Source organism: Pseudomonas sp. SWRI18 (assembly GCF_014268345.1).
Classification (GTDB): Bacteria; Pseudomonadota; Gammaproteobacteria; order Pseudomonadales; family Pseudomonadaceae; genus Aquipseudomonas; species Aquipseudomonas cedrina.
The window spans coordinates 1-57671 of sequence record NZ_JACCQQ010000028.1; the positions used below are offsets into that span (position 1 = coordinate 1).

Annotated in this window: 50 protein-coding genes (1 of these 50 running past the window's edge); 25 read left to right on the top strand and 25 right to left on the bottom strand. The window is 60.8% G+C overall.

The window, feature by feature from the left end; genetic code table 11:
- The first annotated feature begins 177 nt into the window (after positions 1-177).
- Both H0Z09_RS24220 and rarD read left to right on the top strand, forming a co-directional pair.
- Positions 178-1152 (top strand): serine/threonine protein kinase, encoded by a 975-nt coding sequence (locus H0Z09_RS24220; RefSeq protein ID WP_076953267.1) that lies wholly within the window; start codon positions 178-180, stop codon positions 1150-1152.
- A gap of 169 nt (positions 1153-1321) precedes the next feature.
- Entirely contained in the window at positions 1322-2206 is an 885-nt protein-coding gene (gene rarD, locus H0Z09_RS24225) for an EamA family transporter RarD (RefSeq protein WP_076953266.1), read from the top strand.
- A 111-nt stretch (positions 2207-2317) separates the two neighbouring features.
- On the opposite strand, the gene H0Z09_RS24230 is transcribed toward rarD, so the two are convergent.
- Positions 2318-2830, bottom strand: a complete 513-nt coding sequence (locus H0Z09_RS24230; RefSeq protein ID WP_186694053.1) for an ACT domain-containing protein — start codon at positions 2828-2830, stop codon at positions 2318-2320.
- Positions 2831-3097: 267 nt separating this feature from the next.
- Between H0Z09_RS24230 and H0Z09_RS24235 the strand changes: the two genes are divergently transcribed.
- Positions 3098-5275, top strand: coding sequence for a malate synthase G (locus H0Z09_RS24235; RefSeq protein WP_186694055.1), 2178 nt, complete (start codon positions 3098-3100; stop codon positions 5273-5275).
- Positions 5276-5375: 100 nt separating this feature from the next.
- Here the strand turns inward: H0Z09_RS24235 and H0Z09_RS24240 are convergent, their stop codons facing one another.
- The gene (locus H0Z09_RS24240; RefSeq protein ID WP_186694057.1) at positions 5376-5822 is read right to left on the bottom strand and encodes a response regulator; all 447 of its coding nucleotides are present in this window, start codon (positions 5820-5822) and stop codon (positions 5376-5378) included.
- A 245-nt stretch (positions 5823-6067) separates the two neighbouring features.
- On the opposite strand from H0Z09_RS24240, the gene H0Z09_RS24245 reads away from it, so the two are divergent.
- From H0Z09_RS24245 to H0Z09_RS24280, 8 genes are all read left to right on the top strand, one after another.
- Entirely contained in the window at positions 6068-7996 is a 1929-nt protein-coding gene (locus tag H0Z09_RS24245) for a putative nucleotidyltransferase substrate binding domain-containing protein (RefSeq protein ID WP_186694066.1), read from the top strand.
- Complete coding sequence (locus H0Z09_RS24250; RefSeq protein ID WP_186694068.1) at positions 7993-8700, top strand: exonuclease domain-containing protein; 708 nt, start codon at positions 7993-7995, stop codon at positions 8698-8700. Before H0Z09_RS24245 ends, H0Z09_RS24250 begins: the two co-directional genes overlap by 4 nt.
- A 100-nt stretch (positions 8701-8800) precedes the next feature.
- A complete protein-coding gene (locus tag H0Z09_RS24255; RefSeq protein ID WP_076953260.1) occupies positions 8801-9319 on the top strand; it encodes an RNA polymerase sigma factor in 519 nt (172 codons plus the stop codon).
- Positions 9319-10281: a FecR family protein gene (locus H0Z09_RS24260; RefSeq protein ID WP_186694070.1), complete on the top strand. Its 963-nt coding sequence runs from the start codon at positions 9319-9321 to the stop codon at positions 10279-10281. Before H0Z09_RS24255 ends, H0Z09_RS24260 begins: the two co-directional genes overlap by 1 nt.
- A 229-nt stretch (positions 10282-10510) precedes the next feature.
- Positions 10511-12943, top strand: a complete 2433-nt coding sequence (locus tag H0Z09_RS24265) for a TonB-dependent siderophore receptor (protein ID WP_186694072.1) — start codon at positions 10511-10513, stop codon at positions 12941-12943.
- 10 nt (positions 12944-12953) lie between these two features.
- Complete coding sequence (locus tag H0Z09_RS24270) at positions 12954-14057, top strand: PepSY-associated TM helix domain-containing protein (RefSeq protein ID WP_186694075.1); 1104 nt, start codon at positions 12954-12956, stop codon at positions 14055-14057.
- Positions 14054-14236, top strand: a complete 183-nt coding sequence (locus tag H0Z09_RS24275; RefSeq protein WP_186694077.1) for a hypothetical protein — start codon at positions 14054-14056, stop codon at positions 14234-14236. Before H0Z09_RS24270 ends, H0Z09_RS24275 begins: the two co-directional genes overlap by 4 nt.
- A 185-nt stretch (positions 14237-14421) precedes the next feature.
- Positions 14422-15051 carry a glutathione S-transferase gene (locus H0Z09_RS24280; RefSeq protein WP_186694079.1) on the top strand — a complete coding sequence of 210 codons (630 nt, stop codon included), beginning with the start codon at positions 14422-14424 and terminating at the stop codon, positions 15049-15051.
- Between the two features lie 192 nt (positions 15052-15243).
- Here the strand turns inward: H0Z09_RS24280 and creD are convergent, their stop codons facing one another.
- The 4 genes from creD to H0Z09_RS24300 are packed head-to-tail and all read right to left on the bottom strand — an operon-like array spanning position 15244 to position 19286.
- Entirely contained in the window at positions 15244-16617 is a 1374-nt protein-coding gene (creD, locus tag H0Z09_RS24285; protein ID WP_186694081.1) for a cell envelope integrity protein CreD, read from the bottom strand.
- A 51-nt stretch (positions 16618-16668) separates the two neighbouring features.
- Positions 16669-18108: a two-component system sensor histidine kinase CreC gene (creC, locus tag H0Z09_RS24290; protein ID WP_186694083.1), complete on the bottom strand. Its 1440-nt coding sequence runs from the start codon at positions 18106-18108 to the stop codon at positions 16669-16671.
- Positions 18108-18776 (bottom strand): two-component system response regulator CreB, encoded by a 669-nt coding sequence (creB, locus tag H0Z09_RS24295; protein ID WP_186694085.1) that lies wholly within the window; start codon positions 18774-18776, stop codon positions 18108-18110. The genes creC and creB overlap by 1 nt, the downstream gene beginning before the upstream one ends.
- A 9-nt stretch (positions 18777-18785) precedes the next feature.
- On the bottom strand, positions 18786-19286 hold the full coding sequence (locus tag H0Z09_RS24300) for an ATP-dependent zinc protease (RefSeq protein ID WP_186694087.1): 501 nt from the start codon (positions 19284-19286) through the stop codon (positions 18786-18788).
- Positions 19287-19459: 173 nt separating this feature from the next.
- Here H0Z09_RS24300 and H0Z09_RS24305 point away from each other — a divergent pair, with 173 nt between their 5' ends.
- Positions 19460-20347, top strand: coding sequence for an acyltransferase (locus tag H0Z09_RS24305; protein ID WP_186694089.1), 888 nt, complete (start codon positions 19460-19462; stop codon positions 20345-20347).
- Here H0Z09_RS24305 and H0Z09_RS24310 read toward each other — a convergent pair.
- The 9 genes from H0Z09_RS24310 to H0Z09_RS24350 form a co-directional block, all read right to left on the bottom strand.
- The gene (locus H0Z09_RS24310; RefSeq protein WP_186694091.1) at positions 20344-20916 is read right to left on the bottom strand and encodes a DUF2780 domain-containing protein; all 573 of its coding nucleotides are present in this window, start codon (positions 20914-20916) and stop codon (positions 20344-20346) included. The two genes, H0Z09_RS24305 and H0Z09_RS24310, sit on opposite strands and share 4 nt — an antisense overlap.
- 313 nt (positions 20917-21229) lie before the next feature.
- Positions 21230-22429, bottom strand: a complete 1200-nt coding sequence (gene fdhA, locus H0Z09_RS24315) for a formaldehyde dehydrogenase, glutathione-independent (protein WP_076953248.1) — start codon at positions 22427-22429, stop codon at positions 21230-21232.
- A 196-nt stretch (positions 22430-22625) separates the two neighbouring features.
- Entirely contained in the window at positions 22626-23483 is an 858-nt protein-coding gene (purU, locus tag H0Z09_RS24320) for a formyltetrahydrofolate deformylase (protein WP_076953247.1), read from the bottom strand.
- A gap of 10 nt (positions 23484-23493) precedes the next feature.
- Positions 23494-24126 carry a sarcosine oxidase subunit gamma family protein gene (gene soxG, locus H0Z09_RS24325; RefSeq protein ID WP_169378603.1) on the bottom strand — a complete coding sequence of 211 codons (633 nt, stop codon included), beginning with the start codon at positions 24124-24126 and terminating at the stop codon, positions 23494-23496.
- A 110-nt stretch (positions 24127-24236) separates the two neighbouring features.
- Positions 24237-27254: a sarcosine oxidase subunit alpha gene (locus tag H0Z09_RS24330; protein ID WP_186694093.1), complete on the bottom strand. Its 3018-nt coding sequence runs from the start codon at positions 27252-27254 to the stop codon at positions 24237-24239.
- A complete protein-coding gene (locus H0Z09_RS24335) occupies positions 27251-27553 on the bottom strand; it encodes a sarcosine oxidase subunit delta (protein ID WP_186694096.1) in 303 nt (100 codons plus the stop codon). The genes H0Z09_RS24330 and H0Z09_RS24335 overlap by 4 nt, the downstream gene beginning before the upstream one ends.
- Positions 27554-27568: 15 nt before the next feature.
- The gene (locus H0Z09_RS24340; RefSeq protein ID WP_186694098.1) at positions 27569-28819 is read right to left on the bottom strand and encodes a sarcosine oxidase subunit beta; all 1251 of its coding nucleotides are present in this window, start codon (positions 28817-28819) and stop codon (positions 27569-27571) included.
- A 22-nt stretch (positions 28820-28841) separates the two neighbouring features.
- A complete protein-coding gene (locus H0Z09_RS24345) occupies positions 28842-30095 on the bottom strand; it encodes a serine hydroxymethyltransferase (protein ID WP_076953243.1) in 1254 nt (417 codons plus the stop codon).
- 235 nt (positions 30096-30330) lie between these two features.
- Positions 30331-31059: a TraX family protein gene (locus H0Z09_RS24350; protein ID WP_186694101.1), complete on the bottom strand. Its 729-nt coding sequence runs from the start codon at positions 31057-31059 to the stop codon at positions 30331-30333.
- Positions 31060-31149: 90 nt separating this feature from the next.
- On the opposite strand from H0Z09_RS24350, the gene H0Z09_RS24355 reads away from it, so the two are divergent.
- Both H0Z09_RS24355 and H0Z09_RS24360 read left to right on the top strand, forming a co-directional pair.
- Entirely contained in the window at positions 31150-32190 is a 1041-nt protein-coding gene (locus tag H0Z09_RS24355; protein ID WP_186694103.1) for a low specificity L-threonine aldolase, read from the top strand.
- A gap of 175 nt (positions 32191-32365) precedes the next feature.
- Positions 32366-32566: a hypothetical protein gene (locus H0Z09_RS24360; protein WP_186694105.1), complete on the top strand. Its 201-nt coding sequence runs from the start codon at positions 32366-32368 to the stop codon at positions 32564-32566.
- 57 nt (positions 32567-32623) lie between these two features.
- On the opposite strand, the gene H0Z09_RS24365 is transcribed toward H0Z09_RS24360, so the two are convergent.
- Positions 32624-34441 carry an NAD(P)/FAD-dependent oxidoreductase gene (locus H0Z09_RS24365; protein WP_186694107.1) on the bottom strand — a complete coding sequence of 606 codons (1818 nt, stop codon included), beginning with the start codon at positions 34439-34441 and terminating at the stop codon, positions 32624-32626.
- A 276-nt stretch (positions 34442-34717) separates the two neighbouring features.
- Here H0Z09_RS24365 and H0Z09_RS24370 point away from each other — a divergent pair, with 276 nt between their 5' ends.
- Together H0Z09_RS24370 and H0Z09_RS24375 are read left to right on the top strand one after the other, a co-directional pair.
- Positions 34718-36163, top strand: coding sequence for a cytosine permease (locus tag H0Z09_RS24370; RefSeq protein ID WP_186694109.1), 1446 nt, complete (start codon positions 34718-34720; stop codon positions 36161-36163).
- Entirely contained in the window at positions 36160-36975 is an 816-nt protein-coding gene (locus H0Z09_RS24375) for a nitrilase-related carbon-nitrogen hydrolase (RefSeq protein WP_186694111.1), read from the top strand. The genes H0Z09_RS24370 and H0Z09_RS24375 overlap by 4 nt, the downstream gene beginning before the upstream one ends.
- 3 nt (positions 36976-36978) lie before the next feature.
- Here H0Z09_RS24375 and gbcB read toward each other — a convergent pair whose 3' ends face one another.
- Entirely contained in the window at positions 36979-38079 is a 1101-nt protein-coding gene (gbcB, locus tag H0Z09_RS24380) for a glycine-betaine demethylase subunit GbcB (protein ID WP_057723602.1), read from the bottom strand.
- Between the two features lie 281 nt (positions 38080-38360).
- On the opposite strand from gbcB, the gene gbcA reads away from it, so the two are divergent.
- Positions 38361-39656, top strand: coding sequence for a glycine-betaine demethylase subunit GbcA (gene gbcA / locus H0Z09_RS24385; protein ID WP_076953238.1), 1296 nt, complete (start codon positions 38361-38363; stop codon positions 39654-39656).
- An 856-nt stretch (positions 39657-40512) separates the two neighbouring features.
- On the opposite strand, the gene H0Z09_RS24390 is transcribed toward gbcA, so the two are convergent.
- The 6 genes from H0Z09_RS24390 to H0Z09_RS24415 form a co-directional block, all read right to left on the bottom strand.
- On the bottom strand, positions 40513-41283 hold the full coding sequence (locus tag H0Z09_RS24390; RefSeq protein WP_186694113.1) for an electron transfer flavoprotein subunit beta: 771 nt from the start codon (positions 41281-41283) through the stop codon (positions 40513-40515).
- A 10-nt stretch (positions 41284-41293) separates the two neighbouring features.
- On the bottom strand, positions 41294-42514 hold the full coding sequence (locus H0Z09_RS24395; RefSeq protein ID WP_186694115.1) for an electron transfer flavoprotein subunit alpha/FixB family protein: 1221 nt from the start codon (positions 42512-42514) through the stop codon (positions 41294-41296).
- Positions 42511-44457 (bottom strand): dimethylglycine demethylation protein DgcB, encoded by a 1947-nt coding sequence (gene dgcB, locus H0Z09_RS24400; RefSeq protein WP_186694117.1) that lies wholly within the window; start codon positions 44455-44457, stop codon positions 42511-42513. The genes H0Z09_RS24395 and dgcB overlap by 4 nt, the downstream gene beginning before the upstream one ends.
- Positions 44458-44659: 202 nt before the next feature.
- The gene (gene dgcA / locus H0Z09_RS24405) at positions 44660-46720 is read right to left on the bottom strand and encodes a dimethylglycine demethylation protein DgcA (protein WP_186694119.1); all 2061 of its coding nucleotides are present in this window, start codon (positions 46718-46720) and stop codon (positions 44660-44662) included.
- A 15-nt stretch (positions 46721-46735) separates the two neighbouring features.
- Positions 46736-47266, bottom strand: a complete 531-nt coding sequence (locus tag H0Z09_RS24410) for a DUF5943 domain-containing protein (RefSeq protein ID WP_186694121.1) — start codon at positions 47264-47266, stop codon at positions 46736-46738.
- A 52-nt stretch (positions 47267-47318) separates the two neighbouring features.
- Complete coding sequence (locus H0Z09_RS24415) at positions 47319-48296, bottom strand: dipeptidase (RefSeq protein WP_010207105.1); 978 nt, start codon at positions 48294-48296, stop codon at positions 47319-47321.
- 221 nt (positions 48297-48517) lie between these two features.
- Here H0Z09_RS24415 and H0Z09_RS24420 point away from each other — a divergent pair, with 221 nt between their 5' ends.
- The 3 genes from H0Z09_RS24420 to H0Z09_RS24430 all read left to right on the top strand — a co-directional run bounded on the left by H0Z09_RS24420 (position 48518) and on the right by H0Z09_RS24430 (position 51522).
- On the top strand, positions 48518-48919 hold the full coding sequence (locus H0Z09_RS24420; protein WP_186694123.1) for a lysozyme inhibitor LprI family protein: 402 nt from the start codon (positions 48518-48520) through the stop codon (positions 48917-48919).
- A 91-nt stretch (positions 48920-49010) separates the two neighbouring features.
- Positions 49011-51065, top strand: a complete 2055-nt coding sequence (locus H0Z09_RS24425; protein WP_186694126.1) for a hypothetical protein — start codon at positions 49011-49013, stop codon at positions 51063-51065.
- A gap of 40 nt (positions 51066-51105) precedes the next feature.
- Entirely contained in the window at positions 51106-51522 is a 417-nt protein-coding gene (locus tag H0Z09_RS24430) for a DUF3010 family protein (RefSeq protein WP_186694128.1), read from the top strand.
- A 317-nt stretch (positions 51523-51839) separates the two neighbouring features.
- On the opposite strand, the gene H0Z09_RS24435 is transcribed toward H0Z09_RS24430, so the two are convergent.
- Positions 51840-52784, bottom strand: a complete 945-nt coding sequence (locus H0Z09_RS24435; protein ID WP_186694140.1) for a GlxA family transcriptional regulator — start codon at positions 52782-52784, stop codon at positions 51840-51842.
- 193 nt (positions 52785-52977) lie between these two features.
- On the opposite strand from H0Z09_RS24435, the gene H0Z09_RS24440 reads away from it, so the two are divergent.
- The 5 genes from H0Z09_RS24440 (at position 52978) to H0Z09_RS24460 (ending at position 57099) form a co-directional block, all read left to right on the top strand.
- Positions 52978-53922: a choline ABC transporter substrate-binding protein gene (locus H0Z09_RS24440; RefSeq protein WP_186694130.1), complete on the top strand. Its 945-nt coding sequence runs from the start codon at positions 52978-52980 to the stop codon at positions 53920-53922.
- A gap of 86 nt (positions 53923-54008) precedes the next feature.
- Positions 54009-54896, top strand: coding sequence for a 3-keto-5-aminohexanoate cleavage protein (locus H0Z09_RS24445; protein ID WP_069078448.1), 888 nt, complete (start codon positions 54009-54011; stop codon positions 54894-54896).
- A 147-nt stretch (positions 54897-55043) separates the two neighbouring features.
- The gene (locus H0Z09_RS24450; protein ID WP_186694132.1) at positions 55044-56009 is read left to right on the top strand and encodes an L-carnitine dehydrogenase; all 966 of its coding nucleotides are present in this window, start codon (positions 55044-55046) and stop codon (positions 56007-56009) included.
- A gap of 105 nt (positions 56010-56114) precedes the next feature.
- Positions 56115-56609, top strand: coding sequence for a thioesterase family protein (locus tag H0Z09_RS24455; protein WP_186694134.1), 495 nt, complete (start codon positions 56115-56117; stop codon positions 56607-56609).
- A 226-nt stretch (positions 56610-56835) separates the two neighbouring features.
- Positions 56836-57099 carry a hypothetical protein gene (locus H0Z09_RS24460; protein WP_076953226.1) on the top strand — a complete coding sequence of 88 codons (264 nt, stop codon included), beginning with the start codon at positions 56836-56838 and terminating at the stop codon, positions 57097-57099.
- A 105-nt stretch (positions 57100-57204) separates the two neighbouring features.
- Here H0Z09_RS24460 and H0Z09_RS24465 read toward each other — a convergent pair whose 3' ends face one another.
- Positions 57205-57671, bottom strand: partial view of a GlxA family transcriptional regulator gene (locus H0Z09_RS24465; RefSeq protein WP_076953225.1) — the end only. It continues 637 nt past the right edge of the window; 467 of the gene's 1104 nt are visible here — the last part of the coding sequence; its start codon lies beyond the right edge, outside the window — the gene reads right to left on this strand; it ends in the stop codon at positions 57205-57207.

The following is a 57671-nucleotide window of genomic DNA, read 5'->3' on the forward strand; positions in this document are numbered from 1 at the left end:
CTTTAAGCACTCCGGGCATTCAGCTTGCCACTCACCGCTCTCACCCACAGTCTAATCCTTGCCCAAGACACAAGCGGGCTTGCTCGCGAAGGCGTCCGCACAGCCACCACCTATCTGCGCCTTGGTGCGTTACCATACCGGGCCGGACGCGGCGACCTGCTGCGCGCAGGAGTTCGCATGGCCCATCCGTTTGAAACGCTCACCCCCGACCTGGTGCTCGACGCTGTCGAAAGTATCGGCTTCCTCAGCGATGCTCGCATCCTGGCGCTCAACAGCTACGAAAACCGCGTCTACCAAGTGGGCATCGAAGACGCCGAGCCGCTGATCGCCAAGTTCTATCGCCCGCAACGTTGGACCAACGAAGCGATCCTCGAAGAACACCGCTTCACCTTCGAACTGGCTGAATGCGAAGTGCCGGTGGTGGCGCCGCTCATCCACAACGGCGCGAGCCTGTTCGAACACGCCGGTTTCCGCTTCACCTTGTTTCCCCGCCGTGGTGGCCGTGCGCCGGAGCCGGGCAACCTCGATCAGCTTTACCGTCTTGGGCAATTGCTGGGCCGTTTGCATGCGGTGGGTTCGACCCGCCCGTTCGAACACCGCGAAGCCTTGGGGGTGAAGAACTTCGGTCATGACTCCCTCACCACCCTGCTGGAAGGCAACTTCATTCCCAAGAGCCTGCTGCCGGCCTACGAGTCCGTGGCCCGCGACCTGCTCAAGCGTGTGGAAGAGGTGTACAAGGCCACGCCGCACAAGAACATCCGCATGCACGGCGACTGCCACCCCGGCAACATGATGTGCCGCGACGAAATGTTTCATATCGTCGACCTGGATGACTGCCGCATGGGCCCGGCGGTGCAGGACTTGTGGATGATGCTCGCCGGAGACCGTCAGGAATGCCTGGGCCAGTTGTCGGAATTGATGGATGGCTACCAGGAATTCCACGACTTCGATCCACGTGAATTGGCGCTGATCGAACCGCTGCGCGCCCTGCGCCTGATGCACTACAGCGCCTGGCTGGCCCGACGCTGGGATGACCCGGCGTTCCCTCACAGCTTCCCGTGGTTTGGCAGCGAACGTTATTGGGGCGATCAGGTGCTGGCGTTGCGCGAGCAACTGTCGGCGCTGAATGAAGAGCCGCTGAAACTCTTCTGACTGCTTTTCTGTGGGAGCCGGCTTGCCCGCGATAGCATCACCTCGGTATGCCTGCACAACCGAGGCGCCTGCATCGCGGGCAAGCCCGGCTCCCACAGAAAGCAGATCCCATTGGTCGCCAAATATCCTTACAATCGCGCTTTGTTAGCTGCCTAAGCAAGGATTCCGCATGCAAGCCGCCAACCCCCGCAAGGGTTACATCCTGGGCCTGAGCGCCTATGTCATCTGGGGCCTGTTCCCGCTTTACTTCAAAGCCATCGCCAGCGTACCCGCCGCCGAAATCATCGTGCATCGGGTGCTCTGGTCGGCGCTGTTCGGCGGTTTGCTGCTGATGGTCTGGAAACACCCCGGCTGGTTCCGCGAGTTGCGCGACAACCCCAAGCGCCTGGCGATCCTGGCCCTCAGCGGTTCGTTGATCGCGGCTAACTGGTTGACCTATGTCTGGTCGGTAAACACCGGACGCATGCTGGAAGCGAGCCTGGGTTACTACATCAATCCACTGGTCAACGTCCTGCTGGGCATGCTGCTGCTCGGCGAGCGCCTGCGCCGCCTGCAATGGGTAGCCGTCGGGTTGGCCGCGGTGGGTGTGGCGCAACAAGTGTGGCAAGTGGGCAGCTTGCCATGGGTGTCGCTGGTGCTGGCGCTGACCTTTGGCTTCTATGGGCTGATCCGTAAACAGGCGCCGGTGAAAGCCCTGCCGGGGCTGGTGGTGGAAACCTGGATGCTGGTGCCGATTGCCGTGGCCTGGTTGCTGTTCAACCCGACGGCGCATAGCGCACAGCTGGAATTCTGGAGTACCTCCGAGGCTTGGTGGTTGGTAGCCGCAGGCCCGGTGACGCTGATCCCTCTGGTGTGTTTCAACGCTGCCGCGCGGCATTTGCCCTACACCGCACTGGGCTTCTTGCAGTACGTAGCGCCCACCCTGGTGCTGCTGGAAGCCGTGCTGCTGTTCGGCGAACACCTGGCGCCAAGCACGCTGACCGCCTTCGCCTTTATCTGGGCGGGCTTGGTGGTGTACAGCGTGGATATCTGGTTGAGCGTGCGCAAACGCTGATCAAAAAATGCTCAGAGCTCTGCAAGCCTCTGTCTAAATGGCTTGCAGACATCCACCCCAAGGTTATCCACAGGCCCATGCAAGATTTGCATGCATAACCGGGTAGGTGGGTTATTCCTCGTTGCGCAGTTCCACCATCAAGTCGTCCGCCAGGGTTTCCAGGGATTGCTGCAAGTCATCCAGGGATAATGTCGACGGCACCTGCAGCAAAGCTTCGGCGCTGAACAGCGGATCGCCGCTCATCGGCGCCGGACGTACATCGGTACTCAAACGCTCCAGGTTGACGCCCTGCTTGCTTAACAGCGCAGTGATCTCGCGCACGATGCCGGCGCGGTCGTTGCCTACCAGTGTCATCACGATCGACTTGGACGCGGAGGCCTGGCCGCTGCTGCCCTCACCCACCAGCACGCGAATGCCGTGTGTGGATAAATCCTCCAGCGCACCCACCAACGCCTGACGGTTCTCGGCAGGCACACTGACACGCAGGATCCCGGCAAACTGCCCGGCCATATGCGCCATTCGGCTTTCCAGCCAGTTGCCACCGTGGGCGGCAATGTTCTGCGCGATGCGTTCAACCAGGCCGGGTTTGTCGGCGGCGATAATTGTGAGTACAAGATGGTCCATGGCGTTGCCCTCTGGAATTCAATCTACAAGGTGGACGCAGGCGCCCTCGAAAACAAATCGTGTACCATTTTTATATTTATCTGGAACAATCCAATAGTTTTTTGAGAACATCCGGTTCTCCGCTGTGACCGTACGACCAAAGTGGGTCGCTAAACGACGTATTTAGTCTAATTTTCACAACCGCAAGTCATGATGTAGTATGCCAACCCGTGCACTACATAATGAAAATCCGAAACAGCGCATAAGCTCCGCAGAGTGAGGCAAGAGATGACTGAACACGTTCAAGTCGGTGGCCTGCAGGTCGCCAAAGTCCTGTTCGACTTCGTGAACAACGAAGCCATTCCCGGCACCGGCATCACCGCCGAGCAGTTCTGGGCCGGCGCCGACAAGGTCATCCACGACCTGGCCCCGAAGAACAAAGCCCTGCTCGCCAAACGCGACGCCTTCCAAGCGCGGATCGACACCTGGCACCAGACTCACGCAGGCAAGGCTCACGACCCGGTGGCCTACAAGGCCTTCCTGCAAGACATTGGCTACCTGCTGCCGCAAGCCCCGGACTTTGAGGCCACGACCCAAAACGTCGACGACGAAATCGCGCGCATGGCCGGCCCCCAGTTGGTGGTACCGGTCATGAACGCCCGTTTCGCCCTCAACGCCTCGAATGCGCGCTGGGGTTCGCTGTATGACGCGCTGTACGGCACCGACGCCATCAGCGAAGCCGACGGCGCCGAGAAGGGCCAGGGCTATAACAAGGTACGCGGCGACAAGGTCATCGCCTTCGCCCGTGCGTTTCTCGACGAAGCCGCGCCGCTCAGCGCCGGCAGCCACGTCGAGTCGACCGGCTACAAGGTCGTCGATGGCAAGCTGATCGTCAGCCTGAAGGGCGGCAGCAACAGCGGCCTGCGCGACGACGCCCAGTTCATCGGTTTCCAGGGCCCCGCGGCCGAGCCGATTGCGATCCTGCTCAAACACAACGGCTTGCACTTCGAAATCCAGATCGACGCCAGCACCCCGGTCGGCCAGACCGACGCCGCCGGCATCAAGGATGTGCTGATGGAAGCCGCGCTGACCACCATCATGGACTGCGAAGACTCCGTCGCCGCCGTCGATGCCGACGACAAAGTGGTGATCTACCGCAACTGGCTCGGCCTGATGAAGGGCGACCTGGCTGAAGAAGTGGCCAAGGGCGGCAAGACCTTCACCCGCACCATGAACGCCGACCGCGTTTACACCGGTGTGGACGGCAACGACGTGACGCTGCACGGCCGTTCGCTGCTGTTCGTGCGTAACGTGGGTCACCTGATGACCATCGACGCGATCCTCGACAAAGACGGCAACGAAGTACCGGAAGGCATCCTCGACGGCCTGCTCACCAGCCTGGCGGCGATCCACAGCCTCAACGGCAACAACACGCGCAAGAACAGCCGCACCGGTTCCGTGTACATCGTGAAACCGAAGATGCACGGCCCGGAAGAAGTGGCGTTCACCAACGAGCTGTTCGGCCGCATCGAAGACGTGCTGAACCTGCCGCGCAACACGCTGAAAGTCGGGATCATGGACGAGGAGCGCCGCACCACGGTCAACCTCAAGGCGTGCATCAAGGCCGCCAGCGAGCGCGTGGTGTTTATCAACACCGGCTTCCTCGACCGTACCGGCGACGAGATCCACACCTCCATGGAAGCCGGCGCGATGGTGCGCAAGGCGGCGATGAAATCGGAGAAGTGGATTGGCGCCTACGAAAACTGGAACGTCGATATCGGCCTGAGCACCGGCCTGCAAGGTCGCGCGCAGATCGGTAAAGGCATGTGGGCAATGCCCGACCTGATGGCGTTGATGCTCGAGCAGAAAATCGCCCACCCCTTGGCCGGCGCCAACACCGCCTGGGTCCCCTCGCCAACGGCAGCGGCCCTGCATGCGTTGCACTATCACAAGGTGGATGTCTTCGCCCGCCAGGCCGAACTGGCCAAGCGCGAACGCGCCTCGGTGGACGACATCCTGACGATCCCCCTGGCCAGCAACACCGATTGGTCCGACGAAGAAATCCGCAACGAGCTGGACAACAACGCCCAGGGCATCCTCGGTTATGTGGTGCGCTGGATCGACCAGGGCGTCGGCTGTTCGAAAGTGCCGGACATCAACGATGTGGGACTGATGGAAGACCGCGCCACCCTGCGCATCTCCAGCCAGCACATTGCCAACTGGCTGCGTCACGGTGTCGTCACTCAAGCCCAGGTGATGGAAAGCCTCAAGCGCATGGCGCCGGTGGTGGACCGTCAGAATGCCGGTGATGCGTTGTATCGCCCGCTGGCGCCGGATTTCGACAGCAATATCGCATTCCAGGCGGCGGTGGAGTTGGTGATTGAAGGGACTAAACAGCCCAATGGGTATACCGAGCCGGTGTTGCATCGTCGGCGTCGGGAGTTCAAGGCTAAAAACAGCCTGTAAATGAAAAAGCCCTGATCGCAAGATCGGGGCTTTTTTTCGGGTGTTGTGGTGAATGGACTGACGCTTGCCCGCGAAGAGGCCGGCACAGTCATTCAAAAATTCAGGAATCCATCCCCAACTCCCGCTTCACCAACTTCGCCAACTTCACGCTATCAATGGGCTTGAGCAAAAAATCCACCACGCTCAAATGCATCGCATCGATCACATCCGGCGCTTCCGCGTCCCCGGACATGATGATGATCGGCAGCGCCGCGCGGGTAGATTCACGCACTTGTCTTATCAGTTCCAGACCATTGCTGGGCGCCATGCGCAGGTCGGTGATCAGCAGACCGATGGAGCTGCTGGACTTCAACAAATCCCACGCCGCCTCGCCACTGTCGGCGGTCATGCAGCGAATACCGTCCAGCCCCAGGATCTCCGCCAGCAGTTCACGCGCATCCTTGTCGTCGTCAACAATCAACACGCGTTGGGGCGGTAGATCTGGCTCCAGCATCACGGCGCTCAGCGCCTCGCGCTCGGCATCGCTCAAAATATCGTGGTCGGACATACGCTTCTCAACAGTTCTATTCAATCTCGCAGCACACTCGTCAGACATCTGCGCAAGGGCGATCAATGTGCACTTCGTCGGAAAGTTTGCCTAGTGGGCGTTATACGGGGTTCGGACGATAGTCGTGTAAGGTTTTTCCTTAGGTGCGTGCCTTTTGTATCGACCTAGACTTACGTCCAATGGGCACCCGCCGCGCGGGGGTCGACCATGAGGGACGATAACGACAAAAAAATGCGGCCACTGTTATGAGTAAAGCTGATGCCTTCGCCCAGGCGGGGAAAACTGCTGTGTTGCAAAACATCCACGGTACCCTGCAGTTTCTGCAGCGCTTCCCGCCCTTCAACCAGATGGAAAACGCCCACCTGGCGTTTCTGGTGGAACAGTGCCAGCTACGCTTCTATGGTCCCGGTGACAGCATCCTCAAGCCGTCGGGCGGGCCGGTTGAACACTTTTATATCGTCAAGCAAGGCCGGGTCGTCGGTGAGCGGCCCGGGTTGGAAGCCGCCGAAACCACCTTTGAAATCACCACCGGCGAATGCTTTCCCCTCGCGGCCCTGCTGGGTGAACGGGCGACGCGCACCGAGCACAAGGCCGCCGAAGACACCTTCTGCCTGCAGTTGAACAAACCGGCCTTTATCAAGCTGTTCGCGCTTTCCAGCCCGTTCCGCGACTTCGCCCTGCGCGGTGTCAGCAGCCTGCTGGACCAGGTCAATCAGCAAGTTCAGCAAAAAGCCGTGGAAACCCTCGGGACCCAGTATTCCCTGAACACACGTCTGGGCGAATTGGCCATGCGCCACCCGGTGACGTGCAGCCCGGCCACGCCGCTGCGCGAAGCGGTGACGCTGATGCATGAACAGCAGGTCGGCAGCATTGTGATTGTCGATGAGCACAAGGCGCCGCTGGGGATTTTCACCCTGCGCGACTTACGGCAAGTGGTGGCCGATGGCACCGACAACTTCAGCCAAGGCATCGAAGGTCATATGACCCAGGCGCCGTTCTTCCTGACACCGGACCACAGCGCCTTCGACGCCGCCATCGCCATGACCGAACGGCATATCGCCCATGTGTGCCTGGTCAAGGACCAGCGCCTGTGTGGCGTGGTGTCTGAACGCGATCTGTTTTCCCTGCAGCGTGTCGACCTGGTGCACCTGGCGCGTACCATCCGTAACGCGCCGCGGGTGGACAACCTGGTGGCGATACGCGGCGAGATCGGCCAACTGGTGGAGCGCATGCTGGCCCACGGTGCATCCTCCACCCAGATCACCCACATCATTACCCTGCTCAACGATCACACCGTGTGCCGGGTGATCGAATTGACCCTCGCCGAAAAAGGCGACCCCGGCGTGCCGTTCAGTTGGCTGTGCTTTGGCAGCGAAGGCCGCCGCGAGCAGACGCTGTACACCGACCAGGACAACGGCATTCTGTTTGACGCCAAGGATGCGGGCGAAGCAGAGGCGATACGTGGCCTGCTGTTGCCGCTGGCGCAGCAGATCAACCAGAGCCTGGCGCTGTGCGGGTTCAGCCTGTGCAAGGGCGATATCATGGCCGGCAACCCGCAATTGTGTTTGTCGCGGGCTGAATGGGCGCGGCGGTTTGCGGCATTCATTCGTGAGGCGACGCCGGAGAATCTGCTGGGCTCCAGCATTTATTTCGACTTGCGCGTGGTGTGGGGCGATGAACGTGGCTGCGAACAACTGCGCCAGGGCATTCTCGACCAGATCGCGGATAACCGCTTGTTCCAGCGCATGCTGGCTGAGAACGCGTTGCGCCAGCGGCCGCCTGTAGGACGTTTCCGCGAGTTTGTGCTGACGCGTAAAGGCGGCGAAAAAGCCACTCTCGACCTGAAGGTGCAAGGCCTGACGCCTTTTGTCGACGGCGCGCGCCTGCTGGCCCTGGCCAACGGCGTCCACGCTAATAACACCCTGGAGCGCCTGCGCCAACTGGTGATCAAGGAAGTGATCGAGCCCTTGGACGGCGCCGCCTATGAAGAGGCCTACCACTTTATCCAGCAAACCCGCATGCAGCAGCACCAGCTGCAAACCCGCGAGAACCAGCCGTATTCCAATCGCGTTGACCCGGACAGCCTCAACCACTTGGACCGGCGCATCCTGCGTGAATCCCTGCGTCAGGCTCAACGCCTGCAAAGCAGCCTGACGTTGCGGTATCAGTTGTGAGCCTGTTCAGTTGGCTGCGTACGAAAAAGCCCGGGCTCGACAGCGCACAACTCAATCGCCTGGAGCAACTGCGCAAGCCCATCGCCCTGGGTGACGGCTGCTTGCGCGACCAGCGTTGGGTCGTGTTGGACCTGGAAACCAGCGGGCTGAACCTCAACCGTGACCAGGTGCTGTCCATTGGCGCGGTGGTGATCGAAGACGGCGCGGTGGATTTCTCCCAACTCTTCGAGCGCACCCTGCAACGCGCTGAAACCAAACTCAGCCCCAGCGTATTGATCCACGGCCTCGGCCCCAGTGCGATTGCGGCCGGCAGCGACCCGGTGGAGGCGCTGCTGGACTTCATGGAGTTCGTCGGCGACAGCCCGCTGCTCGCGTTTCACGCGCCATTCGATCAACACATGTTGTGCCGGGCGCTCAAGGACAGCCTGGGTTATCGCCTGACCCATACGTTTCTCGATGTTGCCGACATCGCCCCTCTGCTGTGTCCCGATGTGCCTTTGCGCGAGGCCGGGCTGGACGATTGGGTCAACCACTTCAACCTGCACGTGGGCGAGCGCCATCACGCCAGCGCCGATGCCCTGGCCACCGCGGAACTGATGCTGATCCTGTTGAGCCGCGCGCGCCAGCAGCACATCGACTCGCCACAGGCGCTGCAAGAGCGTTTGAGCCAATGGAAACGGCGCAGACAGGCGCCATCGTTTTAACGTCATCTCCCGACAGACGCCAATTGCGCCCACTGCACGCCTCTGACACAATCGCGAATAATTCTCGTTAGTTTAAACCTCTTGTTTATTCGGTGATGCCTTGTCGTCGGTCCAGAACCCACACAGTGAGCTCGTTGGCGCGTTGTATCGCGATCATCGTGGCTGGCTATTGGCCTGGCTTCGGCGAAACGTAGCCTGCCCGAGTCGCGCCGAAGACTTGAGCCAGGACACCTTCATGCGCCTGCTGGGCCGTGACGAGTTACGCGAACCCCGCGAACCCCGGGCGTTTCTGGTGGCCATCGCCAAGGGCCTGTTGTTCGACTATTTCCGTCGCGCCGCCCTGGAACAGGCCTACCTCACCGAACTGATGCTGATCCCGGAAAGTGAACACCCTTCTCCTGAACAGCAACAGCTGATACTCGAAGACCTCAAGGCCATCGACCGCCTGCTCGGCAAGTTGTCGAGCAAGGCCCGCGCCGCCTTCCTCTACAACCGCCTCGATGGCATGGGCCATGCGCAGATCGCCCAGCATCTGGGCGTGTCCGTGCCGCGCGTGCGTCAATACCTGGCCCAGGGCATTCGCCAGTGCTATATCGCCCTGTATGGCGAGCCACAGTGATGATCAGTTCCAAGCCGGTCTCGGCCCGCGTACTGGATGCCGCGATTGCCTGGCAACTGTCCCTTGATTCGGGCGACGGCAGCCTGGTTGAGCGCGAAGAATTCGCCAAATGGCTCGCCAGCCATGAGGAGCATGCGCGCGCCTGGCGCCAACTGGGCATGCTCGACCAGCGTTTCAGCGCCGCTTCAGGCCCGGCGCGGGCGGCGCTGCTGCAGTCGCGCCAGGGTATTCGCCAGCGGATGCGCAAGCTGGGCAGCGGCCTGGCGAGCATCGCACTGGTCATTGGCCTGGCGTTGTTTGCCGGCGAGCGTTATGTGCCGATCCATTACTGGCTGGCCGACCAGCGCACCGCCACCGGCGAGCAGCGCACGCTGAAACTGGCGGACGGCACCCTGGTCAACCTCAACACCCACAGTGCAATCGACGTGCGCTTTGATGAAAAACGTCGACTGATCGTGTTACAGGAAGGCGAAATCCTGGTCGAAACCGGCCACAACGATACGCGCCCGTTCTACGTGCAGACCCGCGACGGCAGCCTGCGCGCGTTGGGCACGCGGTTTATCGTCAAGCGCGAAGACGACGCCACGCGCTTGAGCGTGCTGCAATCGGCCGTCGCCGCCCAGCCCGAGGCGCTGCACCAGGAACAGATCTTCAAGGCCGGCCAGCAAGTGCTGATGCGCAGCGACGGCCTCGGCCCTGCGCTTGCCGTCACCCCCGCCACCGATGCCTGGACCCGCGGCATGCTGGTGGTGGACAACGCCCGCCTGGGCGATGTGGTCGCGGAGCTCAGCCGCTACCGCACCGGTTACCTGGGTGTGGACAAGGCCGTGGCAGACCTGCGCATCACCGGCAGCTTCCCGCTGCACGACACCACCCTGGCGTTGAATGCGCTGCTGCCGACCCTGGCGGTGCAGATCGAGCAGCGCACGCCGTGGTGGGTGGTGGTCAAGGGCACGCCTTAGGTTTTGCGCTGCCTGAGCTACCGCTTTCGCGAGCAAGCCCGCTCCCACATTTGACCGCGTTTTTTCAGGTAGAACGCGGTCGAATGTGGGAGCGGGCTTGCTCGCGAAGAGGCCCTGAGGAAGACCTCAAATACCCAAGGGAGAAAATATTTTCACCCAGCCCTATCACTTTTCGATTCTCGTTCGGCACCTAGGCAATTGAGAAATATTTCCATTCAGGAGCCGCCCTATGTCCCGCACGCTAGACACCTTGTTGCGCCCCAGCCTGTTAGCCGTGGCCATTGCCCTCAGCGCACCGCTCGCCAGCCCATTGCTGATCGCCGCCGAGCAGGCGTCCAGCGTGCGTGCGTACAACCTGCCTGCAGCGCCCCTGGCCACCACCCTGAACCAGATCGCCAGCCAGGGCGGCCTGGCGCTGACCCTCAGCCCGGCGCTTGCCGCAGGCAAGACCTCGGCGCCGGTCCAGGGCCAGTTCGACGCGCCGGGCGCGCTGCGTGAAGCACTGCGTGGCACCGGCCTGCAACTGGAGCAGACCAGTGCGGGGACATATACCTTGGTGGCGGTCCCGGAGGGCGTGATGGCGCTGCCGGTGACCAACATCACCGGCCAGGACGGCAGCCAGGAAACCGCCTGGGGCCCGGTCCAAGGCTACCTGGCCACGCGCACCGCCGCCGGCACCAAGACCGACACCGCCCTGGTCGAAGCGCCGCGTTCGATCTCTGTCGCCACCCGCGCGCAGATGCAGGACCGCAACGTGCAGAACCTGGACGACGCGGTGAAATACATGCCGGGCATCGTGTCCGCCAGCTATGGCAGCGACACCCGCTACGACTGGATGCGCGTGCGCGGCTTCGAACCGACCCAGTTCCTCGATGGCCTGCCATTGCCACGCGGCGTGTACGCCAACCCGAAAGCCGAAACCTGGAACCTGGACCGCCTCGCCCTGCTGCGTGGCCCGGCTTCGTCGGTGTATGGCCAGACCCCGCCCGGCGGTCTGCTGGACATGGTCAGCCGCCGTCCCAGCGAAGAGTCCAGCCATGCCATCCAGGTGCAATACGGCAGCGACAACTACCGCCAGATCAACTTCGCCAGCACCGGCAAGATCGATGATGAAGGCCAGTTCCTATATGGCCTCAGCGGTGTGGTGCGGGATGCCGGCACCCAGGTCGATCACATTGACAACAAGCGCTACAACATTGCGCCGAGCCTGACTTGGAATATTGATCCGGATACAAAGCTGACCTTCCTCTCGCAATTCACCCGCGACGATACGGGCACTACCAGCCAATTCCTGCCGATTCAGGGGACCAAGATCAAATCGCCCTTGGGTGAAGTTTCCCACCACAAGAACTTAGGCGACCCGGATTACGAATACTACGACCGTACTTACTACGCGCTGGGTTATGCGTTTGAACATCGCTTCAACGATACCTGGCAGTTCAAGCAGAATCTTCGCTACACAAAGTCGGATCTGTCATTCCAGCAACTGACCGTGGGTTCCTTTGCGTTCTCCCCGGCTGATGCGGCGGGCAATATCAGCCGCTCGACCACTAACGTCGACGAGGACATCAGTCAGTTTGCGGTGGACAACAATTTCCAGGCTGACTTCGCGACTGGCGATATCATTCACACATTACTGCTTGGCCTTGATCACCAACGCACCGATACCTCCTATCGGGCGATATTCGGTACAGCGTCAGGCATCAACATCTTCAACCCGATCAACACCGCTCCGACTCTTCGCCCGACCAACGTCCGACCTTTCTACGACTACAACCAGAAAACCGTGCAAACCGGCCTCTACGTACAAGACCAGATGGCCCTCGACAACTGGCGCCTGACCTTGGGCGGACGTGAAGATTGGGTGCATCAGGGCACCACCTACTTCAACGACAGCGATGCGACCAACACTGACCGCATTAAACACTTCAGCGGCAATGCGGCGTTGAGCTATGTGTTCGACTCGGGCTTCGTACCGTACTTGTCCTACGCCGAATCATTCCAGCCGGCGAGCAACGCCGATACCAATGCCCTCACGACGTTCAAGCCGACGGAAGGCAAGCAATGGGAAATGGGGGTCAAGTACCAGCCGCCCGGCTCGAATACGCTGCTGAGCGCGGCGGTCTACGACTTGACCCAGAAAAATGTGCAGGTGACGACCATCGGCCCAGGCGGCCAGCAAATCAACAGCCAGACCGGCGAAGTGAAAGTCAAAGGACTGGAATTGGAAGCCGTGTCTGACGTCACCGACAACCTCAAGGTCATCGCCGCCTACACCTTGGCCAAGTCCGAGGTACAAAAAGGTATTCATAAGGGCAACCGCCTGCAACTGATGCCCAATCAGCAAGCCTCCCTGTGGACCGACTACACCTGGCACACCGGCCCGCTCGATGGTTTCGGCATCGGCTTCGGCGCCCGCTACACCGGCAATACTTATGGTGACCAGGCCAACACCTGGCTGGGCAAGGCCAATGCCTACACCGTGTTCGACGGCGCAGTGCATTACGACCTCGGTCGCCTGGACAACAGCCTGAAGGGCGCATCGGTCAAGTTGAACGCAACCAATCTGTTCAACAAGGACTACCTTTCTACCTGTGATGGCAACTACTGCTACTTCGGCGACCAACGCAGCGTAGTCGCCAGCGCCACCTACCAGTGGTAAGCGCTGGACGATGAAAAGCAAAACCATCCGCCGCTGGTCCTTCATCCACACCTGGACCAGCCTGATCTGCACGGTGTTCCTGCTGCTGCTCGCCCTCACCGGCCTGCCGCTGGTGTTTCACCACGAGATCGATCACCTGCTGGGAAACGAGCCTGAGCTGGCGCAAATGCCCGCCGATACGCCGCGGCTCAACCTGGAGCAACTGGTGGCCAGGGCCCAGGCCCATCGCCCCGGCGAAGCCATGCAGTACCTGGCCTGGGACGAAGACGATGCGAACGGTGTGATCGCGATCATGGCCGCCACCGCCGGCACCGAACCCAATTTGTCGCACACCTTCATGCTTGACGCGCGCACTGGTGATGCCGTGGAAACCCCGGCGGCCAACGGTGGGTTCACCTTGTTCCTGCTGCGCTTGCATGTGGACATGTTCGCCGGCCTGCCGGGCAAGTGGCTGCTGGCATTCATGGGGGGTCTGTTTGTAGTGGCGATGATCTCGGGCACGGTGCTGTACCTGCCGTTCATGCGTCGCTTGAAGTTCGCCACCGTACGCCACGACAAATCCACCCGCCTGCGCTGGCTCGACCTGCATAACCTGATCGGCGTGGTCACGCTGACCTGGGCGCTGGTGGTCGGCGTCACCGGCGTGATCAGTGCGTGCGCCGACCTGATCATCGCCGCCTGGCGCCAGGACAGCCTCAGCGCCATGATCGAACCCTACAAAAACGCGCCGCCACTGACCCAACGGGCGCCGGCCAGCGATTTGCTGACGATTGCCGCCAAGGCCGCGCCCGGCATGCTACCGGACTTCATCGCCTTCCCCGGCACGCGCTTTTCCAGTGAGCACCATTACGCCGTATTCATGAAGGGCAGCACCCAGCTTACCTCGCACTTGCTCACGCCGGTGCTGATCGATGCCAGCACGCTGGCGGTCACCGCCATCGGCGAACGGCCGTGGTACATGGACGCCATGGGCATGTCCCAGCCGCTGCACTTTGGCGACTACGGCGGCATGCCGATGAAAATCCTCTGGGCAGTGCTGGATGTGCTGACGATCATCGTGCTGGTGAGCGGGATTTATTTGTGGATCGTGCGGCGCAAGGCGGGCAAGGCATGAAGCCGCGCCAGTCGAGTTTCTGGAAGGTATTCGGCGTGCCGCTGGGCATTGGCCTGCTCAGCGCTGCGGGGTTGTTTGCGGCGCTGCTCGGGGATGGGGTGTGGGATTCGCTCAGTTGGGTGGGGCTAGGGGTGCCAGCGGTTATTGGCGTCCGGGGGCTGTTGAAGCGGCGTGGCTGAGGACGCTTTCGCGAGCAAGCCCGCTCCCACATTCGACAGCGTTTTTTCAGGGGGAACGCGGTCAAGTGTGGGAGCGGGCTTGCTCGCGAAGAGGCCCGCAAAAACACTGAGAATTTCCAGCCAAGCCCCTCGCCAGCCCCCCTGCAACGCACTAGGCTTGCCACTGCCCATCTTGAGGAATGCCCATGTCCGCGCCCAGCATGACCCTGTTCCACAACCCCGCTTCACCCTTCGTTCGCAAGGTTCGCGTGCTGCTGGCTGAAACCGGCCAGCAGGACCGCGTGACGCTGCACGGCTGCATGCCGACCCCGGTCAACCCGGATACGCAGCTGGTACAGGGCAACCCCGTGGGCAAGATCCCGGCCCTGCGCCTGGCCGACGGTACAGTGCTGCATGACAGCCGGGTGATCCTCGATTACTTCGACCACCAGCACGTCGGCAACCCGCTGATCCCCCGTGACGGCTCGGCCCGCTGGCGCCGCCTGACCCTGGCCTCGATGGCCGACGGCATCATGGACGCCGCCGTGCTGGTGCGCTACGAGACCGCCCTGCGTCCGGAGGAAAAGCACTGGGACCAATGGCTCGACGAGCAGCGCAACAAGATCCGCCGCGCCCTCGCGGAACTGGAAGCGCACGCCATCGCCGAATTGGCCAGCCACTTCGACATCGCCGCCATCAGCGTGGCCTGCGCCTTGGGTTATCTGGATTTCCGCCATCCGGACATGCACTGGCGGTCGGAAAATCCCAAGCTTGCCCAGTGGTACGCAGAGGTCAGCCAACGGCCTTCGATGCAGCAGACGCAGCCGCCGGTCTAACGTCCACCGCATTCCCCTGTGGGAGCGGGCTTGCTCGCGAATGCGGTGGATCAGTTATGCACCTATCGACTGACACACCGCCTTCGCGAGCAAGCCCGCTCCCACCAAGCCAGCTCCCACAGGGAACTGCGGTGGCGTGGTTGAGGAAGTCGACCATCCTCGCCTTCATCTGCTGATCCTCGCGCAACCCGATCATTGCACCGCCTCCAGGTCAAACTGCAGCGGCTCGGCCGTCTTGCCCTTGCCCACGCCATACCAATCCAGTTTGCGCGTCAGTACCATCACCGTGCCCAACAGTCCGAACAACAACAGCGAGCCCATCAGCAGCGCGTAGTCTTCGGCACTCAACAGGCCGTACAACAAGCCATACAGCGCCGCCAACCCCGCCGAAAAGCCCAGGCCGTGGGCAACGCTGCGCAGCACATGGCACACGTAGAAACCAATCAACAACACGCAGGCACTGGCCGAGATGAGGTAGGCCATGGCGAAGCCGATGTGCTCGGATAGCGACAACAGCAGAAGGTAAAAGAACGCCAACGCAAAACCCACCAAGGCGTATTGGATCGGGTGCACCGCCAGGCTCTTGAGCACTTCGAAGAGGAAGAAGCCGGCAAAGGTCAGGGCGATGAACAGCAGCGCGTATTTGATCGCACGCTCGCTCTTGAGGTACTGGTCCACCGGGTCGATGAAGTTCACGCCGAAGCTGCGGTTGTTGAAGTCGTCACAGCCCTGGCCGTCCAGGCAGGTTTGCAGGGCTTGCTCCAGGTTGGTGGAAAAGAATGAGGTCTGCCAGTTGGCGCTAAAGCCTTTGTCGGTAACCTCGCGTTGCGTCGGCAGGAAGTTGCCAATGAAGCTGGGGTGCGGCCAGTTGGAGGCGAGCGACACCTGGCTGGTCTTGCCCACCGGCACCACTTGCAGCTGCTCGGTGCCTTGCAGGCGCAGGTCAAAGGCAAACGCCACGGCGTTGGGTTTTTTGCTGTCCTGTTCCGGCAGCATCACGTGCACGCCCTCACCCAGCCAGTCCACCTGGGAGCTCGGTTCGAATTCCAATTGCTGGCCGCCGAGCTCAAGCTTCAATGCGTTTTCGATGCCACGGATATCGCTGATGCCCACCGCCAGGAACGCCGGTTCGAAGCGGTAATCGGCAAAGTTTTCGGTAATGCCCAACTGCGCCGGCAGTTCGAAACGCCCGCTGATGCGGTTGTCGGCATGGAACAGCCGCGCCTGGTAGATGCCCCGCGCGCGCAGCTCCGTTTGCACCTGGCCGTCCAGCTCGAAACGTTCCGGCAGGAAATACAGACGACCCCGTTCCTCACGGGTGACTTCGTAGCGCTTGTTGAGTTTTTCGTTGAACTTCCACTCGCGCACGGTCTTGCGATACGGCACCACCATCACCGGGCCGGTGAGGCGTTGGCTGTGACTGGAACTGCGGGCGATGTCTTCCAGCACGTTGTCGCGCGTGAACTGACGGTCGGCGATGATGCCGTTGATCATCAGCAGCGGAATCAGCAACAGCAGAATCAGCAGCGCAATCGCGCCAAGTTTGAAAAGCAGGCTGCGGTTCATGGGTCTCTCCCTGTTTTGATGGGGAGAGTCTGGGCAGCCCGTGTGGGGGTTTTATGTGGGCAATGTGGAGACTGTGTGGAGATGCAGCACCGCTTGCACGCCACCGGGCACGTTGCCGATCTGCAACGCGCCACCGTGCAGTTTCATCACTTCCTCGACAAAGTTGAGACCCAGCCCGGTACTTTTGCGCCCGCTGGCCGGGCGCGGCAGCGAATAGAAACGTTCGCTCAGGCGCGGCAACGCGTAGTCGGGAATCGGTGCGGCCTGGTTGAACAGGCTCACCTGCACATCGTTGTGGCGCACCTGCGCGCTGAACTTCAACCGGCCGCCGGGCGGAGTGAAGTCCAGGGCGTTGTCCAGCAGGTTGCCCAAGGCCTGACGCAGCAGGAAGGGTTCGCCATACACCTTCACACCCGCCGCAATCGTCTGCTCGACCTGCAAGCCGGCGCCCTCGATGCGTGCGCATTGAGCCTTGAGCACTTCATCGACCATGGCCGCCAACGGGATACTGGCCTGCTCCTCCAGCCCCTGGCGTTGCTCGACCTGCGCCAGGTTCAGCAGGCGCTCGATCAACTGCTGCAGGCGCGCGCTCTCGCTGTCGATGTTGCCGACAAAGCGCTGCTGTTGTTCGCGGCTCATGTCGCCCTGCAGCAGCTCCGCCGCGCCGCGTATCGCGGCCAACGGGCTTTTCAGTTCGTGGGTCAGGGTGTGCACGTAACGCTCGACGTAGGCTTTGCCTTCCAACTGCGTGCGCATGTGTTCCACGGCGGTGGACAACTGCTTGAGCTCGCCGCCCCGGTAATACGGCAGCTCGGCGCGCCGACCTTCGCTGACCGCCTCGGCGTACGCCGTCAACCGGCGTAGCGCAACGCTCAGCCACCAGGACAGCAGCGCGCCGAGCAACAGGCCGAGAATCACCAGGCCGGCGCCGTACCACAGCAGGCGGCGCTCGGTGCGGTCGACATAGGGCTGCAACGAGCTGTTCGGCTTGGCCACGGTGACCACGCCGATGATCTGCCCGTTGTCGCGGATCGGCGCGCCCACGTGCATCACCGACGAGGAGGGATCATCCAGTTCGTTGCGCGAAGAACGCGCGCCGTACTCACCGCGCAGGGTCAGGTACACGTCGTTCCACTTGGAATAATCCTGCCCCACCGCCGTGCCCGTGGAGTCGAGCAATACGGTGCCCTTGGCGTCGGTGACATAGATACGGTGGTTGACCTGGTTCTTCGGCAGCCCCCAGATAGTCGCCCCCGGCTGACGATTGCCGTAAGCCTTGAGCAGCTCCGGCCAGTGGCTCTGGCCGAGCGTGCCGTTTTTGACGTCGTCGCGCAGGATCTCGGCCAGCAGGTTGGCGGTGTCCACCAGGGTTTCTTCGGTGGACTGGCGCACGCCGGGGCGGATTTCCTTCATCACGGTGCTGAGCACAAAGTAGCCGGTGAGGCCGATAAACAGCGCATACACCAGGAAAATCCGCAGCCCCAGGCGCATCAGCTGTGGCTCGGGCTGTAGCTGTAGCCGAGGCCGCGATGGGTCTGGATCGGCTCGGCGTCGGCGGCCACGTTGCGCAATTTGCCGCGCAGGCTTTTGATATGGCTGTCGATATTGCGCTCATAGCCGGCATCGGCCGGCACACCGACCGCATCCAGCAGTTGCTCGCGGCTGAACACGCGTTCGGGTTGCTCCAGCAGGCTTTGCAGCAGGCGGAACTCATGACGCGTGAGGCTCAACGGCTGGCCGCGATAAGTAATCTGCATGCGTTCCAGGTCGACCTGGAACACGATGGGCGCAGCACTTGGGCCAATTCGTTTGAGGATCGCCCTGACCCGCGCGGTGACTTCCCGGGGGCTGAAGGGCTTGACCACGTAATCGTCGGCGCCGATCTCCAGGCCCACCACACGGTCGATCTCGCCATCGCGCGCGCTGAGGAACATCACCGGCACTTCGCTGAACCGGCGCAGTTGCTTGCAGGTTTCAAAGCCCGTGATGTCCGGCAAGCCGATGTCGAGGATGATCAGGTCGGCCGGGGTCTGGCGCTGATGCTCCAGCGCCGCCTGGCCGAGTGTCAGCCAAGTGGTGGTAAAGCCCTCGCCTTGCAGGGCGAATATCAGCGTGTCGGCTATCGCCGCTTCGTCTTCGACAATCAGGATATGCGGCATGTGGGTCCGTCAGCAGTCCGGTTTGTCGGCAGTGTAGCGACGGGCCGGGTTTACCGCAGCGTCGAATTCACGCAGGGCCTTGGCGCCAATCAGTAACGGGTAGTTGAAGCTGCTGCGGTCGGTGAGGTTGACCTCGACGGTGCGCTTGACCTTGCCCAGGCACATTTCCAGGTCGATGACCGGGCGCTTGGCCACGCTGGCCTCGTCCTTGTCGTCGTCCTCGTCGGCGCGGCTCTTGATCTTGCTGATGCGCGAGACCTTGTGTTCGTAGACTTTGTCGGTAGCGCCCTTGCCGCCGAGGCGGAAACGCACCCAGTCGTCGCCGTCACGGGTGAAGGTTTCGATGTCGCGGGCCGACAGCGAAGCCGTCAATGCGCCGGTGTCCATCTTGGCCTTGAAGGTTTCGCCGATCTCCGGCAACTGGATGTATTCGTAGCGACCGTAAAGGGTCGGTTCGGCGGCCATGACGGGCAAGGCAACCAGGGCGAGCGAGGCAAATAGCAGTTTCACGACGTGATTTCCTCGAAAAGAAGTAGGCGGATTCTAGACCGCAAACACAGCGCTTAGTTAGCTCACACCAGCATAAACGGCACATTGTGAAACATTCGTCCGGCGAATCGGGATTTGGCCTCTGGACTCAAGCTGCTTATCATGACCCGCCCACAGGATTCCAAGAGTTACTTATGCGCCGCCTGCTCACCGGCTGTTTTGTCTCATTGCTGCTCTTGCTCAACACCTTGGTCCTCATCGGCCCGTTAACGGTGTTCGCCCTGCTCAAGCTGGTGGCTCCCGGTCGCTACCGCGACTACATGTCATGGGCAGTGATGTGGATCGCCGAAACCTGGGCCGAGATCGACAAGCTGATCTTTGCGCTGTGCATCCCCACCCAATGGGACATTCGCGGCGGTGACGATTTACGCAGTGACACCAGCTACCTGGTGATCAGTAACCACCAGTCGTGGGTGGATATCCCGGCGCTGATCCAGGCGTTCAACCGGCGCACGCCGTTCTTCAAATTCTTCCTGAAAAAAGAGCTGATCTGGGTGCCGTTCCTGGGCCTGGCCTGGTGGGCGCTGGATTACCCGTTCATGAAGCGTTACACCAAGGCATTCCTGGCCAAGCACCCGGAACTGGCCGGGCAGGATTTGAAGATCACCAAAGAGGCCTGCGAACTCTTCAAGCGCCAGCCGGTGACGGTGGTCAATTACCTGGAAGGCACGCGGTTCAGCGAAGCCAAACGGGCGCAGCAGGGTTCACCGTTCAGCCGCTTGCTCAAGCCCAAGGCGGGCGGCGTGGCGTTTGTGCTGGCGGCGCTGGGCGAGCAACTGGATGCGGTGCTTGACGTGACCGTGGTCTATCCGCAGCAGAAGATCCCGGGGTTCTGGGATTTGATCTGCGGGTCTGTGCCCAACGTCATTATTGATATCCGCACCCGCGAGCTGGATCCGGCGTTGTGGCAAGGGGATTACGAGAACGATCCGGTGTTTCGCCAAACGGTCCAGAACTGGGTGAACCAGCTCTGGACGGAGAAGAATGCGCGCATCGAGCAATTGCGCGCCGAGTCTTTTTAACTGCCGGTGCCCCAGGCCTGGGCCAGCTTGCCCAGCAACGAACTGTTGGCGCCCTGGCCGCCCAGGTATTGCAGGATCACCGGGGCAAACTGGCCGACCATGCCACTGTCCATGCCCAGTGCGCTGAACGCGGTATTCAGGTCGTTGGTGTTCTTCACGTTCCCCAGCAGGCCGTCCAGGCCGCTGGTCTTGCTGCCGCCGGTCTGGCCGAGCAAACCGCTCAAGGCCCCGAGGCTGCCCAAGGCGTTATTGCCCGACAACTGGTCAAGGCCCGGCACGCTGTTGCCCAGTTGCGAATAATCGTTACCGCTCAGCTTGTTCTTGGCCAGGCCCAGCATGGCGCCCGTACCGCCAACGGCTTGTTCGGGGGTGATATTGAGTTGGGAAGTCAGTGCGCTGAGCAAACCCGCCGTTTCGGACGACGGCGCGGCGGCGGCCGCCTTGTTGTTCCCCCCTTGCATGCCGGAAATGGCATTGGCCGCGTCGCCGAGGCTGAACCCTGCGGCGAACACTGGGCCGGCGGCCAGGGCCATCAGGCAGGAAAGGGCGAAACCGCGTGAAATCTTCATTGGAACAACCTCTGGACGTAGGGGTGAAAGCAGGCGTTTGACTGGGCATCCGGCACATTGTTCCGGGCTGGCCAAGGTCTGCCAGACACCCTGCATTCCCTGTGGGAGCGGGCTTGCTCGCGAAAGCGGTGTGTCAGTCACTGGATGTGGGTCTGATGCACCGCCTTCGCGAGCAAGCCCGCTCCCACATTAGTTGATCTTCGTTGGCTGGGAGACTTGCTCATGCCGGAGGATGGCGCTGCGTGACGGTTGCAGGCTTAAACGGCAGATGCAAAAAGGGCGACCCGAGGGTCGCCCTTTTTTACGCTGCGCCTTACGCCGCGCTGAACAACTTGTGCGGATCAATCACAAACTTCTTCGGCACGCCCGCATCGAACTCGCCGTAGCCACGTGGTGCGTCATCCAGGCTGATCACCTGCACGCCGACGATTTCGGCGATGTTGATGCGGTCCCACATGATCGCCTGCATCAACTGGCGGTTGTACTTCATCACCGGGGTTTGTCCGGTGTGGAAGCTGTGGGATTTGGCCCAGCCCAGGCCGAAGCGAATGCTCAGGCTGCCCATTTTCGCGGCGGCGTCGACGGCACCTGGATCTTCGGTAACGTAAAGGCCAGGGATACCGATCTTGCCTGCCACGCGCACCACGCCCATCAGCGAGTTGAGCACGGTGGCCGGGGCTTCGGCCTTGACGCCGTCGTGGCCGTGGCCGCGCGCTTCAAAGCCGACGGCATCGACGGCGCAGTCCACTTCCGGCTCGCCGAGCAGCGCGGCGATCTGTTCGTGCAATGGCGTGTCGGTGGACAGGTCGGCGATTTCAAAACCCTGGGCCTTGGCGTGGGCCAGGCGGATTGGGTTGACGTCACCGATGATCACCACTGCCGCGCCCAACAGGCGTGCGGAAGCCGCAGCCGCCAGGCCCACTGGGCCGGCACCTGCGATATAGACGGTGCTGCCTGGGCCAACGCCAGCCGTGACGGCGCCGTGGTAGCCGGTCGGCAGGATGTCGGACAGGCAGGTCAGGTCACGGATTTTCTCCATGGCCTTATCGCGGTCCGGCAATTTGAGCAGGTTGAAGTCGGCGTAAGGCACCAACACATATTCGGCCTGGCCGCCGGTCCAATCGCCCATGTCGACGTAGCCGTAAGCACCGCCCGGACGGGCCGGGTTGACGCTCAGGCACACACCGGTGTGTTGTTCTTTGCAGGAGCGGCAGAGTCCGCAGGCGACGTTGAACGGTACCGAGACCAGGTCGCCGATTTTCAGGTTTTCGACGCCGCTGCCCATTTCGATCACTTCACCGGTGATTTCGTGACCGAGCACCAGGCCGGTCTGGGCGGTGGTACGGCCGCGCACCATGTGTTGGTCGGAGCCGCAGATGTTGGTGGAGACCACGCGCAGGATGACGCCATGCTCGATCTTCCTGCCACGGGGGTCCTGCATTTTGGGATAGTCGATTTTCTGTACTTCGACCTTGCCGTTGCCGAGATACACGACACCACGATTACCAGACATGCTTTCACCTCGCTGTTGTTTTTATGGAACTGCGTTGCCGGTTGGATGGGCAGCGCGTTAAGTGCTTGGGTACAGATGCTGTTTTTGCGTTGTCAGGGAGGGCCTCTTCGCGAGCAAGCCCGCTCCCACATTTGATCGGGTTCCAACCTTGAAATGCGGTCGAATGTGGGAGCGGGCTTGCTCGCGAAGGCGCCAGTCAGAGCACCACCGTCCGATTGGCGTTCAAGAACACCCGCCGCTCAATGTGATACCCCACCGCACGAGCCAATGTCAGCCCTTCGATGTCCCGCCCCTTGGCGATCAGGTCCTCAGGATAGTGACTGTGATCCACCACCTCCACACCCTGGGCGATGATCGGCCCTTCATCCAGGTCGTTATTGATGTAATGCGCCGTGGCACCGACCAGTTTCACACCCTTGTTGTAGGCCTGGTGATAGGGCTTGGCGCCCTTGAAGCCCGGCAACAACGAGTGATGAATGTTGATGGCCTTGCCGTCCAGCTTGCGGCACAGCTCCGGCGACAGCACTTGCATGTAGCGTGCAAGGATCACCAGTTCCGCGCCGGTGTCTTCCACCACTTGCCACACCTGACGCTCCTGGGACGGCTTGTCGTTAGGGTCCAATGGAAAATGATAGTAGGGAATCTGGTGCCAGTCGGCCAACGGCTGCAAATCAGGGTGGTTGGACACCACCGCAACCACGTCCATCGACAGTTGCCCGATGCGCTGGCGGTACAGCAGGTCGTTGAGGCAGTGATCGGCCTTGGAGACCATGATCACCACTTTTGGCCGGTAGTTCGGCGCCGTCAGCTCGAAGATCATGCCGAAGGCTTCGCCGCGCGTGGCCAGGCCATCGCGGAATGCCTGCTCGTCGAAACCGTCCGGCTGGCGAAATTCCACGCGAATGAAAAACCGGCCCGAAAGCCGGTCATCGAACGAGTGGTGTTCGGTCACGTAGCAGCCCTGCTCGAACAGGTAGCGGGTAACCGCGTCCACCGTGCCGAGCACGCTGGGGCAGTCGGCGGTCAAAATCCATGTATCAGGGGCGCGGCTCATGGGTCACTCCTCAGGCTTGAACGCTCAGGCCGAACTCGGCGGAGGCATCCTGCAGCCACAACCACCAGTAATCCGAGAAACTGCGACGAATCAGCAGTTCCCAGGTGTCTTCAGCGGTATGGCGGATCACCAGTTGCGACTTGGCAAACACCGTGCCCACCGCCTTGCCTACCGGGAAGTTGTTGGGGTGTACGTCGTAGCTGGTGGACTTCATCAGCACATCGCGCACGTTCGGGCCGCTCAGTTCGAGGATCTGCTGGCCGCCGCTGACGTTGACGATCTGGATATGCAGATCGCCCAGGGCGGCGCGCAGGTTTTGCTCGGCGGCGAATTCTTCGCCGCTCGGCACGATCAACAACCACTCGTCCGGGCCTAGCCATTGCAGGCTGGTGTCGCCTTTGACGATAACCGTCAGGGCACCGGGAAGCTCGATACCCAGGGCCTTGTGCACGCCGGCGGCGAAGGCCGCGTCATGGCCGTCGCCACGAATGGTCAGGTGGCCGAGGAGTTTCTTTTCACGCACGGTCACGCCGGCGTTCTTGCGGCCCTTGCCGACCAGGCTGGCGAGGTCGGCATGGTGCAGCGACGACTCGGCCTTGGCGCCGGTGGTGGGGCGTTGTTGGTAAACATTGGCTGCTGTCATAAAGCACCTGTCTGAATTCTGTGGTGACTGTTCTGGCCTCATGGCGGGCAAGCCCGGCTCCCACATGTTTTGTGGGAGCTGGCTTGCTGCGATGCAGGCGCCTCGGTCTGTCAGATGTTCTGCCGCTCACCTTTCGGGTCGAAGAACACCGAAGACACAATCTCCGCCTCGATCACGCTGCCATCGGCCTGCGGTGAGAACACGCGCTCACCGATACGCTTCAAGCCGCCCTTCACCACGCCCATGGCAAACGAGTAACCCAGTGAGTTGTGTGCATAGCTGGAGGTGACATGGCCGACCATCTTCATCGGAATCGTCTGCTTCGGATCGAACACCAACTGCGCGCCTTCCGGCAACCACACGTTCGGATCAATCGGTTTGAGCCCCACCAGTTGCTTGCGCTCTTCACGTACGCAATCTTCACGGTTCATCCCGCGCCAGCCGATCCACGAGAACGGCTTGGTACGGCCCACGCACCAGCCCATGTTCAGGTCGTCCGGGGTCATCGAGCCGTCGGTGTCCTGGCCGACGATGATGAAGCCCTTCTCGGCCCGCAATACGTGCATGGTTTCGGTGCCGTACGGGGTCAGGTTGTACTTTTTGCCGGCCTCGACGATCTGTTCCAGCACGCCCATGGCGTAATCGGCCTGCACGTTGACTTCGTACGACAGCTCACCGGTAAACGAAATACGGAACACCCGCGCCGGCACGCCGCCGACCAGGCCTTCCTTCCAGGTCATGAACGGGAAGCCGTCCTTGTCCAGGTCAATGTCGGTGACTTCCGCCAGCAGCTTGCGGCTATTAGGGCCGGACAGGGTCATGGTCGCCCAGTGGTCGGTGACCGAGGTGAAATACACCTTGAGGTCCGGCCATTCGGTCTGCTGGTAGATTTCCAGCCACTGCAGCACGCGAGCGGCGCCGCCGGTGGTGGTGGTCATCAGGAAGTGGTTGTCGGCCAGGCATGCAGTCACGCCATCGTCGAAGACCATGCCGTCTTCCTTGCACATCAGGCCGTAGCGCGCCTTGCCCACGTCGAGCTTGGTCCAGGCGTTGGTGTAGATGCGGTTGAGGAACTCGCGGGCATCCGGGCCCTGGATATCGATCTTGCCGAGTGTGGACGCATCCAGCAGGCCGACGCTGTCGCGCACGGCCAGGCATTCGCGTTTTACCGCAGCGTGCAGGTCTTCACCGTTGCGTGGGAAATACCAAGGGCGTTTCCACTGGCCGACGTCTTCAAACTCGGCGCCGTTCTTTACGTGCCAGGCTTGCAGCGCGGTGTAGCGAACCGGTTCGAAGATGTGCCCGCAATGACGCCCGGCAATCGCGCCGAAGGTGACCGGCGTGTAGTTCGGGCGGAACATGGTGGTGCCCATCTGCGGGATGGTCACGTTCAGCGAACGGGCCGCGATGGCCAGGCCGTTGACGTTGCCCAGCTTGCCCTGGTCGGTGCCGAAGCCCAGTGCGGTGTAGCGTTTGACGTGCTCGACCGACTCGAACCCTTCGCGGGTCGCCAGCTCAATGGCGGCGGCGGTCACGTCGTTCTGCAGGTCGACGAATTGCTTTGGCGCGCGGGCGGTGGGCTTATCGTGCGGCACCTGGTAAATGCCCAGGGTCGGTTCTTCCAGGCGGCTCAGGGTTTTTGGCAGCGTGCCTTCCACCGGTGCAAAACCGGCTTCGCTGGCCGCGCGCACGCCGCCTTCAAAACCGTCCGCCAGGGAATCGCCAAGGCCGTAGACGCCGTTGATACCGCCGACGCATACGCGTTTCTGCGGCGCTTCGCCCGGCACAAAACCGAGGATGTCTTCACGCCAGGTCGGCTTGCCGCCCAGGTGCGAGGCCAAGTGAACGACCGGGCTGTAGCCGCCGGAGCTGGCCACCAGGTCGCAGTCCAGCCACTCGCCGGGGCTGGTGACTTTATGGGCTTTAACGTCAATCGCGGCGATACGCGCAGCGGTCACGCGCTTGGTGCCACGGGCTTCGATCACGGCGCTGCCGGTGAGGATACGGATGCCTTTGGCGCGGGCTTCTTCAACCAGCGCGCCGCGTGGGTTGTGACGTACATCGGCCACCGCGACGACTTGCAGGCCGGCGTCGAGCCAGTCCAGCGCAACGCGGTAGGCATGGTCGTTGTTGGTCGACAGCACCAGTTTCTTGCCCGGTGCCACACCGTAGCGACGCACGTAGGTGGAGACTGCACCGGCGAGCATGTTGCCCGGCACATCGTTATTGCCATACACCAGCGGACGCTCGCACGCACCGGTCGCCAGTACCACACGCTTGGCGCGTACACGGTGGATACGCTGACGCACCACGCCGATCGGCGCACGGTCACCGAGGTGATCGGTGAGGCGTTCGTGAATGGTCAGGAAGTTATGGTCGTGGTAACCGTTGACGGTCGCGCGGGGCAGCAGCACCACGTCGGGCAGGGCTTTCAATTCTGCAATGACGCTGGCGACCCATTCTGCGGCCGGCTTGCCGTCGAGGCTTTCGCGCGAATCGAGCAAGGAGCCGCCGAACTCTTCCTGTTCATCGGCGATGATCACGCGCGCACCGCTGCGCGCGGCAGCAAGTGCCGCGGCCAGGCCGGCAGGGCCTGCGCCGACCACCAGCACGTCGCAGTGACGGTTGAAGTTGTCGTAGGTGTCCGGGTCGTTCTCGGTCGGCGAGCGGCCCAAGCCTGCTGCCTTGCGGATGTACTTCTCGTACGTCATCCAGAACGATTGCGGGTACATGAAGGTTTTGTAGTAGAAACCCGGCGGCATCAGCTTGCCGCCGACCTTGCCGAGAATGCCCATCATGTCGTTGTTCACGCTCGGCCAGCCGTTGGTGCTGGTGGCGACCAAGCCCTGGTACAGCGCTTGCTGCGTGGCTCGCACGTTAGGGATTTGCGTCGCTTCAGTGGCGCCGATCTGCAGCACTGCGTTCGGCTCTTCGGCACCGGCGGCAAAGATGCCGCGAGGGCGCGAGTATTTGAAGCTGCGGCCGATGATGTCGACGCCGTTGGCCAGCAGCGCGGCGGCCAGGGTGTCACCCTCAAAGCCTTTGTAGCTCTGGCCGTTGAAGGTAAACGTCAGGACTTTATTGCGGTCGATGCGGCCACCGTTGGACAGGCGATTGGTCTGGCTCATACCTTCTCTCCAGAAGCCTTGGCGGTGAATTGCGGCTTCTCGCCGATCTTGTAGGTTTCAAGAATTTCGTAGGTCAGGGTGTCGCGGGTGGCGTTGAAGTACTGGCGGCAACCGGCGGCGTGAATCCACAGTTCGTGGTGCAGGCCACGGGGGTTGTCGCGAAAGAACATGTAGTCGCCCCACTCCGCGTCGCTGCAAGCATTCGGGTCCAGCGGGCGCGGGATGTGCGCTTGGCCGGACGCGTGGAATTCCTCTTCGGAGCGCAGTTCGCCACAGTGAGGACAGAAGATATGCAACATAGGAAATTTCTCCTGTTAGTGGGCGACGGCCGCGGCGCCGTGTTCGTCGATCAACGCACCGTTATGGAAACGGTCGATGGAGAAAGGTGCCGCCAACGGGTGCATTTCACCCTTGGCGAGGCTGGAGGCAAACACGTTGCCCGAGCCTGGAGTGGCCTTGAAGCCACCGGTGCCCCACCCGCAGTTGAAGAACATGTTCGGTACCGGGGTCTTGGAGATGATCGGGCACGCGTCCGGCGTGGTGTCGACGATGCCGCCCCACTGGCGGTTCATGCGCACCCGCGAGAGCACCGGGAACATCTCGACGATGGCCTGGATGGTGTGTTCGATCACCGGGTAGGAACCACGCTGGCCGTAGCCGTTGTAGCCGTCGATACCGGCGCCGATCACCAGGTCGCCCTTGTCGGACTGGCTGATGTAGCCGTGCACGGCGTTGGACATGATCACGCTGTCGATAATCGGCTTGATCGGCTCCGACACCAACGCTTGCAGCGGGTGGGATTCGATCGGCAGGCGAAAGCCCGCCAGTGAGGCCATGTGCCCGGAGTTACCGGCCGTCACCACGCCGACGCGCTTGGCGCCGATAAAGCCTTTGTTGGTTTCCACGCCGATGCACACACCGTTTTCCTTGCGGAAACCGATCACTTCGGTCTGCTGGATCAAGTCCACGCCGAGTGCGTCAGCGGCGCGGGCAAAGCCCCAGGCCACGGCATCGTGACGGGCCACGCCGCCGCGACGCTGTACGGTGGCGCCGAGTACCGGGTAGCGGGTGTTCTTGGAGCAATCGAGGTAAGGAATCTCGTCGGCAACCTGCTTGGCATTGAGCAACTCGCCGTCCACGCCGTTGAGGCGGTTGGCGCTGACGCGACGCTCGGAATCCCGGATGTCCTGCAGGGTGTGGCACAGGTTATACACGCCGCGCTGGGAGAACATCACGTTGTAGTTCAGGTCCTGGGACAGGCCTTCCCAGAGTTTCATCGCGTGTTCATACAGGTGCGCCGACTCGTCCCACAGGTAGTTGGAACGCACGATGGTGGTGTTGCGTGCGGTGTTACCGCCGCCCAACCAGCCCTTTTCGACCACGGCCACGTTGGTGATGCCGTGCTCCTTGGCCAGGTAGTAAGCGGTTGCCAGACCATGCCCGCCGCCGCCGACGATGACCACGTCGTAGACCTTTTTAGGGGTGGGCGTGCGCCACATCTTCTGCCAGTTTTCGTGGTGGCTGAGGGAGTGCTTGAAGAGGCCGAAGCCCGAGTAGCGTTGCATAGTCATTACTCCAAAACCGCGCTCAGCGATAAACCGGGAAATCAGCGCACAGGGCAGACACGTGCTTGGCCACGTTGGCCTCGACGTCGGCGTCGCCGAGGTTGTCGAGGATGTCGCAGATCCAGCCGGCCAACTCAACGCACTGCGGCACTTTGAAACCACGCGTGGTCACCGCCGGGGTGCCGATGCGCAGGCCCGAGGTCACGAACGGCGACTGCGGGTCATTCGGCACCGCGTTCTTGTTGACGGTGATGTGGGCACGGCCCAGGGCCGCGTCCGCGTCCTTGCCGGTGAGGCCCTGACGGATCAGGCTGACCAGGAACAGGTGGTTATCGGTGCCGCCGGACACTACATCGTAGCCGCGTTTGATAAACACCTCGGCCATGGCCTGGGCGTTGTCGATCACCTGCTGTTGATAGACCTTGAAGCCAGGCTCCTGGGCTTCCTTGAAGCACACGGCCTTGCCGGCAATGACGTGCATCAACGGGCCGCCCTGGGCACCGGGGAACACAGCGGCGTTGAGTTTCTTTTCAATCGCTTCGTTGGCCTTGGCCAGGATCAGGCCGCCACGTGGACCGCGCAGGGTCTTGTGGGTGGTGGTGGTGACCACGTCGGCGTAAGGCAGTGGGTTCGGGTACAGGCCGGCGGCAACCAGGCCGGCGACGTGGGCCATGTCGACGAACAGCAGCGCGCCGACCTTGTCGGCGATCGCGCGAAAACGCGGGAAGTCCAGAGTCTTGGAATAAGCGGAGAAGCCGGCCACGACCATCTTCGGCTGGTGCTCCACGGCCAGGCGCTCGACTTCGTCGTAGTCGATCAGGCCGGTGTCGGTGTTGATGCCGTACTGCACGGCGTTGTACAGCTTGCCCGAGGACGACACTTTGGCACCGTGGGTCAGGTGGCCGCCATGGGCCAGGCTCATGCCCAGGATCGTATCGCCGGCATTGATCAGCGCCAGGTACACCGCGCTGTTGGCGGAGGAGCCGGAGTGCGGCTGCACGTTGGCGTAATCGGCGCCGAACAATTGCTTGGCGCGCTCGATGGCCAGGGCTTCGACTTTGTCCACGTGCTCGCAGCCACCGTAGTAGCGCTTGCCCGGGTAGCCTTCGGCGTATTTGTTGGTGAGGCCGCTGCCTTGCGCTTCCATCACGCGCTTGCTGGTGTAGTTCTCGGACGCGATCAGTTCGATGTGATCTTCCTGACGTTGCTCCTCGGCGTTCATGGCCGCCAACAGTGCATCGTCGTAACCCTGGATCTGATCTTGTTTGCTGAACATCGCGTCTCTCCCAGCCTTTCGTATTGTTGGGGCCAGAGTGAGGCCCTTTGCAGCGATGGTAGGGCTGGCGCCGCTGGATCAAATGCCTACGGACGCCACGCAAAGGTGCGTTTACGACATGGTGGGAACAACACAGAACAAATGTGGGAGCGGGCTTGCTCGCGAAGGCGGTGCATCAGTCATAAATCCAGCGACTGAACCACCGCCTTCGCGAGCAAGCCAGCTCCCACAGGGGTTAGGCGGTGATCTGGCGGATGAGCAGCAGCAGGAGAAAATGCAGTGGATACAGCGCATAGGCCCAGCGTCGCATGGCGGGTGGAGAGACATTCTTGGCATGTCGCAACAAGACCAATCCTGCCAATGGCGCAATCAGGCATGTCGCCAAGCCAAGCATCGCGACAAGGCTGCCGCTATTGAGCAGAACCTGCCATTGGTTGGCCGCGACGCACACCAAACCCGGCAATAAGCTGAAATACCAAGGGCGACGGAACGCCAGCAACATCGCCAATGGCAGCAATACACCAAAAAACCCGAACATCAGCTGAGTCGAAAAAACTGCGCCAACAATAAGCGCAATCAGCGCCAATCCTCGATCAACCACCGCCTTCTGTTGCCATCCCCGTGCAACCAGTAACCCCAGTGCCAGGGTCGGCAACACATTCAACGTATCGGCATCCTCGATAAACAACCGATACGGCACTTCGCTGATCACACTGAACAGCAACAGCCAGCCCAGATACCGCCATTGGCCGCTCACAGGTGAGTTTCTGACTCGATGCAGGTTCGCCGCGATCGCCAGGCAAAACCACGGGAACGCCAGGCGCCCCGGTACATACAGGCCATCCAGGCTCAAGCCGACATAACGCAAGTGGTCCAGCACCATGCACAACAGCGCCAGCCACTTGAGCAGATCCAAAGCGCCATCACGGACATGTCCGACAGGCATCGTTCCAGTACCGTGCATAATTCCCCAGTGACTTTGCATTTACAGTGCGTGCGCACCCGCGACAATCTTGGTTACAGTGCGCACCAACATCGACCACAGGAATGGGCCATGACCGACAAGAGCCAACAATTCGCCAGTGACAACTATTCCGGCATCTGCCCGGAAGCCTGGGCCGCCATGGAACAAGCCAACCAGGGCCATCAGCGCGCCTACGGCGATGATGAATGGACCCACCGCGCCGCCGACGGTTTCCGCAACCTGTTCGAAACCGACTGCGAAGTATTCTTCGCCTTCAACGGCACCGCCGCCAACTCCCTTGCCCTGTCCTCGTTATGCCAGAGCTACCATAGCGTGATTTGCTCGGAAACCGCCCACGTCGAAACCGACGAATGCGGCGCGCCGGAGTTTTTCTCCAACGGTTCCAAGCTGCTCACCGCCCGCACTGAAAACGGCAAGCTGACCCCGGAGTCGATCCGCGAGATCGCCCTCAAGCGCCAGGACATCCACTACCCCAAGCCGCGCGTGGTCACCCTCACCCAGGCCACCGAAGTCGGCAGCGTATACACCCCGCAAGAAATCCGCGCCATCAGCGCCACCTGCAAGGAACTGGGCCTGAACCTGCACATGGACGGCGCGCGCTTCTCCAACGCCTGTGCGTTCCTCGACTGCTCGCCGGCCGACCTGACCTGGAAGGCCGGCGTTGACGTGCTGTGCTTCGGCGGCACCAAGAACGGCATGGCGGTGGGCGAAGCGATTCTGTTCTTCAACCACAAGCTGGCCGAAGACTTCGATTACCGCTGCAAACAGGCCGGCCAACTGGCCTCGAAAATGCGTTTCCTCTCCGCCCCCTGGGTGGGCCTGCTGGAAAACGACGCCTGGCTCAAACACGCGCGCCACGCCAACCACTGCGCGCAACTGCTGAGCAGCCTGGTAGCGGATATTCCCGGCGTCGAGTTGATGTTCCCGGTACAAGCCAACGGCGTGTTCCTGCAACTCTCTGAACCGGCCATCGCGGCGCTGACCGCCAAGGGCTGGCGCTTCTACACCTTCATTGGCAAAGGCGGCGCGCGTTTCATGTGTGCGTGGGATACCGAGGAAGAGCGTGTAAGAGAATTGGCGGCGGATATTCGGAAAGTGATGGAAGCCTGATACGACGGGCCTTTGGGCGCGTTCGCAGAGACTGTTTGTACGTATTTCTGACAGTATCTATCTACCCCCTGCGTTGGATAGGATCTCCACACCCCGAACAGACGGACGCGTTTTTCGGGGCTGACTGCCTACCGAATGTTCGGTTGGAAATGGAAATCCTGCAGAGGGCAAAATCATGGAAATTCAGCGCTATACCACTGACACACACCTTCAAGCCGATATCAACGCCACACTCGTCAGCCTGGACGAGCTGAGGAAACTGGCGAATGTCGGCGACACCATCGTCGAGCCTTCCAGAACCTTTACCGTCACCGGCAAAGAGTTCGAAATGACGGCATCGGGTGAGCGTTACGTCGTCAACCTGTTCGTTCGTTAATCGATAAATCCCGCGTCGCAGCGTTATGACCTGTGACGCGGGACTGGCGTCATTCGCTCACAACGCCTTCGGCTGCAGCCTTGGCCATTCATCAATGGGGCCGGGGTTTGTGAGTAAGGTCCCACCGTTGAACTTCACCGCCAGTTTGTTTACAGCATTCAAGGCCGTCGTCACCGCCCCTTCCGCCCAGCCACCTGTCCATGAAACGTCGTCGCCCGCCAGGATGAAACCGTCGGGACTGCCGCTGGACACGCCATTCATGAACTGGGAGAACAGCAGCCGCTGGTATTCGTACTGCCCCGGCAGGTTCATTTTGAAAGCGCACAGGAAAAACGGCTGCTCTTCCCAGTTGATTTCAACAAACGGGTCGGTCATGCCGAACTCGGCGGCCAAATCCAGTTGATGAGGGGCATACACGCTGTCCAGCAGGGTTGTGCACACCTGCACATCGGACGGCAGCGTTGTGCTGCGATCACCGAGGAATTTGAGGCTGTCATCATTCCACGTGTAGGACAAAAACATGCCGCTGCCCTTGCGGGGCCCCGCACCTTGACCATAGTCCAGCAGATAAGTACCTCGGGTGATCCGGTCCGACAGCGTCACACTCATTTTGTATTGACCATCCGCCTCGACATCGGTCCAGAAAGGCCGGGTTGTCGCGGCAAAAATCTTCGCCGACTGCATGTAATGGGTGTACATCACGGCTTCCCATTCTTTCTGAGACAAAAGGTCATTCATCAAGTTAAAACGGGGAGTGCCGTTCATATAACGGAATTTGTCGAGGATCCGTTTGTGAGGGGTATAGACCACCGCAGGAAAGGTGTATTGGCGATCGCTTCCCTGATTATGATCAAATATCCACACGTCGAACTGGCCGTCCGCGCGCCGTATGATCTGCCGCACTTCCTGTTTGAAAGGCTGCGTAATGACTTGAGTGGTCAAGTCTTGGACGATGGTGCCTGCAGGCCAATAGGCCATCGCGTCGCCAAAGGTATCCGGGGCACGGCTCCACAACCGTTCAGGCAACTCGCTGGAACCGTCAAACATTAGCTTATGGTTGGTATCCAGCCCGGTATACAGCACCCGCAATACCTCCAGAAAGCAGTTCGGATAGTCGGTATTCCAGCCGCCTGTGCCGAAGCCGATCTGACCGAACAGGTCGATGTCTTCACGACTCCAACCCGCCTGCTCGACCATCGCGGCAAAAAAACTGAGGTTGTCCCAACCCGCATCCAGAATGGCATTCCACAAGGTCTTGATCCTGGCCTGATCAATGCTGCCCGCGGACATTGCCGTTTCCATCTCGGTGAACTTGATCGGGTCCTGCTCAAGAAATACCTCGAACAGCAACCGCTCAATCTCGGCATAGGCGGGTGGCAGGTCATTGCCTTCGTAATAGACCTGTTGTTGCTGGTAGTCGACCACCGTACTGGGGGTAGCAGCCGAACCCGGGTTGGGAAAGTCCGCTGAGTTGGCCGTCATGCCGACCTTGTCGAAATAGTGCATCAACGCCTTGCCTGAAACAGGAAAACGCATGGCGCCCATCTCACAGATAACACTGTCGGCAGGATTCAGCGGATCACCCGCCACATAGGAATACAGGCGCCCGCCGATGCGATCACTGGCCTCCACCACCACCGGGTGCAACCCCATGCGCATGGCCTCATAGGCGGCCACCATTCCAGCAACGCCAGCCCCGACGATCAATACCTGACTGCCATACGCCTGGCTCGAGATCTGCGCCAACGGCGTGCCGTTACTGGCGGCCGTATCAAGGAACCGGCTGTAATGAAAAGGAAAATCTGGAACAAGTGCGGTTACATCATTGGCCAGCAAGCGCGCGGCGCCTTTGCTGCGGGAGGGAATAGCAGACATGGCATTCATCCTTGGCATGTAAACAGGACGTCCACCTACTGCTTCAATGCGAAGGGCGACTACGACGGGTGTGCTGGTAGCGTAGATGCTTGTAGGAAACGGCTCTATATCGCTTGGGAATAAAAATTGAATTGGTAAGGCAATCCTTATACCGGCGGGTTTTGCGCCCTCAGTTCAGAAATTCATGAAGTGATTATTTGAAATTGCCGATTCATTTGTTTTTTTGCTTACAAGACTCTGCGTAGCTCACTCAATAAAAAACAGACCGTGAAACCTATGACCACGCCCTCTGACCAACCCCGCTCCCCCTCCAGCTCCACGCTGAAAATCGAAACCCGCTCGATTGACTACGTGCCGCGCAACGAACGCCACGGCAAGGTCTGGCATCAGGCGCCGTTCTGGTTTACCGGCAACTTCGTATTGACCACCATGGTCACCGGATTCACCGGCGCCGCCCTGGGGCTGAGCCTGGTATACGCGATCCTGGCGATCGTCATCGGCGTGTGCCTGGGCACGTTCGCCATGGCCTTCCACGCCAACCAGGGGCCGCGCATGGGCTTGCCGCAGATGATCCAGTCGCGCGCGCAATTTGGCTTACGCGGGGCAATCGTGCCCTTTATCGCGGTGGTGTTCGTGTACATCGGTTTTAACGTGTTCAACGTGATCCTGGCGACCGACGCGATCAATACCGTGCTGCCGGGCCATCGCGCACCGTGGTACGCGCTGATGATCATCCTGGCAGTGGTCATTGCCGTCATCGGCCACGACCTCCTGCACACCGTGCAACGCTGGCTGACCTACGTGATGATCAGCGTGTTCGCGGTACTCACGGTCGCGGCCGTACTGCACCTGCAGGCCGACACTGCAGTGGTCGACGCACACTTTTCCTGGTCAGCCTTCCTGATCCAGCTTTCCGCCGCTGCGGGTTACCAGATCAGCTATGCCGTCTACGTCTCGGATTACTCGCGTTATCTGCCGCACAACACGCGGTCGCGCAGCGTCATCACCTGGACCTACCTGGGGGCGGCCGGCTCGGCGCTGTGGCTGATGTCGCTGGGCGCGTTCCTTGCTTCGGCGCTGCCTTCACCCGACGCCATCGGCAGCGTGCAGGCCGTGGGCAACCAACTGCTGCCGGGTTTTGGCACCTTTACCGTGCTGATCGCTGTGCCGGCGCTGGTCGGCATCATGGCGGTCAACTGCTACGGCGCGATGCTCACCGGGATCAGTGCCATCGATGGTTTTGTACCGATCAAGCCACGGATCACCAGCCGAATCGTCGGGATCAGCCTGGTGGCCGCGGTCATTTTTGTCATCGCCCTGGGTATCCCTGAGAGCTACCTGCACAGCTTCAACACCTTCGTGCTCTTGATGCTGTACTTTCTGGTGCCCTGGACGGCCGTCAACCTCGCCGACTTCTACCTTGTGCGAAAAGGCCGCTACGCCATCAGCGACATTTTCAACCCAGCCGGTATCTATGGCCGTTGGTCGAGCGCTGGGCTCGTTGCCTATTTTCTCGGCCTGGCGGCGATGGTTCCGTTTATGGCGCTGGGCTTTTATCAAGGGTCGATCAGCCTGATGCTGGGCGGCGCCGATATTGCGTTTGTTGTCGGTCTGACGGTCTCGGCAGTGGTTTACTGCGTGATGAGTCGCCATCTCGACCATGCCGCCGAGTCACGTGCCATGCACGTCAGTGAGCGACAGTTGGAAGGAGACTTGTCGTGACCTCACTACGCGTCGTTTGCCATCAGCTGGCGCCGCGTATCGGCGATGCCGACTACAATCGAGCATTGACCGAGCGCGCGATTCGCGCAGCGGCCAGCCTCGATGCGCAGTTGATTGTCTTGCCGGAACTGATCCAGAGCGGGTACGCGTTCACAGACCAGAAGGAGGCCCACATGGCCTCCGAAACACTCGACGGGCCAACCCTGGTGCTTTGGAAGAACCTGGCACGTGAGCTGGGAATCATCATCGTCGCGGGGTTTTGCGAGCGGCTGAGCGAAGGGCGTGTGGCCAACAGCGCAGCCCTGATCGAACCCACCGGGCGGTTGACGGTGTATCGCAAGGCGCACCTGTGGGACCGCGAAAAACTGATTTTCACCCCCGGCGATGCAGCGCCCCCGGTGGTCGAAACAGCCGTCGGGCGGATCGCCATGATGATCTGCTACGACCTGGAGCTGCCCGAGTGGGTGCGCTTGCCGGCGCTGGCGCAAGCCAACCTGCTGTGCGCCCCGGTGAATTGGCCGCACAGCACTCGGCCCCCAGGTGAGCGACCGGCGGAAATCGTGAGGGTCCAAGCCAATGCCGCAGTCAACCGCCTGTTTATCGCCGCCTGCGATCGCCATGGCGCGGAACGTGGCGTCAACTGGGTTGGCGGCTCGGTGATCGTTGACGCAGACGGCTACCCGCTGGCCGGAGCGCGCGCCCATCCGCAGGAACAGCAGTTGGTGGCTGACTTGCCGCTGGCGCAGGCCAGGGACAAGTCAATCAGTGCCTATAACCACGTTCACCAGGATCGACGACCAGAGCTGTACTGAGCATCAGAATTCGATGCGCACATCCCCCTTCGGCACGCTGCAGCACGACAGGATGTAGCCTTCGGCTTCGTCTTCCTCGGTAATCCCGCCGTTGTGCTCCATCTCGACCTCGCCGCCCAGCTTCATCACTTTGCACGTGCCGCAGATGCCCATGCCGCAGGCCTTGGGAATCAACAAGCCCAGCTTGGCGGCCGCCGCATGCACGGTTTCGCCCGGGGCCACACGGATGCTTTTGCCCGAGGCGATGAATTCCACCTGGTGCAGGTCGGCCAGGTCGACTTCCGGCGCGTCGGCGGCTTGTTCGGCTTGCTCCACCGCATCGGCACGGGCTTCCGGTGGCGTGGCGCCAAAGGATTCCTCGTGGTAACGCGCCATGTCGAAACCGGCGGCTTCCAGCAGACGCTTCACCGCGCTCATGTAGGGCGTGGGGCCGCAGCAGAACACTTCGCGCTCAAGGAAGTCCGGCACCATCAGTTCCAGCATCTTGTGGTTCAGATAGCCGCGATAACCCGCCCAAGGTTCGCCCAGGCCGTGTTTCTCGCAGATCAGGTGCAGGCTGAAGTTGTCGATCCGCGACGCCATGTGCTCCAGTTCGCGGTGGTAGATGATGTCCTTGGGCGAGCGCGCGCTGTGCACAAACGTCATGTCGACATTGGCGTTGGTGTCGTAGAACCAGCGCGCCATGGACATCACCGGCGTGATGCCGACGCCGCCGCTCAGGTACAGCACCTTGGGGCTTGGGAAGTCGATGGCATTGAACAGCCCGACCGGCCCGTGCACCGCCAGCTCCTGGCCTTCGTGCAGCGTGTCATGCAGCCAGTTGGAAACGCGGCCGCCCGGCACGCGCTTGATGGTCACCGAAAAGCTGTACGGCACCGACGGCGAACTGGAAATGGTGTAGGAACGCATGATCGGCTGGCCTTCGATTTCCAGCTCCAGGGTGACGAATTGCCCCGGCTTGAAAAAGAACAGGATCGGCTGGTCGGCCATGAAGCAGAAGGTGCGCACGTCCCAGGTTTCCTGGATGACTTTGACGCAACGGACGATGTGCCGGCCATTGGCCCAGGTCTGGGTGGTTACCGGATTCAGGAAACTATTGGACATGTTGTTCTCCACCGCCGACGTCGGCCTTATGGTGGCGATTCTGCGTAACGCGAGAACCGTCCACTTACCTATCTGCGACATTCACATACTTACCGCGACCAGCCCCCAATAACAGGGGCTTGCGCGTCGGGATCAGATTGGGCCATGTCGCCCATGGATAAGGTTCCACGCAACGCCGGGCCCACACTCGCTCCCAACAACGACGCTTTCTTTACGCCTTGCTGCAAACCTGATCAGCCACTATTCGCCGGCCACACAGAATGGCCATGAGGACACACACGATGGACGTCACCGCAACCTTAAGCTTGGGCGATCCGCTGGAACCCGCACGCAAGGCCACCGCGCAGATGCTGCACGAGCGCGAGCGCACTTTTTCGCTGCCACAGCCGTTCTACTCTGATGAGCGGCTGTTTGATATCGACATGCAGGAGATCTTCCAGAAAGAGTGGTTGATCGCCGGCATGACCTGCGAGATCCCCACCAAGGGCAACTACCTGACCCTGCAAGTGGGCAAGAACCCGATCATCGTGATCCGTGGTGCCGAAGGCGTGGTGCATGCCTTTCACAACGTGTGCCGCCACCGTGGCTCGCGCTTGTGCACCAGCGACAAGGGCAAGGTTGCCAAGCTTGTTTGCCACTATCACCAGTGGACCTACGAGCTGGACGGTCGCCTGCTGTTCGCCGGCACCGAGATGGGCGCCGACTTCGACATGAAGCAGTACGGCCTCAAGCCGGTGAATGTGAAGACCGCCGGCGGCTACATCTTCATCAGCCTGGCCGAGAACCCGCCGGCCATCGACGACTTCCTGTCGACGCTCAACCACTACATGGAACCGTACGACATGGAGAACACCAAGGTGGCGATCCAGACCACCTTGTTCGAGAAAGCCAACTGGAAGCTGGTCCTGGAAAACAACCGCGAGTGCTATCACTGCAACGCCTCGCACCCGGAGCTGCTCAAAACCCTGCTGGAATGGGACGACGTCACCGACCCGCGCGCCGACCAGGCGTTCAAGGATCACGTTGCCGCTTCGGCCGCCGCCTGGGATGCCGAGAAAATCCCTTACGCCCACGCCAGCTTCGGCCTGCGTAACCGCATCGTGCGCATGCCGCTGCTCAAGGGCACCGTGTCGATGACCCTGGACGGCAAACAGGGCTGCGCCAAACTCATGGGCCGCATCAAAAACCCGGACCTGGGCTCGATGCGCATCCTGCACCTGCCGCACTCGTGGAACCACTGCATGGGCGACCACATCATCGTGTTCACCGTGTGGCCGATCAGCGCCCAGGAAACCATGGTCACCACCAAGTGGATCGTGCACAAGGACGCCGTGGAAGGCGTGGACTACGACGTGGAGCGCATGCGCCAGGTGTGGGACGCCACCAACGACCAGGACCGTCGCCTGGCCGAAGAGAATCAGCGCGGCATCAACTCCACCGCCTATCAGCCTGGCCCGTACTCCCAGACCTACGAGTTCGGCGTGGTGAACTTCGTGGACTGGTACAGCGAGCGCATGCTCAACAACCTCGGCGCGGCGCCAGCGCCATACCTTAAAGGCGTGGCCGCACACGAATAACTGACACCCCACAGATCAAAATGTGGGAGCGGGCTTGCTCGCGAATGCGCAGTGACAGTCACCAGATATATTGACTGATCCACCGTATTCGCGAGCAAGCCCGCTCCCACATTTGAACCTCACACTGCTCAATATTTGATCAAGTCCCGCGCAGGCCATTATCTGCCTGCCCTCCAGCCTTTCCCCAACAACTTATCCACAGAGCCACCCACAGCAATTGTGGGCAAGTGCGCTGCGCCTCCCAAATTAAATCAAGAAAATCCGTGACTTATTCAAGCCAGCGGTTTTGACCCACACTTGGTCATTTATTAACCAAGCGCATGAAAGCCACGTTATACGTGGCCTGTAGCAGTACGCGAACACCTTATCCACAGAACCGCCAACAGACTTTGGGGGCAACTTGAGCGCTGCTGTGGAAAACCACCTAAAACCTTCATAAACCGGGGTTTTCAGCGTCTTTCGCGCAGACAGAAGCGTGAATTGATCAAATTTTGATCGCACTTACGAAAGCCTTTATTTACATGGGCTGCAGCCAATAGCGAACACCTTATCCACAGAACCGCCAACAGAGTATGGGGGCAAGTCTGTCTGGAAAAATGTATAGAAGTAGAGAAAAACCCAAGGAAAAACCGCCAGTTAGCTTGGCTGTTTTTCGTACAGAAGGCTGCAGGGCTTGATTTACAGGGGTTGTGGACAACCGCGAACAGGTTATCCACAGACGGATCAACAGGGATTGTGGGTAAGCTTACAAACACTGCAAAACAAAGGTGGGGCTTGCTCGCGAAAGCGGTGTGTCAGTCAGTACCTGTATTGACTGACACACCGCTTTCGCGAGCAAGCCCGCTCCCACAGGGGATCAGCGTACGACACCTTCTTCTATGAGCAACTTGAGGATGGCTTGCGCGCCCTCTTCGGGACTGACGCCCTTGAGCACCTGCCCCCCACCGCCACTGGCCTTGGCCGTAGCGGCCTTCATGCGATCGGCACCACTCTTGGCCTTGATCACTTTGAGGCGCTTGGGACGCGGTTTGGCCGGTTGCAGCACGGCGCCTGTGAATAACTCGTCCTGTTCGACCTCGACTTCATGGGCCGCCAGTTCGCCGCGCTGCGCCGGGCCGTAGGCGCTTTGCCGTGGCTTGGGCGCGGCGTTATCCACCGTCGCCAGGAACGGCAAACGCACCTTCAAGCGCCGCCGCTGACCGCGCGGCAACGCTTGCAGCACATGAGCCACGCCGGCGTCGATGGACTCCACCTGCGCCAGCCCGACAATCAGCGGCCAACCCAATTGCTCGGCCAGCAGAAACGGCAACATGCCCGAACCTTCACCGGTTTCGGCCTGGCTGCCGGCAAGCACCACCTGGGCACCGGCGTCGCGCAGGTACTCGCTGAGTACCGGCAATGCATCGCTGCCCGCCGGTTGTTCCAACACGTGCAACTGTGGCAAGCCCATGCCCAGGTAGCTGCGCAGGGTCGGCTCGGCGATGTTGCCGGCGTGCAGCACCTGCAACTTATCCCCAGCCAATTGCAGGCCCAGCTCCACCGCACGCGCATCCTGCTCCGCACGGCGCGGGCGCCCTGAGGTGGGGTGGGCGCCGATGGACACCAGGCTGATTACATTTGTCGTCATGACCAACTCCTTAGGCCGCATCGCGCTTGGCGCCGTTGCGGTAGGCCTCGACCGCGTCGATCAAGGCTTGCAGTATCGCGGCGCTTTCGCCGATCACCGACAGGTCGGCACGCTTGATCATGTCGCAGCCAGGATCCAGGTTGATCGCCACCACTTTGTCGCAGGCACCGATGCCCTGCAGGTGCTGGATCGCCCCGGAAATGCCCACCGCCACGTACACCCGCGCCGTGACCCAGGTGCCGCTGGCGCCGACTTGGCGATCACGTGCCATGAAACCATCGTCCACGGCGACCCGCGAGGCGCCTTCGGTGGCGCCCAAGGCGGCGGCGGCCTGGTGGAAAAGCGCCCAGTCCTTCACGCCATTGCCGCCCGAGAAAATGAATTCGGCCTCGGCCATGGGAATCGCCGCAGGGTCCACGGCCACCGCGCCGAGGTCTTCGATACGCGGCAGGCTGCGCGCCAGGGCTGTGGATAACTCCACCGGCAACGCTTCATGCCGTGTCTCGCTGACCGGCTCGGCGCACTCGACGCCACCCAGGATCAGGCGCGCCAAGGGTCGAGCCAGGTCTTCCTGGCCGGCACCGGCACGGCCGATGCACTCATTACCTTTGATCTGCCACACCCGTGTGGCCGGGCGTTCCTTGAGGCTGGCGGCAAAACGCCGGCCCAACTCGCCGCCACCGCTGCGGCTGTCTGGCAGCAACCAGTGACGCGGGTTGAACTGGTTATCCACAGCGCGCAAGCCCTGCACGCGCTGCTCCGGTGAATAACCGTCGAATTCACGGCCTTCCAGCACCAGCAGGCGATCCACACCGGCGGTGGCAAAGGCCGTTTCCTTGTGGTCACCAAACACCACGACCAGCACCGCGCCGTCGTTGCCGGCCAGTTGCCGGGCCAGGCCGAGCAAATCGCGGTCGTGGCTGCTCAAGCGACCGCCGACCATGTCCGGCACCACATTGATGTAGAACGCCGGGGTCGGGACCTGATGCAGCGGCAGTTGCACCTCCACCGCCGCCGTGCGTTTGGCGGCGCCGCCCTGCTGGGCGCCGCTGCGGTCGATGCGCTTGATGCCGTTGGGGCCGATAAACCCCATGCCATGCACATTCTTGCGGATGACGCCGTTAGGCCCCATCCAACTCTGTTGCACCGGCTGCATCGCCGCGTGCAGCGGGTGCAGGCGATTGCGGGCGATCCATTCGGCCCGTGGGTCGCGGCGGATAATGTCGCTCATATGTGCACCTGCGCAGGTTCACGTTTAGGGGGAGCTTTGGCAGGCGCGGCGTCTTCAAGCAGCGCATCGGCCACCAGCTCGGCGATATCCTTGATCAGCGGACGCGGTTCGACCACGCCTTCGAGCATCGCGGTGCACTGCGGGCAACCCACCGCCACCAGCTCGGCGCCGGTCTCGCGGATGTCGTCCATGCGCATGTCCGGAATACGTTGCTTGCCGGGAATGTCGGTGATCGGCGCTCCGCCGCCACCGCCGCAGCAGCGCGAACGGAACCCCGAGCGTTGCATCTCCTTGACCTCGATGCCCAACGCGCGCAGCACTTGGCGCGGCGCCTCGTATTCACCGTTGTAGCGGCCCAGGTAGCACGGGTCGTGATAGGTCACGCTGGTGCCTTTGTGCTGGCCCAGGTTCAGCGCGCCGTCGCCGATCAGCTCGGCCATGAAGGTGCTGTGGTGCTGCACGACGTAGTTGCCGTTGAAGGCGCCGTACTCGTTTTTCAATACATGGAAGCTGTGCGGGTCGCAGGTGACGATGCGCTTGAAGCTGTACTTGGCCAGCGTCTGGATATTGCGCGAGGCGAGCAGTTGGAACGTCGCTTCATCCCCCAGACGCCGGGCCACGTCGCCGCTGTCGCGCTCTTCAAGACCGAGCACGGCGAAGTCCACGCCAGCGGCTTTGAGCACTTTGACGAACGCGCGCAGGGTGCGCTGGTTGCGCATGTCGAAGGCACCGTCGCCGACCCAGAACAGCACTTCGCAGTTGCCTTTTTCACTGAGCAACGGCAGGTTCAGGTCCGCCGCCCAGTTCAGCCGACCGCCCGGGGCGAAGCCGCCAGGGTTGTCGGTGGCGATCAGGTTTTCGAGGACTTCGGCGCCCTTGTTCGGCGTGGCGCCTTTTTCCAGGGTGAGGTGGCGGCGCATGTCGACGATGGCATCGACGTGCTCGATCATCATCGGGCACTCTTCCACGCAGGCGCGGCAGGTGGTGCAGGACCACAGGGTCTCGGCGTCCACCAGGCCGTTGACGATCGGCTGGTGCGGGTTGCCGCCGTGTTCGCCGATCGGTTTGCCGGGGTACGGGCTGCCGGCGAATTTGGCATCGGTGCCGCCGGCCAGGCCGACCACCATGTCCTGGATCAGCTTTTTCGGGTTCAGCGGCTGGCCAGCGGCGAACGCCGGGCAGGCGGCTTCGCATTTGCCGCACTGCACGCAGGCATCGAAGCCGAGCAACTGGTTCCAGGTGAAGTCCTTGGGTTTTTCCACGCCCAGTGGCGCGGTCTTGTCGCTGAGGTCCAGCGGTTTCAAACCGGTGGAACGGCCGCCACCAAAACGTTCGGCGCGGCGGTGCCAGGCCAGGTGCAACGCCCCGGCAAAGGCGTGCTTCATCGGGCCGCCCCAGGTCATGCCGAAGAACATTTCGGACACGCCCCACAGCACGCCCACGCTCAATAATGCTGCGAGCAGCCAGCCACCGAAGTCGGCGGGCAGTATCCCGGCCACTGGCAGTGTGACAAGGAAGAAACTCACCGAGAACGCCATCAGGCTTTTCGGCAGGCGCATCCACGGGCCTTTGGACAGACGCGATGGCGGGTTGCGCCGACGCAGGTACATGAAGATGGCGCCGACAAACATCAGCACCGAGGCCAGCAGCAGCGCATAGCCGAGGATACGGTTCTGCAAGCCGAAACCATGCACCAGGATCGCCAGCAGCGCCGAGAGCACAAAGCCCAACGCGGTAGCGACGTGGGTGTTGGCGATGTATTTGTCGCGGGCGACCACATGGTGCAGGTCAACCATGTAGCGCTTGGGCATGGCCAGCAGGCCGCCGAGCAGGTCGACTTTCGACGCGCGGCCACGGCGCCACATATTCGCCCGGCGCAAGGCGCCGAGGACGGCAAGGCCCAGGGCGGCGAACAAGAGAATAGGAAGCAAGGTGTTCAACATGGTGAAGCTCCCAAAGACCACAGAGGTCTACTGTGAAACTGGCCCTGAATGTGGGAGCGGGCTTGTGTGGGAGCTGGCTTGCCTGCGATGGCATCAACGCGGTCTTGAGCTAGACCGAGTTGCCTGCATCGCGGGCAAGCCCGGCTCCCACAGAAAAGCTGCTCCCACATTTTTTGACCGAGTACACTTTGGTTCGGTGGTATCAGAAATCCTTGCAAAGGCGCAGGGCGTCATAGATCGCAGCGTGGGTATTACGCTGGGCCACACAGTCGCCGATGCGGAACAGCAAGTACCCATCACCCGTCTCGCTCAGGCACGGCTGCGGCTTGATCGCGAACAACGCTTCGACGTCGATCTGGCCTTTGTTGCGTGAGCCTGGCTTGAGGGCGTAGTAGATTTCTTCGTCCGGACGCACGCCGTTCTCCACCACCACCTGGTCCACCACCCGCTCTTCCTTGGCGCCGGTGTATTCGTTCTCCAGCACCGCCACCAGCTTGTCGCCCTCGCGGTAGACCTTTTCCAGCATCATGTCGCCGGTCATGATCACTTCCTTGGGGTACATGCTGCGGTAGTAGGTCGGGAACGACGTACCGCCGATGGCCACGCCCGGCTTGATATCGTCGGTGACGATTTCCACCTGGCAGCCTTTGTCGGCAAGGAAGTCCGCCACCGACATGCCGGTGAATTCGCAGATGGTGTCGTACACCAGCACGTTCTTGCCCGGTGCGACTTTGCCGTCGAGCACATCCCAACTGCTCACCACCAAACCTTCGGCCGCGCCCCAGTGTTCGTTCTGCTCGATGAACGGATGGCCGCCCACCGCCAGCACCACCACGTCCGGGCGCAGGTCGAGAATGGTCTCGGCGTCGGCCGCAACGCCCAGGCGCAGGTCGACTTTCAAACGCGCCAGTTCCAACTGGAACCAGCGGGTGATGCCGGCGATCTGGTCGCGCTGCGGCGCTTTCGACGCCGTGGTGATCTGCCCGCCGATAAATTCTTTCTTCTCGAACAGCGTCACCTCGTGACCACGTTCGGCGGCCACACGCGCAGCCTCCATCCCGGCGGGACCTGCCCCCACCACCACGACTTTGCGCTTGGGCCCGGTGGACTTCTCGATAATGTGCGGCACGCCCATGTATTCACGGGACGTCGCGGCGTTCTGGATGCACAGTACATCCAGGCCTTGGTACTGACGGTCGATGCAATAGTTGGCGCCGACGCACTGCTTGATCTGGTCGATCTGGCCCATCTTGATCTTGGCGATCAGGTGCGGGTCGGCGATGTGCGCACGGGTCATGCCGACCATGTCCACATAGCCGCCTTCCAGGATGCGCGTGGCCTGGTTCGGATCCTTGATATTCTGCGCGTGCAGCACCGGAACCTTGACCACTTCCTTGATCCCGGCGGCCAGGTGCAGGAACGGCTCCGGCGGGTAACTCATGTTCGGGATCACGTTGGCCAAGGTGTTGTGCGTATCGCAACCCGAGCCCACCACACCGATGAAATCGAGCATGCCGGTGTCGTCGTAATACTTGGCGATCTGCTTCATGTCCTCGTGGGACAGGCCGTCCGGGTGGAACTCGTCACCGCACAGGCGCATGCCCACGCAGAAGTCATCACCCACTTCGGCGCGCACGGCCTTGAGCACTTCCAGGCCGAACTTCATGCGGCCTTCGAAGCTGCCGCCCCATTCGTCGGTCCGCTTGTTGACCCGCGGGCTCCAGAACTGGTCGATCATGTGCTGGTGCACGGCGGACAGTTCCACACCGTCCAGGCCACCGGCCTTGGCACGGCGCGCGGCCTGGGCGTAGTTGCCGATCACGCGCCAGATTTCTTCCGGCTCGATGGTCTTGCAGGTGGCACGGTGCACCGGCTCACGCACGCCGGAGGGCGACATCAGGGTTGGCCAGTTGAAGCCGTCCCAACGTGAACGACGGCCCATGTGGGTAATCTGGATCATGATCTTGGCGCCATGCTTGTGCATGGCGTCGGCCAGGTTCTGGAAATGCGGGATGATGCGGTCGGTCGACAGGTTGACCGAAGCCCACCATTCCTGCGGGCTGTCGATGGCCACCACCGAGGAACCGCCACAGATCGCCAGGCCGATACCGCCCTTGGCTTTCTCTTCGTAGTACTTCACATAGCGGTCGGTGGTCATCCCGCCATCGGTGGCATACACCTCGGCGTGGGCGGTACTGAGCACGCGGTTGCGGATGGTCAGTTTGCCGATCTGGATCGGCGCAAACATTGCTTCGAAAGCCATGGCACGGTCCTCGGCTTACAACGGCTTGACGGTGAACAAGCCGGAATCAAAGCCCTCTTCGGAGCCTCCGTAGACTTGTTCGGCCACAGTGCGAATGGTGCTGCCACGCGCTTGAAGAATCTGGTCCATGGCACCGGCAAACCAGCCGGTGAACATGTAGTCCACTTTGCGCCCGACCTTGCCGTACACGTAGACGAAGGCCGAATGCTCGAGCTTGACGCTGGCGGTGCCTTTGTCCAGGTCGATGTCCTGGATCTTGAACAGGCCCCAGCCGCGTTGCGACAAGCGCTTCATGTAGTGCTCGAACACCGCGACGCCTTCCAGGCCGTGGCATTCGGCTTCTTTTTCACACCAGTGCCAGGCGGATTTGTAGCCGGCTTTGTAGAGGATTTCGGCGTAGGCATCGGCGCCCAGCACTTCTTCGATGCCCATGTGGTTGTTGACGAAGAAATGGCGTGGCACGTACAGCATCGGCAGGGCGTCGGAGGTCCAGACACCGGTTTCGCTGTCGACTTCGATAGGCAATTGCGGGGCGATCTTGGCCATGGAAACTTAACTCCAGAAAAATTCGTTGTGGTAGTGCAGGTGGGTGTCTGGCTTATTCGCCCCAGACGTCCTTCAAGACGTTGACCCAGTTTTCGCCCATGATCTTGCGCACCACACGCTCGGGGTGGCCGCGCTTGAGCAGGGTTTCGGTGAGGTTGGGAAACTCGCCCACGGTGCGGATGCCCAGCGGGTTGATGATCTTGCCGAAGCTGGTCAGGCGGCGCGCGTAGCCCTTGTCATGGGTCAGCATTTCAAAGAAATCCTGGCCATGGCCCTGGGTGAAATCGGTACCGATGCCAATGGCGTCTTCGCCGACGATGTTCATGGTGTATTCGATGGCTTCGGCGTAGTCGTCGATGGTCGAGTCGATGCCCTTGGCCAGGAACGGCGCAAACATGGTCACGCCGACAAAACCGCCGTGGTCGGCAATGAACTTGAGTTCTTCATCGGACTTGTTGCGCGGGTGCTCCTTGAGCCCGGACGGCAGGCAGTGGGAGTAGCACACCGGCTTCTTCGATTCGAGGATGACTTCTTCGCTGGTTTTAGAGCCCACGTGAGACAGGTCGCACATGATGCCGACGCGGTTCATCTCGGCGACGATCTCACGCCCGAAGCCCGACAGGCCGCCATCGCGCTCGTAGCAGCCGGTACCCACCAGGTTCTGGGTGTTGTAGCACATCTGTACCACGCCAACGCCGAGCTGCTTGAAGATCTCGACATAGCCGAGCTGGTCTTCGAAGGCATGGGCGTTCTGGAAGCCGAAGATGATGCCGGTCTTGCCTTGTTCCTTGGCCTTGCGGATGTCCGCGGTGGTTTTCACCGGGATCACCAGGTCGCTGTTCTCGCGGATCAGGGTCTGGCTGGCCACGATATTGTTGATGGTGGCCTGGAACCCTTCCCACACCGACACCGTGCAGTTGGCGGCGGTGAGGCCACCTTTGCGCATATCCTCGAACAGGTCGCGGTTCCACTTGGCAATAATCAGCCCGTCGATAACGATGCTGTCGGCGTGCAACTCGGCTGGGCTCATCAGGCGTCCCCTTATTTTGGCGATTCATGCGCCGAATCGTCTGCCGGCGCTTTGGGGCCAGCATATGCCCAGGGGCCGACAGAGCCGGGTGCAAAAACGACAGGGGAATTGCCGAAAGCGTCAATCCGCGACAAAGGCTGTTAAGAGAGGTCTGACTGGCGGCTGTTCTTTGTCTGACGCTTGAGCCAGAATTCCCGCATCACCTGATATGAGACGGCGCAATGAAATCGATTTTCCTGGCTTTGGCACTCATCGCAACCGGTGCCCACGCGGCCGAAGACACCGACAGCACGCCGTGCGACGGCATCGAAAACGACAAGCAAACCCTGGAATGCGCCTCTTACAACAAGACCACCGCTGAGCAGTTGTTAAAAGACAACTATCAGGGCCTGCTGGAACGCATGGGTTCGATCTATGGCAGCGACAAGACCAAACTGGCGGACATTACCGCTCGTCTGAAGGATGCCCAGCAGAAGTGGGAAAAACTGCGTGACGCCGATTGCGCGGTGGACACCTTCCCGGCAGTGAACGGCACCAAGGCCTATGCGATTGCGCAGAATGATTGTCTGGCGCGGATGAGTGATGAGCGGTCGGAGTTTTTGGAATCGATTGGGCAGGAGTGAATTTTAGCGGTAGCTTAGTTTTCATTGGTATACGCGTTGTCACCCATGAAGCACGTGAGCGCAAGACTTAATCAATTAATGGACTAATAGCATGAGCAACAGCGGCGGCGGCTCGGCCACTAACAGCGGTATTGACTACCAGCAACGAGTGGCGGCCTCATTTGTATTAAGTATGGCGCTGGATCTGGATTGCTCGGTGGCGCTCGGTCACGCAAAGCCCATTAAGATAAAAAAAGTATCCTTCGAAACCAGTGACTCAATCGATGACGTGAAGCTCATTCACAAAACATCCATCACCTATGTACAAGCAAAACGCAAGCTGTCGCTATCCGACTTGCCAACATCAGACTTCTTTAAAACACTTGAACAGTTCTACAACCAACACTTTTCATCACAAAACTCTAAAGATAGTTACGCGCTCATCACCACCACAGAAACGTCAAGAAAAATAATCATCGACTTTAAAAAGCTGACCAAGTCCGTTCGACTCAATATTTTAGCCTCTACTGAAAACCCTCTATCTCAGTCAGAAGTAGACACCCTTGAGAAAGTAACCTCTGTCTTCAGTTCAATAACCGCTACAAAGAAACATCCTCCGCTTACTTTACCGCAGCTTATGCAACTGCTAAAAAAGATTCATATCATCACGCTTGACCTTGAACAAGGTGGCACGTGCGAAGGTTCATTCTTAACATCGATCGCCTGTCAGCTTTCAACCGCCCCCCAACTGATTTGGCATCACATGATTGTACAGACCCTTGAGTGGTCAAAAAACCGACAATCTGTAGACGCCGCCAGTATTAAAGAACTCCTTGGGGATTTTATTAAGTCGATACCTGTACGCTCACCGAAGCACGAGCCATTTGGCCTATCGTTTGACCCAGAAAAATTCAACCTTTTTTCGGGGCGAGAAGTGTTAGTCGTGAAGGTGCCGAATACTAAAAACAAGTTTGCGCTACTGGAAGAAAAGAGATTTGACGACCAGGGAAACTTCAGATTGAAGTTCCACGACGGATACGTCGAGATGCAAAATGGTAAAAAATATGAACTTTATGGCAGATTCTCCACGCTAAAAAGCGCCAGCAAGGTCTTCAAGGACGAATGGACAGACCAGAAAAGAAAATTGATTTTACCCAATGCGCATACGATTTCCGTGGTCGATAAAGAACCCGTTGCTCTGGCGCACTCAGAAAAAATAAGAACGGCACTCAGCCATACGTCTGAAATCTCAACCTGCATTCACTGCGGTGATGGCCTTTCGCACGATATACTCGTCATAGAAGTGAATGATACGGACTGCCCATTCGACACTGGCGTCATCCATAAAAAATGCAGACGGCCTGCCGACCGCATTCTTGGAACGGGTTTCAATCCGGGCATGGAACCCTACCCGGAATTAAGAGATTTCGATTATAAAAAATGGTTCACCTTGCTTACCGACGGTCAGGCACTGTGGGGAGGATTTGAAAACATCAACCCTTCAGTCAAAAACGTTCTGTGGACGCCAGATGAGGTTTATCAGGAAGGTTCCCACTGCATAAAAGTCACCCTTGCAGACCACTCGAATAAGTTCATACAACACCGAGGACAAGTACAACGTTTTTCCTCAGCTCAGGCAGACATTCATTGTATTGATTTTCTAGACCAAGCAAAGGTAGCCAGGCAAGCCAACGACCCCCTCTGCTACTCAAGCGACGGTCGATCATTCGGCAATAAGAACACTATCATTAGAAGCTACCACGAGACGGCGACGCCCATCGAATGTATCGATTTCAAAAAAACGCCATACACAAGAAGCTTATCCACCTTGCATAATACGTGCAAAAACTTCTATACACCTTTAATTGCCATCATGGGCGCAAACAACAAATACCTACCGATTCAAGACTCAGCGGTGTTTATTACCAACCCGCTAACGCTCAAAGATCTGTTAAAAAACTGGACGTTGATCCCTGGCGCCCACCGCATTGAAGATTACAAACTTAAAATCATAGAAACCGATAAAGATTTCGATCATTTCCTTTTCACTCTGCGCACCTCGCCGACTAAAATATTAATTGATCCGTATTTTGATGCGCAGGGCGGCTTATTACGCGGCACTCAACTTTTTCATATGGACGACCTCACACATGGGGTAGACCTATAGACCATCAACCTGCAACTTCTCAATTATCAACGGCGGTCCAATGACTATTTGCGGCATCGAAATCAAAGGCAGCGAAGCCATCATCGCTGTCGCCTCCCTGGACAGCGAGGTGTTGACCCACGTCGCTCTGGCCACGAAAAAAATCGCCCTGGAAGACGACGATGAGGCGGCCAACGTCAAAGCCTTCGCGGCCCAAGTGAAGGCGTTTGTGCAGGCAAACGCCATCTCCCGTATCGCCATCAAGAAGCGCAGCAAGAAAGGTGAGTTTGCCGGTGGGCCGACCACGTTCAAGATTGAAGGGGTATTTCAGTTGCTGGACGGTGTTGAGGTGACGCTGTTGTCGCCGCAGACCCTCAATGCACAGAACAAGAAGCACAACTTTGATCTGCCGGCGACGCTGAACAAGTATCAGCATGAGGCGTACAAAGCGGCGTGTTCGGCACTGGTAAAAAAGTAAGCCCGCTCACATGTAGTGAGCGGGCTTGCCCCGCGCTGAGTGGCGAAGCCGCCCCAACAAAGACACCGCGCATATCCAGATAGAATGAGGCAGCCTGGCTTGGGGCCGCTTCGCAGCCCAGCGCGGGCGGTGCGACGATTCGACAAGCCCGCTCACTACAGGGAGAATCGCAGGCAAGCCAGCTCCCACATTTGATCTGCATTTCCACAGAAGCGTTGCGGTGACCGTGCAATCGCCAATCCGTGGAACTGAGATTTATACCCAATTATGGAAACGACTATAAATTATAGTCGGCACTATAATTGGCTAAAAAATGATCAAACCACCTCCTGTCGCCGATCCTCCCTCGGGCACTTGGCAAACCTGGCCCGGTAACTTCGGGTGAAATACGACGGCGACTCAAACCCGCAAGCAATACTCACCTCCAGCACACTCATACCGCTTTGACGCAAGAGCTGCCGGGCTTTTTCCAGGCGCAGACCGAGGTAGAAGTTGCTCGGCGTGTCGTTAAGATGCAGGCGAAACAGGCGTTCCAGCTGGCGGCGCGTCACCTTGATCGCGTCGGCCAGGGCCAATGTGCTCAGCGGCGGCTCGGTGTGCTGTTCCATCTCGCCGATCACTTGCACCAGCTTCTTGTTGTTGATGCCATAGCGCGTGGCGATCTGCATGCGCTGGTGGTCTTTGCGCGGGCGGATGCGGCCGAGCACGAACTGTTCGGAGACCTGGATCGCCAACTCCGGACCGTGGGCCTGGGCGATGAGGTCGAGCATCAGGTCGATGGAGGCGGTGCCGCCGGCGCAGGTGATGCGGCGGCGGTCGATCTCGAACAGTTCCTGGGTCACGCTCAGGTGCGGATACGACTCCTTGAAGGCATCGATGGCTTCCCAGTGCAGGGTCAGGCGGTGGCCGTCGAGCAGCCCCGCTTCAGCCAGCACGCAGGCGCCGGTGTCGATGGCGCCGAGGGTCACGCCGTCGTGGTCGAGGCGGCGCAGCCAGTGTTCCAACGCGGGGGTGGCGAACTGCAGCGGTTCGAAGCCGGCGACCACCATCAGCGTCGCGCCCTTTTTCAGCGGTTCCAGCGCGGCGTCGGCGTTGACCGACATGCCATTGCTCGCCAGCACCGCGCCGCCATCGGCGCTCAGGACATGCCAACGGTACAGCTCGCCACGAAACCGGTTGGCCACCCGCAGCGGCTCCAGCGCGGAGATAAAGCCGATGGCAGAGAACCCCGGCATCAGCAAGAAATAGTAATCCTGGGACATGGTGGCGCTCTCGTCGGACAGCCAGCGTGGCACTGTGATACTCCCGTTCATGGGCGGATTCAAGAGGACAGGTCGCTGCAGTGCAAGAGCGGGTCGCCGCCGTGCGCTTTACCGCCCCCCAAGCTGCGTAACGTAATCCCACGGCGCACAAAGACGCCGGACCCCACAATAACGACCTGCCGAGGGATCCACCATGAACCGACTGATCAGCCGCAGCGTGCTTGCACTCAGCGTCAGCGCTATTTTGAGCACCCACGTCATGGCAGCGGATGCCGCTTCATGCCAGAACGTACGCCTGGGCGTGGTGAACTGGACCGACGTGATCGCCACCAGTGCCATGGCCCAGGTGCTGCTCGACGGCCTCGGCTACAAGACCAAACAGACCAGCGCCTCCCAGCAAATCATCTTTGCCGGCATCCGCGACCAGCGCCTGGACCTGTTCCTGGGCTACTGGAACCCGCTGATGACCCAGACCATCACGCCGTTCGTCGACGCCAAGCAAGTCAAGGTCCTCGACAAGCCCAGCCTGGAAGACGCCCGCGCCACCCTCGCCGTGCCGACTTACCTGGCGGACAAGGGCCTGAAAACCTTCGCGGATATCGCCAAATTCGAAAAAGAACTGGGAGGCAAGATCTACGGCATCGAGCCGGGTTCGGGCGCCAACACCCAGATCAAGGCGATGATCGCCAAGAACCAGTTCGGCCTGGGGAAATTCCAGCTGGTGGAGTCCAGTGAAGCCGCCATGCTCTCCGCGGTCGACCGTGCGGTTCGGCGCAAGGAGCCGGTGGTGTTCTTCGGCTGGGCGCCGCACCCGATGAACGTCAACGTCGCCATGACCTACCTCACCGGCAGCGAAGACGCCCTGGGCCCGAACGAGGGCAAGGCGACCGTGTGGACAGTCACCGCGCCGACCTACGCAGCACAATGCCCCAACGTGCACAAATTGCTGACCAATCTCACCTTCACCGCCGCCGACGAGAGCCGAATGATGCAGCCCTTGCTGGATCACAAGGATCCTATCGAGTCGGCCAAGCAGTGGCTCAAGGATCACCCGCAGGACCAGGCGCGCTGGCTGGACGGCGTGACCACCTTCGATGGCAAGCCGGCTGCGGCAAATATCCAACTGACCAGCAAATAACCTTATTTAAATCACCGCTTCGCAGCCCCGACCGGCTGCGAACGGCATCGCCACGCCCTTGAATCATGCCCGTAAGGAACCGCCCCATGAACCACGACGTCATCATCACCTGCGCACTCACCGGTGCTGGCGACACGACCAGCCGAAGCCCGCACGTGCCGGTCACGCCCAAACAAATCGCCGCCGCCGCGGTGGAAGCCGCCAAGGCCGGCGCCACGGTGGTGCATTGCCATGTGCGTGACCCCGAAACCGGCAAGTTCAGCCGCGACGTGGCCCTGTACCGCGAGGTGATGGAGCGCATCCGCGAGGCGGACATCGACATCATCGTCAACCTGACCGCCGGCATGGGTGGCGACCTGGAGATCGGTGGCGGCGAGAACCCGATGGCGTTCGGCCCCAACACCGATCTGGTCGGCCCGCTGACGCGCCTGGCCCACGTGGAGGCGCTGCTGCCGGAAATCTGCACCCTGGATTGCGGCACGCTGAACTTCGGCGATGGCGACACCATTTACGTGTCCACCCCCGCGCAACTGCGCGCTGGCGCCAAGCGCATCCAGGAACTGGGCGTAAAGGCCGAGTTGGAGATTTTCGACACCGGCCACCTGTGGTTCGCCAAGCAGATGATCAAGGAAGGCCTGCTGGACGACCCGCTGTTCCAGCTGTGCCTGGGCATCCCCTGGGGCGCGCCGGCCGACACCACCACCATGAAAGCCATGGTCGACAACCTGCCCGCCGACGCAGTGTGGGCCGGCTTCGGCATCGGCCGCATGCAAATGCCGATGGCGGCGCAAGCCGTGCTGCTGGGCGGCAACGTGCGGGTTGGCCTGGAAGACAACTTGTGGCTGGACAAGGGCGTGCTCGCCACTAATGGTCAGTTAGTGGAGCGCGCCAGTGAAATCCTCAGCCGCCTGGGCGCGAGGGTCATGACGCCGGCGGAGGGCCGCGTGAAGATGGGATTGACCAAGCGCGGCTGATCCACTGCCGAAACCGGATCAAAACTGTGGGAGCGGGCTTGCTCGCGAATGCGGTGTGCCAGTCACCGAATGCACTAACTGACACACCGCATTCGCGAGCAAGCCCGCTCCCACAGGGGTTCATCACATTATTCAGGAACGTCGCCAATGAGCTTTATCACCGAAATCAAAACCTTCGCCGCCCTCGGCAGCGGTGTCATCGGCAGCGGCTGGGTCTCCCGCGCACTGGCCCATGGCCTGGATGTGGTTGCCTGGGACCCGGCGCCTGGCGCCGAAGCCGCGCTGCGCAAACGCGTCGCCAATGCCTGGGGCGCCCTGGAGAAACAAGGCCTTGCAACGGGTGCCTCACAGGACCGCTTGCGCTTTGTCGCAACCATTGAGGAATGTGTGAAGGACGCCGACTTCATCCAGGAAAGCGCCCCGGAACGCCTGGAGCTGAAACTGCAATTGCACGGCAAGATCAGCGCCGCGGCCAAGCCCAATGCGCTGATTGGCTCGAGTACCTCGGGCCTGTTGCCGAGCGAGTTCTATGAGGGCTCGACCCACCCGGAACGCTGCGTGGTCGGTCACCCATTCAACCCGGTTTACCTTTTGCCGCTGGTGGAAGTCGTCGGCGGCCAACACACCGCGCCGGAGGCGATCCAGGCGGCGATCAAGGTGTATGAATCCCTGGGCATGCGCCCGCTGCATGTGCGCAAGGAAGTCCCCGGTTTTATCGCCGACCGCTTGTTGGAAGCGCTGTGGCGGGAGGCCTTGCACTTGGTCAACGATGGCGTGGCGACCACCGGGGAGATCGATGACGCGATCCGCTTTGGCGCAGGCCTGCGTTGGTCGTTCATGGGCACCTTCCTGACCTACACCCTGGCAGGGGGCGATGCCGGGATGCGACATTTCATGGCCCAGTTCGGCCCGGCGCTGCAGCTGCCATGGACCTATTTGCCGGCGCCGGAGCTGACCGACAAGTTGATTGACGATGTGGTGGAGGGGACAAGCGATCAACTGGGCGAGCACAGCATTTCGGCGCTGGAGCGCTATCGTGATGATTGCCTGCTGGCGGTGCTTGAGGCTGTGAAGGTGACTAAAGCCAAACACGGTATGAGCTTCGCCGAATAACCCTGTGGGAGCTGGCTTGCCTGCGATAGCGGCGGTGAATCTTGCATCGCCATCGCAGGCAAGCCAGCTCCCACAGTTGACCGAGTACTGATCCGGAATTTAGTCATGCCAGCACTGACGACCTACACAACGAACATCCAACCCGACTGGGTCGACTACAACGGCCACCTGCGCGACGCGTTCTACCTGCTGATCTTCAGCTACGCCACCGATGCGCTGATGGACAGGCTTGGCCTGGACAGCGAAAACCGCGAAGCCAGCGGCCATTCACTGTTCACCCTGGAACTGCACCTGAACTACCTGCACGAAGTGAAGCTCGGTGCCGACGTCGAAGTGCACACCCAACTGATCGCCTTTGATGCCAAGCGCCTGCACCTTTATCACAGCCTGCATTTAGTCGGTGATGAAAAGGCATTGGCCGGCAACGAACAGATGTTGCTGCACGTCGACCTCGCCGGGCCGCGTTCGGCGCCGTTCAGCGAGGCTACGCTGGCGCGGCTCTCGACCCTCATCGCGGCACAAGGCGAATTGCCCAGGCCCGCCCTCCTCGGCCGCGTCATCGGTTTGCCCGGCCAACAAAAAAGCCCCGACCAGCCGTGACTGGATCGGGGCGCAAGTGCCTTGTGTGAGCGGTACATCTCGAGGGTGACCAAACCGTCAAGCTGTGTGCCTGGATTCAGTGTGCCGGTTACTGCAGTAAGCAAATGGCTCGAAAACGACACGCTCATAGCCATCCGAGGCATTGGCGCATTCCGCCCTTGCCGACTGTTTGAGCGGCTACCAGAATCAAGGTCAAACCCCGCTCCACTCACCAGGATTAAACGTCATGATGCACGCGGATTTGATTGACCAGGACGACCTGCTTAGCCAGTTGCGCTCACTGGGTTTCGAGGTCTCCAGCGGCGCCACCGCCGAACAGGCTTGCGAGTGTGCAGTGCGCGGCTTGAGCGCGGCGCGGGCCAAGGCGCTCAAGGGCATGGTTGAGCAGATGTACACCGGCAGCGCGACGATTTTGCCGGCGGTGCGGCAGGCGATCGATAAGCAGTTGTTGCCGGCCCTGATGCAGTTCAAACAGAACTCCGGCGCCTGACAATCCGCATTCGCGAGCAAGCCCGCTCCCACATTTGACGGTGGTCGTCATGACACCTCGGTCAAGTGTGGGAGCGGGCTTGCTCGCGAATGCAGGCCACTCGGTCTAGAGCCGTACGCTGGCGAACGTCGACTCGTTCCTGGCCTGACTCAACGCCGACATCGGCCCCGACAACGGTGACAACACCAACGCCTGCGGAATCGGCATCATTGCCACCTGCTGCGTGGTATTGGAGCCAACACGCTCATCCCGTGGCGGAATGCCGAAGTATTCGCGGTAGCACTTGGAGAAGTGCGGGGTGGACACGAAGCCACACACCGACGCCACTTCGATGATCGACATCGGCGTTTGCTTGAGCAACTGCCGTGCGCGGATCAGGCGCAGCTTGAGGTAGTAGCGCGACGGCGAGCAGTGCAGGTATTTCTGGAACAAGCGCTCCAACTGGCGGCGGGACACGGCGACATACACCGCCAGCTCATCCAGGTCGATCGGCTCTTCCAGGTTGGCTTCCATCAGCGCGACGATTTCCTGCAGCTTCGGCTGGTTGGTGCCCAGCATATGCTTGAGCGGCA

What these genes read in the sequence shown, in the direction of transcription:
- H0Z09_RS24220 (WP_076953267.1), top strand. Translation starts at nt 178, where the DNA reads ATGGCCCATCCGTTTGAAACGCTCACCCCCGACCTGGTGCTCGACGCT.
- rarD (WP_076953266.1), top strand. Translation starts at nt 1,322, where the DNA reads ATGCAAGCCGCCAACCCCCGCAAGGGTTACATCCTGGGCCTGAGCGCC.
- H0Z09_RS24230 (WP_186694053.1), bottom strand. Translation starts at nt 2,830, where the DNA reads ATGGACCATCTTGTACTCACAATTATCGCCGCCGACAAACCCGGCCTG.
- H0Z09_RS24235 (WP_186694055.1), top strand. Translation starts at nt 3,098, where the DNA reads ATGACTGAACACGTTCAAGTCGGTGGCCTGCAGGTCGCCAAAGTCCTG.
- H0Z09_RS24240 (WP_186694057.1), bottom strand. Translation starts at nt 5,822, where the DNA reads ATGTCCGACCACGATATTTTGAGCGATGCCGAGCGCGAGGCGCTGAGC.
- H0Z09_RS24245 (WP_186694066.1), top strand. Translation starts at nt 6,068, where the DNA reads ATGAGTAAAGCTGATGCCTTCGCCCAGGCGGGGAAAACTGCTGTGTTG.
- H0Z09_RS24260 (WP_186694070.1), top strand. Translation starts at nt 9,319, where the DNA reads ATGATCAGTTCCAAGCCGGTCTCGGCCCGCGTACTGGATGCCGCGATT.
- H0Z09_RS24265 (WP_186694072.1), top strand. Translation starts at nt 10,511, where the DNA reads ATGTCCCGCACGCTAGACACCTTGTTGCGCCCCAGCCTGTTAGCCGTG.
- H0Z09_RS24270 (WP_186694075.1), top strand. Translation starts at nt 12,954, where the DNA reads ATGAAAAGCAAAACCATCCGCCGCTGGTCCTTCATCCACACCTGGACC.
- H0Z09_RS24275 (WP_186694077.1), top strand. Translation starts at nt 14,054, where the DNA reads ATGAAGCCGCGCCAGTCGAGTTTCTGGAAGGTATTCGGCGTGCCGCTG.
- H0Z09_RS24280 (WP_186694079.1), top strand. Translation starts at nt 14,422, where the DNA reads ATGTCCGCGCCCAGCATGACCCTGTTCCACAACCCCGCTTCACCCTTC.
- creD (WP_186694081.1), bottom strand. Translation starts at nt 16,617, where the DNA reads ATGAACCGCAGCCTGCTTTTCAAACTTGGCGCGATTGCGCTGCTGATT.
- creC (WP_186694083.1), bottom strand. Translation starts at nt 18,108, where the DNA reads ATGCGCCTGGGGCTGCGGATTTTCCTGGTGTATGCGCTGTTTATCGGC.
- creB (WP_186694085.1), bottom strand. Translation starts at nt 18,776, where the DNA reads ATGCCGCATATCCTGATTGTCGAAGACGAAGCGGCGATAGCCGACACG.
- H0Z09_RS24305 (WP_186694089.1), top strand. Translation starts at nt 19,460, where the DNA reads ATGCGCCGCCTGCTCACCGGCTGTTTTGTCTCATTGCTGCTCTTGCTC.
- H0Z09_RS24310 (WP_186694091.1), bottom strand. Translation starts at nt 20,916, where the DNA reads ATGAAGATTTCACGCGGTTTCGCCCTTTCCTGCCTGATGGCCCTGGCC.
- fdhA (WP_076953248.1), bottom strand. Translation starts at nt 22,429, where the DNA reads ATGTCTGGTAATCGTGGTGTCGTGTATCTCGGCAACGGCAAGGTCGAA.
- purU (WP_076953247.1), bottom strand. Translation starts at nt 23,483, where the DNA reads ATGAGCCGCGCCCCTGATACATGGATTTTGACCGCCGACTGCCCCAGC.
- soxG (WP_169378603.1), bottom strand. Translation starts at nt 24,126, where the DNA reads ATGACAGCAGCCAATGTTTACCAACAACGCCCCACCACCGGCGCCAAG.
- H0Z09_RS24330 (WP_186694093.1), bottom strand. Translation starts at nt 27,254, where the DNA reads ATGAGCCAGACCAATCGCCTGTCCAACGGTGGCCGCATCGACCGCAAT.
- H0Z09_RS24335 (WP_186694096.1), bottom strand. Translation starts at nt 27,553, where the DNA reads ATGTTGCATATCTTCTGTCCTCACTGTGGCGAACTGCGCTCCGAAGAG.
- H0Z09_RS24340 (WP_186694098.1), bottom strand. Translation starts at nt 28,819, where the DNA reads ATGCAACGCTACTCGGGCTTCGGCCTCTTCAAGCACTCCCTCAGCCAC.
- H0Z09_RS24345 (WP_076953243.1), bottom strand. Translation starts at nt 30,095, where the DNA reads ATGTTCAGCAAACAAGATCAGATCCAGGGTTACGACGATGCACTGTTG.
- H0Z09_RS24350 (WP_186694101.1), bottom strand. Translation starts at nt 31,059, where the DNA reads ATGCACGGTACTGGAACGATGCCTGTCGGACATGTCCGTGATGGCGCT.
- H0Z09_RS24355 (WP_186694103.1), top strand. Translation starts at nt 31,150, where the DNA reads ATGACCGACAAGAGCCAACAATTCGCCAGTGACAACTATTCCGGCATC.
- H0Z09_RS24360 (WP_186694105.1), top strand. Translation starts at nt 32,366, where the DNA reads ATGGAAATTCAGCGCTATACCACTGACACACACCTTCAAGCCGATATC.
- H0Z09_RS24365 (WP_186694107.1), bottom strand. Translation starts at nt 34,441, where the DNA reads ATGTCTGCTATTCCCTCCCGCAGCAAAGGCGCCGCGCGCTTGCTGGCC.
- H0Z09_RS24370 (WP_186694109.1), top strand. Translation starts at nt 34,718, where the DNA reads ATGACCACGCCCTCTGACCAACCCCGCTCCCCCTCCAGCTCCACGCTG.
- gbcB (WP_057723602.1), bottom strand. Translation starts at nt 38,079, where the DNA reads ATGTCCAATAGTTTCCTGAATCCGGTAACCACCCAGACCTGGGCCAAT.
- gbcA (WP_076953238.1), top strand. Translation starts at nt 38,361, where the DNA reads ATGGACGTCACCGCAACCTTAAGCTTGGGCGATCCGCTGGAACCCGCA.
- H0Z09_RS24390 (WP_186694113.1), bottom strand. Translation starts at nt 41,283, where the DNA reads ATGACGACAAATGTAATCAGCCTGGTGTCCATCGGCGCCCACCCCACC.
- H0Z09_RS24395 (WP_186694115.1), bottom strand. Translation starts at nt 42,514, where the DNA reads ATGAGCGACATTATCCGCCGCGACCCACGGGCCGAATGGATCGCCCGC.
- dgcB (WP_186694117.1), bottom strand. Translation starts at nt 44,457, where the DNA reads ATGTTGAACACCTTGCTTCCTATTCTCTTGTTCGCCGCCCTGGGCCTT.
- dgcA (WP_186694119.1), bottom strand. Translation starts at nt 46,720, where the DNA reads ATGGCTTTCGAAGCAATGTTTGCGCCGATCCAGATCGGCAAACTGACC.
- H0Z09_RS24410 (WP_186694121.1), bottom strand. Translation starts at nt 47,266, where the DNA reads ATGGCCAAGATCGCCCCGCAATTGCCTATCGAAGTCGACAGCGAAACC.
- H0Z09_RS24415 (WP_010207105.1), bottom strand. Translation starts at nt 48,296, where the DNA reads ATGAGCCCAGCCGAGTTGCACGCCGACAGCATCGTTATCGACGGGCTG.
- H0Z09_RS24420 (WP_186694123.1), top strand. Translation starts at nt 48,518, where the DNA reads ATGAAATCGATTTTCCTGGCTTTGGCACTCATCGCAACCGGTGCCCAC.
- H0Z09_RS24425 (WP_186694126.1), top strand. Translation starts at nt 49,011, where the DNA reads ATGAGCAACAGCGGCGGCGGCTCGGCCACTAACAGCGGTATTGACTAC.
- H0Z09_RS24430 (WP_186694128.1), top strand. Translation starts at nt 51,106, where the DNA reads ATGACTATTTGCGGCATCGAAATCAAAGGCAGCGAAGCCATCATCGCT.
- H0Z09_RS24435 (WP_186694140.1), bottom strand. Translation starts at nt 52,784, where the DNA reads ATGTCCCAGGATTACTATTTCTTGCTGATGCCGGGGTTCTCTGCCATC.
- H0Z09_RS24440 (WP_186694130.1), top strand. Translation starts at nt 52,978, where the DNA reads ATGAACCGACTGATCAGCCGCAGCGTGCTTGCACTCAGCGTCAGCGCT.
- H0Z09_RS24445 (WP_069078448.1), top strand. Translation starts at nt 54,009, where the DNA reads ATGAACCACGACGTCATCATCACCTGCGCACTCACCGGTGCTGGCGAC.
- H0Z09_RS24450 (WP_186694132.1), top strand. Translation starts at nt 55,044, where the DNA reads ATGAGCTTTATCACCGAAATCAAAACCTTCGCCGCCCTCGGCAGCGGT.
- H0Z09_RS24455 (WP_186694134.1), top strand. Translation starts at nt 56,115, where the DNA reads ATGCCAGCACTGACGACCTACACAACGAACATCCAACCCGACTGGGTC.
- H0Z09_RS24460 (WP_076953226.1), top strand. Translation starts at nt 56,836, where the DNA reads ATGATGCACGCGGATTTGATTGACCAGGACGACCTGCTTAGCCAGTTG.